Source organism: Streptomyces sp. NPDC005402 (assembly GCF_040606575.1).
Classification (GTDB): Bacteria; Actinomycetota; Actinomycetes; order Streptomycetales; family Streptomycetaceae; genus Streptomyces.
Genome location: NZ_JBEXFB010000042.1, coordinates 1 through 45,934, shown reverse-complemented (window position 1 = coordinate 45,934; position 45,934 = coordinate 1). Strand labels below are relative to the sequence as shown.

General features: G+C 69.7%; 48 protein-coding genes and 1 rRNA gene. 29 read left to right on the top strand and 20 right to left on the bottom strand.

Features of this window, described 5'->3' with window-relative positions; translation table 11 throughout:
* From rrf to ABZT02_RS43165, 10 genes are all read left to right on the top strand, one after another.
* Window positions 1–85 (top strand): 5S ribosomal RNA (gene rrf, locus ABZT02_RS43210); the annotation flags it as partial.
* A gap of 60 nt (window positions 86–145) precedes the next feature.
* Complete coding sequence (locus ABZT02_RS43205; RefSeq protein ID WP_356028297.1) at window positions 146–790, top strand: HAD family hydrolase; 645 nt, start codon at window positions 146–148, stop codon at window positions 788–790.
* A 69-nt stretch (window positions 791–859) separates the two neighbouring features.
* A complete protein-coding gene (locus tag ABZT02_RS43200; protein ID WP_356028294.1) occupies window positions 860–1,543 on the top strand; it encodes a VC0807 family protein in 684 nt (227 codons plus the stop codon).
* 66 nt (window positions 1,544–1,609) lie between these two features.
* On the top strand, window positions 1,610–2,821 hold the full coding sequence (locus ABZT02_RS43195; protein WP_356028292.1) for an MFS transporter: 1,212 nt from the start codon (window positions 1,610–1,612) through the stop codon (window positions 2,819–2,821).
* Window positions 2,772–3,944 (top strand): acetoin utilization protein AcuC, encoded by a 1,173-nt coding sequence (locus ABZT02_RS43190; protein ID WP_356028290.1) that lies wholly within the window; start codon window positions 2,772–2,774, stop codon window positions 3,942–3,944. The genes ABZT02_RS43195 and ABZT02_RS43190 overlap by 50 nt, the downstream gene beginning before the upstream one ends.
* Window positions 3,945–4,093: 149 nt before the next feature.
* Window positions 4,094–4,909: a phosphatase gene (locus ABZT02_RS43185; RefSeq protein WP_356028287.1), complete on the top strand. Its 816-nt coding sequence runs from the start codon at window positions 4,094–4,096 to the stop codon at window positions 4,907–4,909.
* A 129-nt stretch (window positions 4,910–5,038) separates the two neighbouring features.
* Complete coding sequence (locus ABZT02_RS43180) at window positions 5,039–5,248, top strand: helix-turn-helix domain-containing protein (protein WP_016437488.1); 210 nt, start codon at window positions 5,039–5,041, stop codon at window positions 5,246–5,248.
* Window positions 5,249–5,426: 178 nt separating this feature from the next.
* Window positions 5,427–5,525: an AURKAIP1/COX24 domain-containing protein gene (locus tag ABZT02_RS43175; protein ID WP_003948845.1), complete on the top strand. Its 99-nt coding sequence runs from the start codon at window positions 5,427–5,429 to the stop codon at window positions 5,523–5,525.
* Window positions 5,526–5,765: 240 nt separating this feature from the next.
* Window positions 5,766–6,830: an NAD-dependent epimerase/dehydratase family protein gene (locus ABZT02_RS43170; RefSeq protein ID WP_356028285.1), complete on the top strand. Its 1,065-nt coding sequence runs from the start codon at window positions 5,766–5,768 to the stop codon at window positions 6,828–6,830.
* Window positions 6,831–6,844: 14 nt separating this feature from the next.
* Window positions 6,845–7,897 carry a lysophospholipid acyltransferase family protein gene (locus tag ABZT02_RS43165; RefSeq protein ID WP_356028283.1) on the top strand — a complete coding sequence of 351 codons (1,053 nt, stop codon included), beginning with the start codon at window positions 6,845–6,847 and terminating at the stop codon, window positions 7,895–7,897.
* A gap of 248 nt (window positions 7,898–8,145) precedes the next feature.
* Here ABZT02_RS43165 and ABZT02_RS43160 read toward each other — a convergent pair whose 3' ends face one another.
* The 3 genes from ABZT02_RS43160 to ABZT02_RS43150 all read right to left on the bottom strand — a co-directional run bounded on the left by ABZT02_RS43160 (window position 8,146) and on the right by ABZT02_RS43150 (window position 11,613).
* Window positions 8,146–9,366, bottom strand: coding sequence for a DUF5667 domain-containing protein (locus tag ABZT02_RS43160; protein WP_356028280.1), 1,221 nt, complete (start codon window positions 9,364–9,366; stop codon window positions 8,146–8,148).
* A gap of 233 nt (window positions 9,367–9,599) precedes the next feature.
* The gene (locus ABZT02_RS43155; RefSeq protein ID WP_020120729.1) at window positions 9,600–10,373 is read right to left on the bottom strand and encodes an ECF subfamily RNA polymerase sigma factor, BldN family; all 774 of its coding nucleotides are present in this window, start codon (window positions 10,371–10,373) and stop codon (window positions 9,600–9,602) included.
* A 313-nt stretch (window positions 10,374–10,686) separates the two neighbouring features.
* Entirely contained in the window at window positions 10,687–11,613 is a 927-nt protein-coding gene (locus ABZT02_RS43150) for an HAD-IB family hydrolase (RefSeq protein WP_356028277.1), read from the bottom strand.
* A 117-nt stretch (window positions 11,614–11,730) separates the two neighbouring features.
* Here ABZT02_RS43150 and ABZT02_RS43145 point away from each other — a divergent pair, with 117 nt between their 5' ends.
* The 5 genes from ABZT02_RS43145 (at window position 11,731) to ABZT02_RS43125 (ending at window position 17,410) form a co-directional block, all read left to right on the top strand.
* Window positions 11,731–12,018, top strand: a complete 288-nt coding sequence (locus tag ABZT02_RS43145) for a glutaredoxin family protein (RefSeq protein ID WP_356028274.1) — start codon at window positions 11,731–11,733, stop codon at window positions 12,016–12,018.
* 235 nt (window positions 12,019–12,253) lie between these two features.
* The gene (locus ABZT02_RS43140; protein WP_356028272.1) at window positions 12,254–13,027 is read left to right on the top strand and encodes a redox-sensing transcriptional repressor Rex; all 774 of its coding nucleotides are present in this window, start codon (window positions 12,254–12,256) and stop codon (window positions 13,025–13,027) included.
* Window positions 13,024–14,757, top strand: a complete 1,734-nt coding sequence (locus ABZT02_RS43135; protein WP_356028269.1) for a glutamyl-tRNA reductase — start codon at window positions 13,024–13,026, stop codon at window positions 14,755–14,757. Before ABZT02_RS43140 ends, ABZT02_RS43135 begins: the two co-directional genes overlap by 4 nt.
* A complete protein-coding gene (gene hemC / locus ABZT02_RS43130) occupies window positions 14,754–15,713 on the top strand; it encodes a hydroxymethylbilane synthase (RefSeq protein ID WP_356028267.1) in 960 nt (319 codons plus the stop codon). The genes ABZT02_RS43135 and hemC overlap by 4 nt, the downstream gene beginning before the upstream one ends.
* Window positions 15,710–17,410 carry a bifunctional uroporphyrinogen-III C-methyltransferase/uroporphyrinogen-III synthase gene (locus tag ABZT02_RS43125; protein ID WP_356028264.1) on the top strand — a complete coding sequence of 567 codons (1,701 nt, stop codon included), beginning with the start codon at window positions 15,710–15,712 and terminating at the stop codon, window positions 17,408–17,410. The genes hemC and ABZT02_RS43125 overlap by 4 nt, the downstream gene beginning before the upstream one ends.
* 27 nt (window positions 17,411–17,437) lie before the next feature.
* Here ABZT02_RS43125 and ABZT02_RS43120 read toward each other — a convergent pair whose 3' ends face one another.
* Window positions 17,438–18,844: an FAD-binding oxidoreductase gene (locus ABZT02_RS43120; protein WP_356028262.1), complete on the bottom strand. Its 1,407-nt coding sequence runs from the start codon at window positions 18,842–18,844 to the stop codon at window positions 17,438–17,440.
* Window positions 18,845–19,416: 572 nt separating this feature from the next.
* Here ABZT02_RS43120 and hemB point away from each other — a divergent pair.
* The gene (hemB, locus tag ABZT02_RS43115) at window positions 19,417–20,409 is read left to right on the top strand and encodes a porphobilinogen synthase (RefSeq protein ID WP_356028259.1); all 993 of its coding nucleotides are present in this window, start codon (window positions 19,417–19,419) and stop codon (window positions 20,407–20,409) included.
* 294 nt (window positions 20,410–20,703) lie between these two features.
* A complete protein-coding gene (locus tag ABZT02_RS43110) occupies window positions 20,704–21,060 on the top strand; it encodes a DUF805 domain-containing protein (protein WP_356028257.1) in 357 nt (118 codons plus the stop codon).
* A gap of 29 nt (window positions 21,061–21,089) precedes the next feature.
* Here ABZT02_RS43110 and ABZT02_RS43105 read toward each other — a convergent pair whose 3' ends face one another.
* Entirely contained in the window at window positions 21,090–21,263 is a 174-nt protein-coding gene (locus tag ABZT02_RS43105; RefSeq protein ID WP_356028255.1) for a hypothetical protein, read from the bottom strand.
* A 234-nt stretch (window positions 21,264–21,497) separates the two neighbouring features.
* Between ABZT02_RS43105 and ABZT02_RS43100 the strand changes: the two genes are divergently transcribed.
* The gene (locus ABZT02_RS43100) at window positions 21,498–22,400 is read left to right on the top strand and encodes an SAM-dependent methyltransferase (RefSeq protein ID WP_356028252.1); all 903 of its coding nucleotides are present in this window, start codon (window positions 21,498–21,500) and stop codon (window positions 22,398–22,400) included.
* A 107-nt stretch (window positions 22,401–22,507) separates the two neighbouring features.
* Window positions 22,508–23,719: a PLP-dependent aminotransferase family protein gene (locus ABZT02_RS43095; protein ID WP_356028249.1), complete on the top strand. Its 1,212-nt coding sequence runs from the start codon at window positions 22,508–22,510 to the stop codon at window positions 23,717–23,719.
* Between the two features lie 6 nt (window positions 23,720–23,725).
* On the opposite strand, the gene ABZT02_RS43090 is transcribed toward ABZT02_RS43095, so the two are convergent.
* From ABZT02_RS43090 to ABZT02_RS43065, 6 genes are all read right to left on the bottom strand, one after another.
* Window positions 23,726–24,229 carry a hypothetical protein gene (locus ABZT02_RS43090; protein ID WP_356028247.1) on the bottom strand — a complete coding sequence of 168 codons (504 nt, stop codon included), beginning with the start codon at window positions 24,227–24,229 and terminating at the stop codon, window positions 23,726–23,728.
* The gene (locus ABZT02_RS43085) at window positions 24,226–25,473 is read right to left on the bottom strand and encodes a putative T7SS-secreted protein (protein ID WP_356028244.1); all 1,248 of its coding nucleotides are present in this window, start codon (window positions 25,471–25,473) and stop codon (window positions 24,226–24,228) included. The genes ABZT02_RS43090 and ABZT02_RS43085 overlap by 4 nt, the downstream gene beginning before the upstream one ends.
* On the bottom strand, window positions 25,473–25,799 hold the full coding sequence (locus ABZT02_RS43080; RefSeq protein WP_356028242.1) for a hypothetical protein: 327 nt from the start codon (window positions 25,797–25,799) through the stop codon (window positions 25,473–25,475). Before ABZT02_RS43080 ends, ABZT02_RS43085 begins: the two co-directional genes overlap by 1 nt.
* A gap of 126 nt (window positions 25,800–25,925) precedes the next feature.
* Complete coding sequence (locus ABZT02_RS43075) at window positions 25,926–26,726, bottom strand: DUF4253 domain-containing protein (protein ID WP_356028239.1); 801 nt, start codon at window positions 26,724–26,726, stop codon at window positions 25,926–25,928.
* A 44-nt stretch (window positions 26,727–26,770) separates the two neighbouring features.
* Window positions 26,771–26,947 (bottom strand): DUF397 domain-containing protein, encoded by a 177-nt coding sequence (locus ABZT02_RS43070; protein WP_356028237.1) that lies wholly within the window; start codon window positions 26,945–26,947, stop codon window positions 26,771–26,773.
* Window positions 26,944–27,771 carry a helix-turn-helix transcriptional regulator gene (locus tag ABZT02_RS43065; RefSeq protein ID WP_356028235.1) on the bottom strand — a complete coding sequence of 276 codons (828 nt, stop codon included), beginning with the start codon at window positions 27,769–27,771 and terminating at the stop codon, window positions 26,944–26,946. Before ABZT02_RS43065 ends, ABZT02_RS43070 begins: the two co-directional genes overlap by 4 nt.
* 113 nt (window positions 27,772–27,884) lie before the next feature.
* On the opposite strand from ABZT02_RS43065, the gene ABZT02_RS43060 reads away from it, so the two are divergent.
* A complete protein-coding gene (locus ABZT02_RS43060; protein WP_356028231.1) occupies window positions 27,885–28,286 on the top strand; it encodes an ATP-binding protein in 402 nt (133 codons plus the stop codon).
* 20 nt (window positions 28,287–28,306) lie between these two features.
* Here the strand turns inward: ABZT02_RS43060 and argS are convergent, their stop codons facing one another.
* On the bottom strand, window positions 28,307–30,070 hold the full coding sequence (gene argS, locus ABZT02_RS43055) for an arginine--tRNA ligase (RefSeq protein WP_356028229.1): 1,764 nt from the start codon (window positions 30,068–30,070) through the stop codon (window positions 28,307–28,309).
* Window positions 30,071–30,291: 221 nt separating this feature from the next.
* Here argS and lysS point away from each other — a divergent pair, with 221 nt between their 5' ends.
* Window positions 30,292–32,037, top strand: coding sequence for a lysine--tRNA ligase (gene lysS / locus ABZT02_RS43050; protein WP_356028227.1), 1,746 nt, complete (start codon window positions 30,292–30,294; stop codon window positions 32,035–32,037).
* Between the two features lie 45 nt (window positions 32,038–32,082).
* On the opposite strand, the gene ABZT02_RS43045 is transcribed toward lysS, so the two are convergent.
* From ABZT02_RS43045 to ABZT02_RS43035, 3 genes are all read right to left on the bottom strand, one after another.
* Window positions 32,083–33,345: a DUF2637 domain-containing protein gene (locus ABZT02_RS43045; protein ID WP_356028225.1), complete on the bottom strand. Its 1,263-nt coding sequence runs from the start codon at window positions 33,343–33,345 to the stop codon at window positions 32,083–32,085.
* A gap of 104 nt (window positions 33,346–33,449) precedes the next feature.
* Window positions 33,450–34,358, bottom strand: coding sequence for a DUF3558 domain-containing protein (locus ABZT02_RS43040; protein WP_356028224.1), 909 nt, complete (start codon window positions 34,356–34,358; stop codon window positions 33,450–33,452).
* 118 nt (window positions 34,359–34,476) lie between these two features.
* A complete protein-coding gene (locus ABZT02_RS43035; RefSeq protein WP_356028221.1) occupies window positions 34,477–35,289 on the bottom strand; it encodes a DUF3558 domain-containing protein in 813 nt (270 codons plus the stop codon).
* A gap of 205 nt (window positions 35,290–35,494) precedes the next feature.
* Here ABZT02_RS43035 and ABZT02_RS43030 point away from each other — a divergent pair, with 205 nt between their 5' ends.
* Entirely contained in the window at window positions 35,495–36,688 is a 1,194-nt protein-coding gene (locus ABZT02_RS43030; RefSeq protein WP_356028219.1) for an RtcB family protein, read from the top strand.
* A gap of 35 nt (window positions 36,689–36,723) precedes the next feature.
* On the opposite strand, the gene ABZT02_RS43025 is transcribed toward ABZT02_RS43030, so the two are convergent.
* The 3 genes from ABZT02_RS43025 to ABZT02_RS43015 all read right to left on the bottom strand — a co-directional run bounded on the left by ABZT02_RS43025 (window position 36,724) and on the right by ABZT02_RS43015 (window position 38,608).
* Window positions 36,724–37,521: an LAGLIDADG family homing endonuclease gene (locus ABZT02_RS43025; protein WP_356028216.1), complete on the bottom strand. Its 798-nt coding sequence runs from the start codon at window positions 37,519–37,521 to the stop codon at window positions 36,724–36,726.
* A 188-nt stretch (window positions 37,522–37,709) separates the two neighbouring features.
* Window positions 37,710–37,835 (bottom strand): hypothetical protein, encoded by a 126-nt coding sequence (locus ABZT02_RS43020; RefSeq protein ID WP_356028212.1) that lies wholly within the window; start codon window positions 37,833–37,835, stop codon window positions 37,710–37,712.
* Window positions 37,832–38,608, bottom strand: a complete 777-nt coding sequence (locus ABZT02_RS43015; protein ID WP_356028210.1) for an SDR family NAD(P)-dependent oxidoreductase — start codon at window positions 38,606–38,608, stop codon at window positions 37,832–37,834. Before ABZT02_RS43015 ends, ABZT02_RS43020 begins: the two co-directional genes overlap by 4 nt.
* Before the next feature lie 135 nt (window positions 38,609–38,743).
* Here ABZT02_RS43015 and ABZT02_RS43010 point away from each other — a divergent pair, with 135 nt between their 5' ends.
* Window positions 38,744–39,178: a nuclear transport factor 2 family protein gene (locus ABZT02_RS43010; protein ID WP_356028208.1), complete on the top strand. Its 435-nt coding sequence runs from the start codon at window positions 38,744–38,746 to the stop codon at window positions 39,176–39,178.
* A gap of 10 nt (window positions 39,179–39,188) precedes the next feature.
* Here the strand turns inward: ABZT02_RS43010 and ABZT02_RS43005 are convergent, their stop codons facing one another.
* On the bottom strand, window positions 39,189–39,524 hold the full coding sequence (locus tag ABZT02_RS43005; protein ID WP_330265166.1) for a YnfA family protein: 336 nt from the start codon (window positions 39,522–39,524) through the stop codon (window positions 39,189–39,191).
* A 130-nt stretch (window positions 39,525–39,654) separates the two neighbouring features.
* Between ABZT02_RS43005 and ABZT02_RS43000 the strand changes: the two genes are divergently transcribed.
* Window positions 39,655–40,113 (top strand): hypothetical protein, encoded by a 459-nt coding sequence (locus ABZT02_RS43000; RefSeq protein ID WP_356028206.1) that lies wholly within the window; start codon window positions 39,655–39,657, stop codon window positions 40,111–40,113.
* 66 nt (window positions 40,114–40,179) lie between these two features.
* Here ABZT02_RS43000 and ABZT02_RS42995 read toward each other — a convergent pair whose 3' ends face one another.
* On the bottom strand, window positions 40,180–41,004 hold the full coding sequence (locus ABZT02_RS42995) for a helix-turn-helix domain-containing protein (protein ID WP_356028202.1): 825 nt from the start codon (window positions 41,002–41,004) through the stop codon (window positions 40,180–40,182).
* Window positions 41,005–41,080: 76 nt separating this feature from the next.
* Between ABZT02_RS42995 and ABZT02_RS42990 the strand changes: the two genes are divergently transcribed.
* The 5 genes from ABZT02_RS42990 to ABZT02_RS42970 all read left to right on the top strand — a co-directional run bounded on the left by ABZT02_RS42990 (window position 41,081) and on the right by ABZT02_RS42970 (window position 45,740).
* Window positions 41,081–41,692, top strand: a complete 612-nt coding sequence (locus ABZT02_RS42990; protein WP_356028199.1) for a TIGR03086 family metal-binding protein — start codon at window positions 41,081–41,083, stop codon at window positions 41,690–41,692.
* A gap of 130 nt (window positions 41,693–41,822) precedes the next feature.
* On the top strand, window positions 41,823–42,914 hold the full coding sequence (locus tag ABZT02_RS42985) for an LLM class flavin-dependent oxidoreductase (RefSeq protein ID WP_356028197.1): 1,092 nt from the start codon (window positions 41,823–41,825) through the stop codon (window positions 42,912–42,914).
* The gene (locus ABZT02_RS42980; protein WP_356028194.1) at window positions 42,911–43,516 is read left to right on the top strand and encodes a CE1759 family FMN reductase; all 606 of its coding nucleotides are present in this window, start codon (window positions 42,911–42,913) and stop codon (window positions 43,514–43,516) included. Before ABZT02_RS42985 ends, ABZT02_RS42980 begins: the two co-directional genes overlap by 4 nt.
* A gap of 73 nt (window positions 43,517–43,589) precedes the next feature.
* Window positions 43,590–44,315: a response regulator transcription factor gene (locus ABZT02_RS42975; protein WP_356028192.1), complete on the top strand. Its 726-nt coding sequence runs from the start codon at window positions 43,590–43,592 to the stop codon at window positions 44,313–44,315.
* Window positions 44,316–45,740 (top strand): HAMP domain-containing sensor histidine kinase, encoded by a 1,425-nt coding sequence (locus tag ABZT02_RS42970; RefSeq protein ID WP_356028190.1) that lies wholly within the window; start codon window positions 44,316–44,318, stop codon window positions 45,738–45,740. It begins immediately after the preceding gene.
* The last annotated feature ends 194 nt before the right edge of the window (window positions 45,741–45,934 follow it).

Sequence of the window (45,934 nt, the reverse complement as noted above, 5' to 3'; positions counted from 1 at the left end):
TTACATTCCGAACCCGGAAGCTAAGCCTTACAGCGCCGATGGTACTGCAGGGGGGACCCTGTGGGAGAGTAGGACACCGCCGAACAATTTTTGAGGAAACCCCGTGCCTTTCGGCACGGGGTTTTCTGCGTTTAGGGTCAATGTCATGCGCTATGACCTCGTCATCTTCGACAACGACGGTGTGCTCGTCGACAGTGAGCCGATCTCCAATCGGCACCTCGCCGCTTACCTGACGGAGCTAGGGCACCCGACCTCCTACGAGGACTCCATTCGGGACTACATGGGCTCCGCCATGCACCGCATCCATGACCTCGTCCTGGAGCGGACCGGGCAGCGGTTGCCGGCGGACTTCGACGACGTCTTCCACGCGAGGGTTTTCGCCGCGTTCGAGCGGGAGTTGAAGGCTGTCGCCGGTGTCACCGGTGTGCTGGAGAAGCTGACGGCGGACGGGGTGCCGTACTGTGTCGCGTCCTCCGGGAGTCATGAGCGGATCCGGGTGGGGCATCGGGCGGCCGGGCTTGACCGGTGGTTCGAGGACGAGCGGATCTTCAGTTCGGAGGATGTGGGGCGGGGGAAGCCGGCGCCGGATCTGTTCCTGCACGCCGCTGAGCGGATGGGGGTCGAGCCCGGGCGGTGTGTGGTGGTCGAGGACAGTCCCCTGGGGGTGCAGGCGGCCAACGCGGCGAGGATGGACGTGTACGGGTTCACCGCGATGACGCCCGCCGCGAAGCTCGCGGGGGCCACCCAACTGTTTACCGACATGGGTGAGTTGGTGGGTCTGCTCGTCTGACATTTGTCATGCCGAGGTCCGGACGATCGTTTCTACTGGCGCCCCCCTGCCGGACGAGAAGCTGTGGGCATGACGACGAAGACGAACTCGAAGCGCGCGAACCTGGCTCCCCTGATCGTGGACGTGGCTGTGCCGATCGGGGCGTACTACCTGCTCAAGGACGGGCTCGGGATGAGCACGTTGATGGCGTTGGGCCTCAGCAGTGTCGTCCCGGCCGTGCGGACCGGCTGGAGTGTGGCGAGGGAGCGGACGGTCAACGGTCTGGCCGCCCTGATCCTCGTCGTCAACGTCGTGGGGCTGCTGCTCAGCTTCGTGGCCGGCGACCCGCGGTTGATGCTCGCCAAGGACAGCGGGGTCAGCAGTGTGATCGGAATCGGCGTCCTCGTCTCCGTCGCGCTGGGGAGGCCGATGATGACCGCGGGTATGAAGCCCTGGCTGGTGAAGGGGATCGAGGAGCGGGAGGCCGCCTGGGCGCGGCTCCAGGCCGGGTCGGCGGACTTCCGGCGGGCCGAGCGGCGGTTCTCCGTGGTGTGGGGGGTCGTACTGCTGACGGAGTGCGTGCTGCGGGTCGTGGGGGCGTACACGCTGCCCGTGGACACGATGGTGTGGCTCGGGTCCGTGGTCATGGTCGTGTCGATGGTGGTGGCCTTCCTGGTCAGCGGGGCGATCGGGGCCGGCCCGATGGCCCGGATGCTGATCGCCGAGACGAAGACCTGCGCACCCGCGAGGCCCGAGGTCGCCCTCGCGCGATAAAGCTGAGGGAAATTCATCTTTGGCTGGATCTACCCACGAGTACGCCGGGGCCCTACGCTCGCCGCCATGACAGATGTGCTGCGGCGCGGTAGGGCCTCGCTGGCGTTCAGCTTCTTCGCGCAAGGCGTCGCCTTTGCTCTGCTGGTGACGCGGATTCCGGCTATCCAGGACCGGTACGGCGTCTCCGACGCGCTGCTGCCGGCCTTCCTGGCCGCCGTGCCGATCCTCGCCGGGGTCGGGAGCGTCTCCACCGAGCAACTGGTGAAGCGGATCCGGCCCAGTCGGCTGCTGCGGATCGCCCAGCCCGTCGTGCTCCTGGCGCTGCTCGGGGTGGGGGCCGGGGACACGACGGTCGAGCTGGGAATCTCGCTCGCGGCCTTCGGGCTGGCCGTCGGCATGCTCGACGCGTCCATGAACATGCTCGGGGTGAGCCTGCAGCGGTCGTACGGGCGCAGCATCATGCTGAGCTTCCACGCGGTGTTCAGTCTCGGCGGGATCGTGGGGGCCTCGCTCGCCTGGGTCGGGGCGCACTGGCATCTCGCGCTGTTCGTGTCCTATCTGCCGGTAGTGGTGGTCCTGGTGCCGCTGTGCCTGGTGGGGAGCCGGTGGTATGTCGACGGGGACGGCACCGTCGTGGAGGAGAAGGAGCAGCGTGGGGACGGGCTCGTCTTCAAGTTGCTGTTGCCGCTGTGTCTCGTGATGACCTTCGCCTATATCGGCGACTCCACCGTCTCCAACTGGAGCGCGAAGTACCTCCAGGACGTGCTCGGGAGCAGTGAGCAGCTGGCGACCGTGCCGTACAACGTCTACATGGTGACGACCCTGCTGGGGCGGGCCGTCGGGGACTTGGGAGTACGGCGGTTCGGGGCGGCGACGGTCGTACGGGCCGGGGCGCTGGTCGCGGCCGGGGGGTTCGCGGTGGTGGCCGTGGCGCCCGGGCCGTGGGTGGGGATGCTCGGGTTCACACTGTTGGGGATGGGGTTGTGCGTGCTGGTGCCGCAGACCTTCGCGGCGGCGGGGCGGCTGTTCCCGGGGGCGTCGGATGCGGCGGTCGCTCGGCTCAATGTCTTCAACTACGTGGGGTTCCTGGTCGGTTCGCCGTTGGTGGGGGCCTTGGGGGACGCGTGGAGCTATCGCGGGGCCATGCTCGTGCCGATGGTGTTGGTGCTGGTGACGCTGGTGTACGCCAAGTCGTTCGCGGCTCAACCGGACCGATACGGTGGCGGGCATGAGCGGCCGCGCACAGCTGATGTGGGACGAGGCAGTAACGGGCTATGACTTCGGTCCGGACCATCCGATGGATCCGGTCCGGCTCGATCTGACCCGGCGACTGGTGGACGCCTTCGGGTTGGACCGGGACGTGAAGGTCGTGGCCGCGAAGGCGGCGGGCGAGTCGACGCTGCGGCTCGTACACCGGGAGGACTACGTCGAGGCCGTGAAGGCGGCTTCCGTGGACCCCGGGGCGGCTGACCAGTCGTACGGGCTCGGGACCATGGACGATCCTGCCTTCCCGCGGATGCACGAGGTGTCCGCGCTGATCGCCGGGCAGTCGGTGGGGGCGGCGGAGGCGGTGTGGCGGGGGGAGGCGCTGCACGCGGTGAACTTCGCGGGTGGGCTGCACCATGCGATGCCGGGGGGCGCGTCGGGGTTCTGCATCTACAACGACGCGTCGCTCGCCATCGCGCGGCTGCTGGAGCTGGGGGCGTCGCGGGTCGCCTATGTGGATGTCGACGTGCATCACGGGGACGGGGTGCAGGCGGCCTTCTGGGAGGATCCGCGGGTGCTGACGATCTCGCTGCACGAGCATCCTCGGACGCTTTTCCCGCAGACCGGGTGGCCGGAGGAGACCGGGGCGGACTCGGCCGAGGGCGGCGCCGTGAATGTGGCGTTGCCGGCGGGGACGGGGGACGCGGGGTGGTTGCGGGCGTTCCACGCCGTGGTGCCGGAGCTCATCGCCGACTTCCGGCCTGATGTGCTGGTGACCCAGCACGGGGCGGACACGCATTTCGAGGATCCGCTGGCTCATCTCGCGGTGTCGTTGGACGCTCAGCGGGCCGTGCAGGTGGCCTGTCATGAGTTGGCGCACGAGTACGCCGGGGGGAAGTGGATCGCGCTCGGGGGCGGGGGGTACGCCGTGGTGGATGTCGTGCCCCGGTCCTGGACGCATCTGGTGGCGATCGCCGCGGGGCGCCCCATCGAGCCCGAGGAGATGATTCCTGAGGGGTGGCGGCAGGAAGTCTTCGCGCGGACCCGGCAGTTGGCGCCGGCGCGGATGACCGATGGACGGTGGCCGGTGTCCTACGCGGAGTGGGATGCGGGGTACGACCCTGCGGACCGGCTGGATCAGGCGGTGCTGGCCACTCGGCGGGCGGTGTTTCCGTTGCGGGGGTTGCTGGCGTAGCGCGTTGTGGGGTGGCTCGTTATGTTGTGTGGCGGCTGCGGGTGCGTTGTGGCTTGTCGCGCAGTTCCCCGCGCCCCTGACTACTCCGACTGTGCGGTGTTTGTCTGTTCTCTCCCCTCCTGACCCCCTCATCCGTCACCATCACTCCCGTGTTGAGCACCGGTGCCCTCCGCGCCCATCTGCTGGCCGCCCGTCTGGCCGGACCCGTGGCCACCTCCCGGGAGGAGAGTCTGCGGAGCTATCGGTTGTTCGCGGCTCGGGATCCGAGGGTGCTGATCGGTCTTGATCCTGAATGGTCGTGGACGGAGCGGGATCTGATCGGTCTCATGGCTGACAAGTGCGGGGTTTCGGGCAATCCTCGGCATACAACTGGCCATGATGTGATCGATCCTGAACGGACGCTCGTCGCGCTCGACGCCTTCGCGGAGCGGCTCGCGGCAGTTGCCCAGCGCAGCGGGCCCGTGCTCCTCGGCACCGGCCATCCGCACCGACTGCTCGGGTTCTACGCCGCTCTCGCGGACGCCCTCTCGGCGGCGGGATGTACCGTCCTCACCCCTGCGCATGGTCGCCGTGTCGACATAACGACCCGGTTCGGTCTACGCACGTACAACCTTGAGTACGTACGAGGAGTCGCGCTCGTGCGGGCACCGGACGGTGAGAGCTCCGGTTGTGAGCCGGGCGCACACACGCATTCACCGCTCCCGGTTCGTACTGCGCTGGCGGCCGCGGCGGAGAGTGGCGGGCCGCTTCCGGAGCTCGTGATCGGCGATCACGGATGGGTCTGCGGAGCAGGTCAGCTGGGGTTCGAGGCCATGGGGCCCGCGGATACGGACGACCCGGCGCTCTTCGTGGGGGAGGCGGAGGGGGCCGTGTCCGTCGCCGTTCCACTTGATGACGCTGTGCGGTCTGATTACTACCGGCCGCTGACCCGCTACGTACTCAATCGAGCGTGTCTGTCACAGTAGGCCGCCGATGGGTGCACCTCTTCCCCACTTGCATCACCCGCCCCTACATTGGGGAGTGAGCACGCAGCGACGAAGAGTCACCGGAAGGGGAAGCCGGTGGCCGTCGAGTGCGGAAGGTTCAGGTGTGTCATGGCTGCTGAACAGAGGCCTCTGAGTGAGGTTCAGTTCCTTACCGTGGCGGAAGTCGCCTCGGTGATGCGAGTGTCGAAGATGACCGTGTACCGGCTGGTGCACAGCGGTCATCTGCCCGCGATCAGGGTGGGACGGTCCTTCCGTGTCCCCGAGAACGCGGTTCACGAGTACCTCCGCGAGAGCTATGTGGGGGTGGAGACGGCCTGACGGCGACCGGACTCGGGGAGGTTCCAACGGGGCCTCAGGGCACTCGCGGACCCCTGCCGGATCTCCCCGGTTCACCTCGATTACGACCTCAGCGCTCGGGCGGGTAGGCTGACCCCTCGTAGGTCGTATGGGCCCATGGCGCCCAGCACCGAGTGATGAGAAGTGAGCGAGGGTAGTCGTGGGCTCTGTTATCAAGAAGCGGCGCAAGCGGATGGCCAAGAAGAAGCACCGCAAGCTGCTCAAGCGCACGCGCGTTCAGCGTCGCAACAAGAAGTAGTCGACGCCGCGTAAGCGTGTTTGTGGCCCCCCACCTGATATCGGTGGGGGGCCACACGCGTGTCAGGACGTGGCAGTGGGCTGGATGTCGTCACCTCGTGCAGTGGGCGGTCATCACAGCGCAACATCGAACCGCTAAGTTGGCGGAACACGGGGAACGCGGCACAGGACCGGGGCTGTACAAGGTCTGTACACGGGCTGGAACCAGGGCTGGACTACGGCTGGAAGGAAGGCGCTGATCTTGGGACAGGTCGTGCTCGTTACCGGAGTGGCCCGACAGCTGGGGGGCCGGTTCGTACGACGCATACAGCGTGACCCGCGGGTGGACCGGGTGATCGCCGTGGACGCGGTGTCGCCGGAGCACCATCTGGGCGGCGCCGACTTCATCCAGGCCGACATCAGGCAGCCCGGCATCGCGCGGGTACTGGCCGAGACGGCCGCCGACACGGTCGTACACCTGGATGTGACGGCGATGGCGCTCGGCAGCGGGAGCCGGACCACGGTCAAGGAGACCAACGTCATCGGCACCATGCAGCTGCTCGGGGCCTGCCAGAAGTCGCCGAACGTGAAGCGGCTCGTGGTGAAGTCCAGTACGAACGTGTACGGGTCCGCGCCCCGTGATCCCGCCGTGTTCACGGAGACCACCCCGCCCAAGTCCCTGCCCTCCGGCGGCTTCGCCAAGGACGCGGTGGAGGTCGAGGGGTATGTGCGGGGCTTCGCGCGGCGGCGGCCGGATGTGGCCGTGTGTGTGCTCAGGTTCGCCAACATACTGGGGCCGACGGCGGACACTCCGCTCGCCTCGTACTTCGCGCTGCCGGTGCTGCCGACGGTGTTCGGGTACGACCCCCGGCTGCAGTTCGTGCACGAGGACGACGTGATCGAGGTGCTCAGGATCGCCTCGCACGAACCGGAGCGGGGCACGCTGAACAGCGGCACCTTCAACATCGCGGGCGACGGCGTCCTGTTGCTGTCGCAGTGTTCCCGGCGGCTCGGCCGGCCGACCGTGCCCTTGCTGCTGCCCGCCGTCACCTGGGCCGGGTCGCTGGTGCGTACCCTGGGGATGACGGACTTCTCGCCCGAGCAGATCCGGCTGCTGACCCACGGCCGGGTCGTGTCGACGGTCCAGATGCGCGAGACGCTCGGATTCCGGCCGAAGTACACGACGGCCGAGACCTTCGCGGACTTCGCGCGCAGCCAGGGCCCCGGGCTGCTGCCGCCCGAGGCCCTCGCGGGGGCCGTCGACCGGATCGCCGCGCTGCCGCCCCTGGCGGACAGCGGCAACCCCCCGACGCAGAGCGCCAACTGAGGAGCGCATCAACGATGGCGGACGCCAAGGTCATTCCGTTCGACGACGACCGGTCCCGCGCAGGCGCCGTACCGCGGCCGCCGCGGCGCCGGAGCGCGGGGAGCCGGCGCAAGGGCACCGAGCCCGCGCTGGTCCGTGAGGTCCAGCCCCTGCCCAGCGGGGCTTCCGCGCAGGATGATGTTCCTGTGACGCGTGAGGAAGAGCCGCCGCAGCAGGCGAACGACGAAGGCGGCCTGGAGCGACGGATCGCCGGGGGCCTGGCCTTCCTGCGCCGCCGGCTCACCGGGGACTACGAGGTCGACGACTTCGGCTACGACGAGGAACTCACCGACCAGGTCCTGATGTCCTTGCTGCGACCGGTGTACGAGAAGTACTTCCGGGTCGAGGTGAAGGGCGTCGAGAACATCCCGGCGGAGGGCGGCGCGCTGATCGTCGCCAACCACTCCGGGACGCTGCCGCTGGACGGCCTGATGATGCAGGTCGCCGTCCACGACCACCACCCCGCGAACCGGCATCTACGGCTGCTGGCGGCGGACCTGGTGTTCATGCTGCCGGTGGTCAACGAACTCGCCCGCAAGGCCGGTCACACCCTCGCCTGCGCCGAGGACGCCGAACGGCTGCTGGGGCGCGGTGAACTGGTCGGGGTGATGCCGGAGGGCTTCAAGGGCATCGGCAAGCCCTTCAGCGAGCGCTACAAGCTCCAGCGCTTCGGCCGGGGCGGCTTCGTCTCCACGGCCCTGCGACAGCGCACGCCGATCATTCCGTGCTCGATCGTGGGCGCGGAGGAGATCTACCCGATGATCGGCAACGCCAAGACCCTCGCGCGTCTGCTGGGCTTCCCGTACTTCCCGCTGACGCCGACCTTCCCGTGGCTCGGCCCGCTGGGCGCGGTCCCGCTCCCGACGAAGTGGACGATCCAGTTCGGCGAGCCGATCCCCACGGACGGCTATCCGCCGGAGGCCGCCGAGGACCCCATGCTGATGTTCAACCTGACCGACCAGGTCAGGGAACAGATCCAGCACACGTTGTACAAGTTGCTGGTGCAGCGGCGGTCGGTGTTCTTCTGACGGGGTGGTTCCGGTGGGGTCACCGGGCCGGCGGACGCCTGTCCGACCAGGGGGCCGCGGGGCGACCGTAGGACGCTGGACGGAGTCCGGCGCGGCTGTCCGAAGCCTGCGCAGCAGTGCGAGGGCAGCAGACAAGAGGGGCCAAGTTGCTGGTGCAGCGGCGGTCGGTGTTCTTCTGAGATTGGTTCCGGTACGTCGACGGGGGCGGCCTTCGCAGGAAGGGCGCCCCCGTCGACGTACCGGAAGAGCTAGCTCGCGTCCTCGCCGTTGATGCCCAGGCCGGGTAGGAGGCCGGGGAGGAGGGGTGGGAGGGTGACGTCCGGGTCGGCCGAGGCGGCCGGGGACGTCGGGGTGGCGGTGCCGGTGTCCTTCGGTGGGTCGAGGAGGCCGCCGGTGTTGCCGCCGATCAGGCCGTCGTCCTCGCTGCCGGAGGTGGCCGACCTGCTGGGGCTGCTGCCGTCGTGGTGCTCGCCGGAGCCGCCGGGGCCGGGGGCCGTCGAGCGGCCGGAACCGGTGGTCGAGGTGTCCGAGGACGCCGAGCCGGAGCCGTCCTGCCGCTGGCCTCCCTTGCCGCCGCTCTGTGCCGGCGGCTGGGGGAGCATGGACTGGAGCGGCGCGACGTCTTCGTCTATGGCGTCGAAGACGTCGGACACCTGGTCGCTGACATCGCCGAGCTGGACGGGCAGCCGGTCGCGGAGCGCGCCCCAGGCCTCGCGGTGCGAGCGCGAGAAGCTGGAGAGGGCCTGGATGGGCCCCAGGGAGTTCGGGTCGCGCTCGTACGCCTCGTGCAGCAGGCGGTGGCCCTCGGAGGCGTCGTACTGCATGCCGGACAGGGCGCGGCGGATCTCTCCCAAGGACTCGTGGTCGAGGTGACCGCCCCGGCCGCGCTCCATCAGGCGGCGGGCCTCGTTCAGCCGGGTGGAGGCCTGGTCGAGGTAGGCGACACCGCGCTCGTCGTCCCCGTCGGACAGGTAGGTGAGCTTGAAGTCCTCGATGCCGCGCTTGAGGCCGTACAGCGAGTCCCCGGGCAGGGCGTCGGAACTGGCCGCGGCCACTCCGCCGAAGGCCCCGGCGGCGACTCCGACGCTCAGGCCGCCCGCGGCCAGGCTCTTGGTGAGCCGGGAACGCGGTCGCAGTTTCCCGAGCGGACTCGCCCGGTGGGCGGCCTTGGCCCGTTGGGTGCGCTGCTCGGGAACCGCGGATTCCGCCCTGTCGCCCTCCAGCAGCATGGCCTCCATCGCGGCCACCAGCTGGGCTCGCTGGACGACCTTGACCTCCGGGTCCAGCTCGGGCCTGGGCAACTCGCCGAGACACTCCGCGAGGGCCAAAAGACGGTCCGGATCGGGATGGTCCGCGGCGGCCGGCGCTGGTCCTTCGGACTGCTCGGCCGCCGGGTCCCGGTCGGACTGCTCCTCCAGGGCCTGGGCGAAGGCGTTCGCCCGCCGGTGCGCCGATACGTTCGCGATCACTGGCGGCACCTCCTCTCGTCATGACGGTCGACTCCCCAGGGGGTCCTGAGGGTTGCACACCCTGACCACAAGCACTCGATCGAGTGATCGAGATCGGCCAGGGAGTGACCACAGGGAGCCTGCATCCCGCACAACGAGTGGCGCGGCACTTGGGTTACGGACTGCGGATGATCGGATCGGGGAGGCAACGGACTTTCACCCAGAGCGAGTTGGCGGTTACCGGACGTGCGCCCTCAGCGGGCGTCGTCCGGGAGGAGCCTGGCCAGGGTGCGGACGGCCCGGTACTGGAGGGTCTTGATGGCCCCCTCGTTCTTGCCCATCACCCGGGCGGTCTCGGCGACGGAGAGCCCCTGGAGGAAGCGCAGGGTCACGCACTCCTGCTGTTGCGGGTTGAGCCGGCGGACGGCGTCCAGCAGCGCGGCGTTGGAGAGGGACTCCAGGACGGAGTCCTCGGGTGAGCGCTCGACCTCGTTGGCGTCGAGCATCTCGCCGGTGGTGACCTCGAGCCGGAACCGGCTCGACTTGAAGTGGTCGGCGACGAGGTTGCGGGCGATGGTGACGAGCCAGGCGCCGAAGTCCCGGCCCTGCCAGGTGAAGGTGCCGATCCTTCTGAGCGCGCGCAGGAACGTCTCGCTCGTCAGGTCCTCGGCGGTGGCCTTACCTCCTACCCGGTAATAGATGTACCGGTACACGGTGTCGCTGTACTGGTCGTACAGGCGGCCGAAGGCGTCGGCCTCGCCGGCCTGGGCGCGTTCGACCAGGTCCATCATGCGGGCGCTGTCGCTGTCCGCGGCGGGACGGCGGGCGGGGGCGGCGCCGGTAGAACGCCCTCGTCTGCCGACGGCCGCGGAACCGTCGGCCAGTGCGTAGCACGGGCCGATCGGTGCCGCGGCTACGGCGAGGGCGGGGACGGCGTACGCGGTGGGGACGAAGCCGCGCAACAGGTCTAGGACCGTTGCGCGCAGCGTAGCCAGGCCCGAGGCGTCAACCCCGACGTGTGGGTACACGGGACTCCCAGAGGCAGAGCTTCCATCACGTGCAGTGCGGGACCGTTCACCCGTCGTAGCGACGGAGGGGTACCGGATTGCGTCTGAGGAGAATAACGCTTAGTGCAGGCACTGCTACACCCAGTTGCTCTATTCATCGATTACGTCGCTTCTGTAACCGATTGAGAGCCGTTCAGGTGCCACAGAGTGACCGCTTGTTGATCGAATACGGTCGTGATCTGTCAGGGAACGGGGCGTGTTGTGGCCGTGTGCAGCCAATGTGCCTGCACACAGGGTTACGCGGGCAAAACCCGTGGATTGGTGTGTTGCCCGGCTACCGGCGGCGCTTGTGCAGGGCGATCGCCGCCGCCGTGCCGCCCGCCACCGCTCCCACTCCCGCCGCCGCCGGGATGCCGACCTTGGCCGCCTTGCGGCCCGTGCGGTAGTCGCGCAGGCGCCAGTCCAGTCGGCGGGCGTGCTTGCGGAGCTTGGTGTCCGGGTTGATCGCGTAGGGGTGACCCACCAGCGAGAGCATCGGGATGTCGTTGTGGCTGTCGCTGTACGCCGCGCAGCGTGACAGGTCGAGACCCTCCGCCGCCGCCAGGGCCCGGACCGCCTCCGCCTTCGCGGGGCCGTGGAGGGGCTCGCCGACCAGCTTGCCCGTGTAGACGCCGTCCACCGACTCCGCGACCGTGCCGAGGGCACCGGTGAGGCCGAGGCGGCGGGCGATCACCTGGGCGATCTCCACCGGGGCCGCCGTGACCAGCCACACCTTCTGGCCGGCGTCCAGGTGCGCCTGCGCCAACGCGCGCGTGCCCGGCCAGATGCGCTCGGCCATGTACTCGTCGTAGATCTCCTCGCCGATCGACTGGAGCTCGGCGACGCGGTGGCCCTTCACGATGGAGAGCGCCGAGTCCCGGGCCTCCTGCATGTGCTCGGGGTCCTCGGAGCCGGCCAGCCGGAACCAGGCCTGCTGCCAGGCGAAGCGGGCGAGATCGCGGGTCTCGAAGAACTTCCGTTTGTACAAACCGCGGCCGAAGTGGAAGAGGGACGCGCCCTGCATCACGGTGTTGTCCAGGTCGAAGAAGGCGGCGGCCTTGTCGTCGCCCAGGACCGGGAACTGCGACTCCGGTTCCGTACCAGGGGTCTCCTGGACCTCCTGGGAGGACTTGCGCGCAGCCTCCGCCGAGGCCTCGCCTGCCAACACGCTTCGCGCCGTGGCGGAGCGCCTACGGGGAGTGAGCCATCCGAGAGCGGCCATGGCGTGAGCATAGCCAGTTTGTTCGGTGGTTCCGGAGTGGAGAGGTTTGGAGGGTGTGAACACTCCAAGACTGTGCCGTTAAGCAGGCGGCCACGGCAGGCGCCGACGCGCGGGAGAATGGCCCGCATGAGTCCCATCTTCCGCCGAAAGCAGGCCAGGGCCCCCGAGGACCGGCTCGTCACCCTGATCCGCAAGCCCGGTTGCCATCTGTGTGATGACGCACAGCTGGTGATCGAGAAGGTGTGTGGAGATCTCGGGGTCCCCTGGGAGTACAAGGACATCGACCAGGATCCTCAACTCCACGAGCAGTACTGGGAGCAGATCCCCGTCGTGCTCGTCGACGGTGAGCAGCACACGTTCTGGCGGGTGGACGAAGAGCGCCTCCGCAAGGCCCTGACCGACTAGTCCAACTCGTGCGGCCGGTCGCTTAGGATCGATGGCGAAGTGGTCTTGGGGGCAGGATTGACGAGGGAAGTGTGCGGTTTTGCCTCCGAGAGAGACGCGCGTGACCCCGGTCACGTTGGCCGGGCAAATCGGACACCATCTTTGTGCACGCGTTCACAAAGACATAGCCTGCATTCGACGGGGCGGTCCGGGGACGTGTGACCGCCTACAGCCCCGCTCTACCCGCAGGAGCACCGTGGCAACTGGCCGAACTCACCGACCGGCGACCCGTAGCCGAGGGATTCCCGAGGCCACCGTCGCCCGGCTTCCGCTGTACCTACGAGCCCTGACGGGCCTGTCCGAGCGCTCGGTACCCACGGTCTCCTCCGAGGAACTCGCGGCCGCCGCAGGGGTCAACTCCGCGAAGCTGCGCAAGGACTTCTCCTACCTGGGTTCTTACGGAACGCGCGGTGTCGGCTACGACGTCGAGTATCTCGTCTACCAGATCTCGCGTGAACTGGGGCTCACCCAGGACTGGCCCGTCGTGATCGTCGGTATCGGTAACCTCGGCGCCGCTCTCGCCAACTACGGCGGCTTCGCGTCCCGTGGATTCCGCGTCGCGGCACTGATCGACGCCGATCCGGCGATGGCCGGCAAGCCCGTCGCAGGTATCCCGGTGCAGCACTCGGACAACCTGGAAAAAATCATCGAGGACAACGGCGTGTCCATCGGTGTCATCGCGACCCCCGCCGGTGCCGCCCAGCCGGTCTGCGACCGGCTCGTGGCCGCAGGGGTCACCTCCATCCTGAACTTCGCGCCGACCGTGCTGTCGGTGCCGGACGGTGTCGACGTGCGCAAGGTCGACCTCTCCATCGAGCTGCAGATCCTCGCCTTCCACGAGCAGCGCAAGGCCGGTGAGGAGGCCGCCGCCGCGTCCGACGGCGCCGGTCCGGTCGCCGCGGGCCGCGGTGACTCCGCCTCTGCCGACAAAGGGCCCGACGGGGACGTACCCGCCGTGATGCCGGCATGAGTCTCCTCGTCGTCGGGCTGAGCCACCGCAGCGCACCGGTCAGCGTGCTGGAGCGGGCGGCGCTGCATGCCGATGCGCAGGTGAAGCTGGTCCAGGACACGGTCGCGGCGGAGCCGGCCACGGAGGCCGCGGTGCTCGCGACCTGCAACCGGATCGAGCTGTACGCCGACGTGGACAAGTTCCACGCGGGCGTGGCCGAGCTGTCGACACTGCTCGCTCAGCACAGCGGGGTGGGGCTTGATGAGCTCACTCCCTATCTGTACGTGCATTACGAGGACCGGGCCGTTCACCACCTCTTCTCCGTGGCCTGCGGGCTCGACTCCATGGTCGTGGGCGAGGGGCAGATCCTCGGCCAGATCAAGGACTCGCTTGCCCGGGCGCAGGACCTGCACACCGCCGGGCGGCTGCTGAACGACCTGTTCCAGCAGGCGCTGCGGGTCGGGAAGCGGGCGCACACCGAGACGGGGATCGATCGGGCCGGGCAGTCGCTGGTGACGTTCGGGCTGGAGCAGTTGGCCTCCGGTACGGCTGTGCAGGACTGGGCTCTCGGTAAGAAGGCGCTGGTCATCGGGGCCGGGTCGATGTCCTCGCTGGCCGCGGCGACGCTGGCGCGGGTCGGGGTGGCGGAGATCGTCATCGCCAACCGGACCGCTGAGCGGGCCGAGCGGCTCGCGGAGATCCTCAATGACGGGGGCGACTCGGACGTGGTTGCCCGTGCGGTACCGATGGAATCGGTGCCGGACGAGCTGACACGTGCCGATGTCGTGGTGTCCTGTACCGGGGCCACTGGGCTGGTGCTTACTGCTGAGGCTGTCGCTTCGGCTGTGCCCGGTGCGGGCGCTGAGCGGGGGTGGGTCGCGCAACTCGGCGCCGGCGAGGTGCCGCCCCGCTTCGGGTCGGGAGCCGCCCCAGGCGGCACATCCGCCCGCGGCTTGGCGGAACCTGACGAAAACTGTCCGCTTGATCTGGCCCCTGTTCAGGCCACCGCCGGGTTCTCCGTGCTCGGCGAAGCCGCCGTCGCAGGGATGGCCGCCTCCGAGCTCGAGCAGCACGCCGCCTGGGTGGACAACGCGCCCCGGCCGCAAGGATCCGTCGCCGTCGTCGATCCGGTTCAGGAAGCCGACGCCATCGCCGCCCTCGCGGCCACCGCCGCTGTCATCGGGCGGGTGCCCGAGCGGCGCAGGCCCGAGCCCGTCGCCGAGATTCCGCGGCCGACGCCCTCGCTCTTCCTGCTCGACCTCGCCATGCCCCGGGACATCGACGCCGCCGTCCACCGGCTGGGCGGGGTACGGCTCGTCGACATCGAGTCGCTCGCCGAGGCCTCGGCGGACGCTCCCATGGCGGCCGACGTCGACCAGGTCCGCCGTATCGTCGCGGACGAGGTCGCCGCCTTCGGGGCGGCGCTGCGGGCCGCGCACATCACGCCCACCGTCGTCGCGCTGCGCACCATGGCCGCCGATGTCGTCGCGAACGAGATCGCGAGGCTCGACGGACGGCTGCCGGGCCTGGACGACAAGCAGCGTGGAGAGATCACGCAGACCGTGCGGCGCGTCGTCGACAAGCTGCTGCACGCGCCGACCGTACGGGTCAAGCAGCTCGCGGCCGAGCCCGGCGGTGCCGGGTACGCGGACGCGCTGCGGACCCTGTTCGACCTCGACCCCGAGACGGTGGCCGCCGTCTCCCGCGCCGAGGACAGCACCACCGATGAGAAAGACCGAGGCTCGTCATGAGTACCAAGGCGCTACGGCTCGGGACCAGGCGGAGCAAACTCGCCATGGCCCAGTCCGGGCGGGTGGCGGATGCCGTGAGCCGGGTGACAGGGCGGCCCGTCGAGCTCGTCGAGATCACCACGTACGGCGATGTGTCCAGGGAGGCGCTCGCGCAGATCGGCGGCACGGGTGTGTTCGTGACCGCGCTGCGGGAGGCCCTGCTCAAGGGCGAGGTCGACTTCGCGGTGCACTCGCTGAAGGACCTGCCGACCGGCCAGCCGGACGAGTTGACGCTGGCCGCGCTCCCCGAGCGCGAGGACCCGCGTGATGTCCTGGTCGCCCGGGACGCCCTCAAGTTCACCGACCTGCCCCGCGGTGCCCGCATCGGTACCGGTTCGCCCCGGCGTACCGCGCAGCTGAACGCGTACGCCCGCACGCACGGACTTGATATCGAGACGGTTGCGATCCGGGGGAACATAGACACCCGGATGCGGTTCGTGCGCGATGGTGAACTGGATGCGGTCGTGCTGGCCGCGGCAGGGCTGCAGCGCATCGGCCGTATCGACGAAGTGACCGACTTCCTGTCGGTCGACACAGTTTTGCCCGCTCCCGGCCAGGGAGCACTTGCGATCGAGTGCACCGCGGACAACGCGGACCTGATCGCAGCGCTCGGCGAGCTCGACGACCCGTTCACGCGGGTCGCCGTGACCGCCGAACGGTCACTGCTCGCCGCCCTGGAGGCCGGTTGCAGTGCCCCTGTGGGGGCGCTGGCCGACCTCCTGGCCGACGGGCAGATTGTCAAGGAAATGCGCCTGCGGGGCGTCGTCGGTACCACCGACGGCTCACGCATGGTGCAGTTGTCCACCACCGGTCCCGTGCCCGAGTCGTACGACCAGGCAATGGCGCTCGGTCGCGAACTCGCGTCCGAGATGCTCGCCCAGGGCGCGGCCGGTCTGATGGGGGAGCGAGCACAGTGAGCCCCACCACCCTTCCCGCCGGTCCTGAACACGGGCACGTCACCTTCCTCGGTGCCGGACCCGGAGATCCGGGACTGCTGACTCTGCGCGCCGTCGAGGCGCTCACGAACGCGGACGTTCTCGTCGCCGGGCACGAGGTGCTCGACGTCGTGCGCGTCCACGCTCGGTCGGGCGTCGCCGTCGTGGACACGGACACCGAGTTGCCCTCGGCTCCGGGTCCGGGCGCGCCCCAACTGACAGTCGTTGACGGCACGTCAACAACCCCTGCTGTCCCCGCTGTGCGGGATGCCGCACATCTTGTCATGGAGGCCGCGCGGGGCGGCAGGCGGGTCGTACGTGCGGTGTCCGGGGACCCCGGGCTCGACGCGTACGCCGCCGAGGAGATGCTGGCCTGCGCCCGCGCGGGCGTTCCCTTCGAGGTCGTGCCCGGTGTGGCCGCGGCCGTCGGCGTACCCGCGTACGCCGGTGTCCCGCTGCGGGACGCGCAGGGCGCGGACGTGCGGTTCGTGGACGCGCGGACGGCCTCCGACCGGTGCTGGACGGAGGTGGGGGTGTCGGACGGGACCGTGGTCGTGTCGACGACCCTGGACTCCGTGGGCGCCGCCGCCGGGGAGCTGGTCGCGGCCGGGCGCAAGCCCGATACGCCGATGACCGTCACCGTCGCCGGTACGACCACACGCCAGCGGACCTGGACGGCGACCCTGGGCACCATCGCCCAGACGCTCAAGCACGCCAAGGTGCTGCCCTCGCCCGAGGGCGGCCGGCCGGTGATAGCCGTGGTCGGTGAGCGCTCGGCCGCCGCACAGCGCGACCAGCTGTCGTGGTTCGAGAACAAGCCGCTGTTCGGCTGGAAGGTTCTCGTGCCGCGCACCAAGGAGCAGTCGGCCTCGCTCTCCGACCAGCTGCGGTCCTACGGGGCCGTGCCGCACGAGGTGCCGACGATCGCCGTCGAGCCGCCGAGAACGCCCCAGCAGATGGAGCGGGCGGTCAAGGGGCTCGTGACCGGTCGCTACGAGTGGATCGCCTTCACCTCGGTCAACGCCGTCAAGGCCGTGCGCGAGAAGTTCGAGGAGTACGGGCTCGATGCCCGTGCCTTCGCCGGGATCAAGGTCGCCGCGGTGGGCGAGCAGACCGCCAAGGCGCTCGTCGCCTTCGGCGTGAAGCCCGATCTGGTGCCCTCCGGGGAGCAGTCGGCCGCGGGCCTCCTCGAGGACTGGCCGCCGTACGACCCCGTCTTCGACCCGATCGACCGGGTCTTCCTGCCGAGGGCCGACATCGCCACGGAAACCCTGGTCGCCGGGCTCATCGAGCTCGGGTGGGAGGTCGACGACGTCACCGCCTACCGGACCGTGCGGGCCTCGCCGCCGCCCGCGGACACGCGGGAGGCGATCAAGGGGGGCGGGTTCGACGCCGTGCTCTTCACGTCGTCCTCCACCGTGCGCAACCTGGTCGGTATCGCCGGGAAGCCGCACAACGTGACCGTGATCGCGTGCATCGGTCCCGCCACGGCGAAGACCGCCGAGGAGCACGGCCTTCGGGTGGACGTGATGGCTCCCGAGCCGTCCGTGCACAAGCTGGCCGAGGCCCTCGCCGACTTCGGGCTGAAGCGGCGGGCCGCGGCGGTCGAGGCCGGCGATCCGGTGACGCGGCCGAGCGAGCGGCGGCCGGGAGCCCGGCGGCGGCGGTCGACGACCTGAGTTCTGCGGTTCTCCCTGTGCGGTGCCTCAGGCGGCCGGGGCCACGGTGTGGCCGTAGCGCAGGAGGTTCTCCGGGTCGTACCTGGACTTCGTGCGGCGCAGGCGGTCGTAGACCTCCGGGGTCCAGGCCCGGGCGCGGTCCGTCTCGTCGCCCGGGGTGCCGTGCAGGTTGACCAAGGTGCGGCCGGTGCCGTACGCGGCCATCGCGGTGTTGAGGGATCTCGTGGCGCGTTCGACCGCCTCGGCCATGGGGGGTGCCGCGAGGACGCCCACCGCCTCCAGGAGGTACTCGGCGTCCCGGGCGCAGACCGCGTCCGCCACGGTGGCGGGGCGGGAGAGCGCCGCGCCCATGTGGCGGATCTCCACCATCAGGAGCGGGAAGTCACCGGCGCCCGCCGCCGGGCCCACCTGGTCCAGGAACGTGTCGATCGCCTGCGGGGTCAGCTCGCGCAGCAGGGCGCAGGACTCGCGGGCCGGGAGCGGGTCCTGGGGGTCCAGGTAGATGCGGTCCACCGCCGCGTAATCCATCTCCTCCACCGTGTCGATCACGACCGGTGCGGCCTCGCGGAGCGGGGCGAGGAGTTCCTGGCCCGCTGTCGGGTCGCCGGTCCAGGCGAGGCAGACCCTTGCCCAGAAGCCGCCCCGGAAGGGTTCGGGGATCTCCGGGAAGGGCGGCAGGCGCAGGATGCTGAAGGTGCTGTTCATCTCCGGCGGGACGTCGCGGGTCCAGGTCGCCCAGGTGGTCAGCAGGGCCTCGGCGTCCTCACCCGCGCAGTAGATGCCGCCGCCGAGGACGCGCGAGAGGGGGAGGAGTTCGGTGACCAGGGAGGTCACCACTCCTACGTTGCCCTTGCCGCCGCGCAGGGCCCAGAAGAGGTCGGGTTCCGTGTCGCGGTCGGTGTGGTGGAGCGTTCCGTCGGTGGTGGCGACCTCGAACGAGCGGACCGTGTCGGCCGCGTAGCCGTAGGTCCGGCCGAGGACCGGGAGGCCGCCGCCGAGGGTGTAGCCGACGACGCCCGCGTCGGTGGAGGAGCCGTTCAGGGTGGCGAGGCCGTGAGGGGTGGCGGCGGCCAGGACGTGCCGCCACTTGGCGCCTGCGGCGATCGTCGCGGTGCGGGTGTCCTCGTCGACGTGTACGCCGGTCATGCGGGCGGTGTTGATCAGCAGGCCGTTCTCGATGGGGAAGTTGGCGCCGTGGCCGGTGGCCTGGACGGTGACGGGGGTGTGGGTGGCCGAGGCCCAGCGCAGGGCGGTGACGATGTCCTCCGCGCTGGTGGCGCCGACGACCACGTCGGGGGTGTGCAGGGCGGCCAGGTTGAAGCCGGTGACTTCGTCGGCGTAGCCGGGCTCGCCGGGGCGGATGACGGGGCCGCGGATCTCGTCGAGGGTGGGGTGGGTGTCGTGGGTGTCGGGGGTGTAGGGGGTGGCAGCCATGGTGTCCTCCTGCCTTGTGCTTTCAGCTTGGACCTGGGGGTGGGGCGGCGCATGTGGTGGGTGCGGGTGCCTGCGGCGCCCGTGCGGGCCGTCTCCGGTGGGTGGTCTGGTTCGGTCGCCGTCTGCGGGCCGGTGGGGGCTGGCCGCGCAGTTCCCCGCGCCCCTGATGCCTGCGGCGCAGCTGCGGGCCGGTGGGGGCTGGTCGCGCAGTTCCTCGCGTCCCTGGTGCCTGCGGCGCGGCTGCGGCCCGGTGGGGGGTGGTCGCGCAGTTCCTCGCGTCCCTGGTGCCTGCGGCGCGGCTGTGGCCCCGGTGGGGGCTGGTCGCGCAGTTCCTCGCGTCCCTGGTGCCTGCGGTGCGGCTGTGGCCCCGGTGGGGGGTAGCGCGTGCGGTTCGGTGTTCGCCGGCCGCTGCGGGCGGACACTCCCCACCCCGTCCCCTTGCCGCCGTACGCGGCTGGCGGGGGGACTGCGCGATGAGCCCCCACCGGCCCGCAGGCGCCCTCCGACGCCGCGTGGCATCCCCCGACGCCCCGTCGGCAAAGGGGCCCACGGGGCGGGCGTAGCTTAGGTGTATGACGACGTACGGTTCTTTTCCCGGCGCGCGGCCCCGGCGGTTGCGGGTCAATCCCGTCATGCGGCGGATGGTTGCCGAGACGCGGCTGCACCCCGCTGACTTCATCCTTCCGGCGTTCGTGCGGGAGGGCGTCAGTGAGCCTGTGCCGATCGCGGCCATGCCCGGAGTCGTGCAGCACACCCGGGACAGTCTGAAGAAGGCCGCTGCGGAGGCCGTCGAGGCCGGGATCTCCGGGATCATGCTCTTCGGGGTGCCGGAGGAGTCGAAGAAGGACGCTCTCGGGACGCCGGGCACCGACCCGGACGGGATTCTTCAGGTCGCCATCCGGGACGTGCGGGCCGAGGTCGGGGACGAGTTGCTCGTGATGTCCGACGTGTGTCTCGACGAGACGATCGACCACGGGCACTGCGGGGTGCTGGACGCGCAGGGGCGCGTCGACAACGACACCACTCTTGAACGGTATGCGGAGATGGCCCAGGTGCAGGCCGACGCGGGCGCCCATGTCGTAGGGCCCAGCGGGATGATGGACGGGCAGGTCGGCGTCATCCGGGACGCGCTCGACCAGATCGGGCGGGAGGACGTGGCCATCCTGGCTTACACGGCCAAGTACGCCTCCGCGTTCTACGGGCCGTTCCGGGAGGCCGTCGGGTCCTCGCTGAAGGGCGACCGCAAGACCTATCAGCAGGATCCCGCGAACGCGCGGGAGTCGCTGCGTGAGCTCGCCCTCGATCTGGAGGAGGGTGCCGACATGGTGATGGTCAAGCCGGCGGGGCCCTATCTCGACATCCTCGCGCGGGTCGCCGACGCCGTGGACGTGCCGGTCGTCGCCTATCAGATCTCCGGTGAGTACTCGATGGTCGAGGCCGCCGCCGAGAAGGGCTGGATCGACCGCGACCGGGCGATCCTGGAGACGCTGACCGGAATCAAGCGGGCCGGGGCGCAGAACATCCTCACCTACTGGGCGACCGAAGTGGCTCAGAAGCTCGCCTGACGAAGCCGCCGGACGGCGTGTCACGGCAACGGTTCGAGCTCGGTCCGGATACGGGCGGAGCTCGTTCCGGCCAACGTCCGGATAACAAGCCGTACTTCGTCCGGTGATCTTCTGGTGATCTGTCCGTAATTCCCACTCCGCTGCGGTGGATTTGTCGGGCTGTGCCGGGCGTTCGACTTGATGAACCGCTTACATCCGTCGAATTGACGAGTTCCCGACATCCTCCATATCTTCTGCGCCTGGCCTGATCCATTCGGAACGGTTCCGAGCGGCGATCTCTGGGGGGACACCACCATGAGCTGGTTCATCGAAGTTCTCAAGAAGTACGCGGTCTTCAGCGGGCGTGCGCGCCGCAAGGAATACTGGATGTTCGCCCTGTTCGCCGGGATCATCTACGTCGTGTTCCTCGGCATCGGCCTCGCCACCAAGCAGTCGTGGATCCCGGTCATCCCCTACCTCGGCTTCCTGCTGCCCGGTCTGGCCGTCACCGCGCGCCGCCTGCACGACACGGGCCGCAGCGGCTGGTGGATCCTGTTCGCCTTCGTTCCGCTCGTCGGCGGCATCACCCTGTTCGTCTTCTCGGTGCTGGACAGCGAGCCGGGCGACAACAAGTACGGCCCCAACCCGAAGCTGGCCCCGGCGCACGTGTGATGCCGTGACTCCGCTTCGAGGCCGCCCGGTCAGTGCCGGGCGGCTTTCTGGCTTTCCACGGCGGTGAGGGCCGCCGCCCTGTCCTTGGCCGGGCCCTCGTCGCGTACGCCCTGGCCGTCCTTGCAGCCCGTCAGTGTGGCCAGGGCGAGGAGGGCGAGGGCCGTCGCGGTGAGCATGCGGGGGGTGGGGGGGCGGATGCGCATGGGATCAGGCTGCGGGGGACAGGGCGCGATCGCCAGGCCTGGCCGGGGATTCGGGACGGGATCGTCACGGGGGATGCGTTGACCGGCGCGGATGTGGTTTCCCGCGTCCCTCGCGCGGGATGCGGGACGGGGTAACTCGGGCACCGGGCACCATCAAGTCGCCCCGGGAGTTAGGTTCTTGACGATCGCGGCGGTGGTCCGTCGAAGGACCGACACATCACAGGGGAGACGCCCATGTCCGGTGACGCGCTGAGCCAGGACCCGGCCGAGCTGGCCAAGAGGATCGACACCACCAGGGCACATCCGGCGCGCGTCTACGACGTCTTCCTCGGCGGTAAGGACAACTACCCCGCCGACCGCGAGGCCGCCGCCGCCGCGCTCGCCGCCAACCCCCGCGGCTACCTCGACGTACGCCACAACCGCGACTTCATGCGCCGGGCCGTCGACCGGCTGACCGCGCGGGACGGAATCCGGCAGTTCCTCGACATCGGCACCGGACTGCCCACCGCGGAGAACGTCCACCAGATCGCCCAGCGGGCCCGGCCCGACGCGCGGGTCGTCTACGTCGACAACGACCCGGTGGTGCTGGCGCACGCCCGCGCGCTGCTCACGAGCGGGCCCGAGGGGCGCACGGACTACATCGACGCCGACTTCAAGAGCCCCGCGCAGATCCTCGAACAGGCCGCCAAGACCCTGGACTTCGACCAGCCGATCGCGCTGTGCCTGGTCGCGATCCTGCACTTCGTCGAGGACGACGAGGCCTATCCGATCGTGCGGGAGCTCGTGGAGGCCCTGCCCTCCGGCAGCCGGATCGTGCTCAGCCATCTGACCGACGAGATGCATCCCGTGCCCGCCCGTGCGGTCCAGCGGACCTACACCGAGCGCGGCTTCACCTTCGTGTTCCGGTCCAGGAGCGAGGTGGAGCGGTTCTTCACCGAGGTGCCGGGGATCACGCTGGACGAGCCCGGTGTGGTGCCCGCGCACCGGTGGCACCCCGGGCTCGCGCCCGCGCCGCCCTCCATCGACGCGGAGGACTTCGAGTCCCTCGACGACATCGAGAAGATCCGCTACCGCGACATCAACGACGTCACCGACGACGACATCAACGTCTACGGGGCGACCGGCAGCAAGGCCTGAGCGGGTGCCCGGCGTCCGTATCGCGGAAAGGTGCTTGTAGGCGGCACTCAGTTCTTTAGGCTGCGCTGCACCCAGTCGTCGCAGTCCGCAGTCGAAGGAGCCGTGCCATGACGGTGCCCACGTTCGCTTCCGTGCCGCCGCTCGCCGCCCGGGCCCGGTCGGTCGGTGGGTCGCCGGTACGGGACATCCTCGCCGTCACCGCCCGTCCCGAGGTGATCAACTTCGCGGGCGGCCTTCCGGCGCCCGAACTGTTCGACGCCGAGGGGATCGCGGAGGCGTACCGGGCGGTGCTCGGCGAGATGCCCGAGCGGGCGCTGCAGTACTCGACCACCGAGGGCGAGCCCGTGCTGCGGGCGGCCCTGGCCGAGCGGATGTCGGTGCGCGGGCTCGCCACCGACGCCGACGACGTCCTCGTCACCACCGGGTCGCAGCAGGCGCTGTCGCTGCTCGCCACCGCGCTGATCGAGCCCGGGGACACGGTCCTCGTCGAGAGCCCCTGCTATCTGGCCGCTCTTCAGGCCTTCGGGTTCGCGGGCGCCCGGGTGGTGGCCGTGCCGGGGGACGACGAGGGGCCCGACCCCGTGGCCCTGGAGGAACTCGTCGTGCGGGAGCGGCCCAAGCTGCTCTACACCGTGCCCACCTTCCAGAACCCGACCGGGCGGACCATGTCCGCGGGGCGCCGGGCCGCCGTCGCGTCCGTGGCCGCGCGGTGCGGGCTGTGGATCGTCGAGGACGACCCGTACGGCGAACTCCGCTTCGAGGGCGAGCGGGTGCCGTGGATCGCCTCCCACGAGGAGGTCCGCGACCGGGTCGTGCTCCTCGGGTCCTTCTCCAAGGTCATGGCCCCCGGGCTGCGGCTGGGCTGGCTGCGGGCGCCCGGCGAGCTGCGGCGGGCCTGCGCGGTCGCGAAGCAGGCCGCCGACCTGCACACCCCGACCGTCAACCAGCTCGCCGCGGCACGCTACCTGGCCGACCGGGACCTCGACGCACATGTGCGCCGAGTCGCGCGGGTCTACGGGGAGCGGCGGGACGCCATGCTCGCGGGACTGGCCGAGGCCCTGCCCGAGGGGTCGGTCTGGACGCGTCCCGAGGGCGGCATGTTCCTCTGGGCGCGGCTTCCGTCCTCGTACGACACCACCGCGCTGCTGCCGCAGGTCGTGACGCGCGATGTGGCCTACGTGCCGGGCGCGCCCTTCTACGCCGGTGAGCCCGACCGCTCGACCCTGCGGCTCTGCTTCGTGACGCAGACGCCGGAGGAGATCGCGGAGGGGCTGCGGAGGCTGGGGGAGGGGCTGCGGGGCGACCGGGCCGGAAGGTGAGTCCTGCTAGCCGAAGGGGGAGACGGCCGGGGAGGTCCAGAAGGTGACGGTCGGACCGTAGGAGCCGTCCTCCTCGTCGCTCACCTCGACGGTGATCTCCAGGTCGGGGTACCGGGCGGACAGGATGCCCTGCCAGCATTCCCCCAGGGCCAGCGCGAGTTGAGGCAGTTCCTCGCCGAGTTGATCGTCGTCCGTCAGGGGTGTGTTGTTGAAGGTGTCCCACAACTTGACCTGGTTGGTGACCGCTTCGACACGTTCCCTGTCGTCGCCCAGGTTCGCGAACCAGTTGTCGACGTTGTCCTGACCGAACCGTGCCTTGAGGAACACACCGCCGCGGTACTCGACCGTCTCGGGGCAGAACAGCCAGGCCGCCGCCAGGACGAAGCGCAGGCCGCCCTCGAAGTCGAGGTAGTTGGCCGGGGTGAGCTCCTCGTCCTTCCAGTCGGTGCGCCACCTGGTGAAGAACGCCGGCAGCCTCCGGTCGGTCCACGACGGCTTGCTGCTGGTCACGGGATCTCCCAGGGGAACGCGGCGCGTACTTCGTTCGACGGGCGCACGAAGACCTGACCGGTTTTCGGGTTGGTGTTGCGCTCGTACTCTACGACGTGCGGGGTGTCCACCCCGCCGTGCGGACGGCCCTCCAGGTCGACCCGCTTCACCGCACGGCCTTCGGAGTCGTACGTCGTGTAGTTGGTGACTTTTCCGGTCTGCGGGTCCGTCTTGTAGAGGGTGCCGTCCTTCGGGCCGTTCTCCGCCGGGAGGTTGTTTCCCGCGCGGCCGCCGGTGCCCTTGTACTGCTGGCCGTTCTTGATCAGATCGGAGGCCGGCTGCTGTGAGGAGCCGCCGGTGCCGGAGCCCTCGCTGTTCATGCGGAGGGGTTCGACCCGGGAGTCGCTCGTGGCGTGCTGGGCGAGGTCCACGGCACCGGCGCCCGCCAGGCCGACGCCCGCGGTGATCCCGGCGGCGGAGACCACGTTGAGGGGCACACCGGCGACGGCGCCGACCCCGGTGGCGTCCAGGGCGACGCCGAGACCTTCACCGCCGGCGCTGACGCCCGCCAGGAGCATGCCGCCGAGCATCGCCGCGCTGTCGCCGGGGTGCTGGATCATGGCGTTCCCGAAGGAGGCGAGGTCGTTGACCACGGTCTTGCCGCCGTCCAGCAGGCCCTCGCCCACGTCTCCGAGGACGTCACCGACCTTGGACCAGAATCCCGGGCGCTCCGGGGCGGACTCGGTGGCCTTCCGCACCAGCGCGGCCGCGGAGTGTCCGGCGGTGTTCACATTGCCGCGGGCGGTGTCGAGATCCGCGCGGGCGCCGGCACGGTCCGCTTCACCGGGATCGTTGAACGGGATCTCGGTGTTGTCCCCTCTTCCACGCGCCTCGGTGACCTGCTGATCATGGGCGTTCTTGGCGTTGGTGGTGGCCGCCTCGCCGCGCGCGTAGCGGGATATGGCCTCGGCGGCGCGCTGCTGGGCCGCGCGCAGGGTGTGGAGATAGTCGTACAGGGCGTTCGCGGCGGTGTGGAACTCGTTGCCCGCCTCGGTCCATCGGACGGGCTGGCCGTGGAAACGGTCCCGGAAGGCGTCGCCGGCAGGGCCCCGCCAGCCGTCCTCGGTGTCGATCTTCGCCAGTCCTTCGCCGGCCTCGATGAGGACGTCACCGTAGGCGAGCAGGGACTGTGCGGTCGTGGTCAGGGAGTCCGGTGAGCCGGGGACGAGCGCGCGGGGGTCCGACGTCTCGCCGAGCTCGGCCATCAGGACGCCCCCGGGTCTGTTCCGGAGGGCGACTGGAGAATGCCCTCGGTGGAGAGCTGGATGTGCTCCTCGGCCGCCTCGTAATTCTGGACGCAGCGGTTCAGCCGGTCGGCGACCTCGGAGCCGTCGGAGGCCAGGTGCGTGACGCCGATGTTCCACCGGTCGGTGAAGTCGACGATCGCCGAGGCCAGTTCGTCGTGCCCGAAGTCGCCCTTGGGAACGTCGATGTCGCTCACCTTCTTGGTGGCCATCGCGTCCAGCGTGGTGCTGATCCCGGAGGCGGCCTTGCGCAGCGCGCCGAGGTCCACGGAAAAGCCGTCCGCCATGCTGAGCGCCCTCCCCCTGTTAAGGACCGCAAACGACAAGGGAGTCTAGCGACGGATGCGGTGAGCCGAGGCGGGAGGGGGCGACTTGAAAGGGAATTTGCTCATGGGAGACCTCTGGTTTGCCCTTTAGTCCCACCAGAAGGACCAGACGCGCTGGCCCAGCAGCGCGTGTTCGGCGTACGCGCGGAGGGCATCGTGGCCCCCCTGGGTGATGTTGTCCGGGCAGAACGCGAAGTGCTCGGCGGCGACGACCTCCGCCTCGTCCAACGTCGCGGGTGGGGCGGCCACGGACAGGACCAACTGGTCGAAGGTGAGCGCGATGACGCGTATGCCGAAGCGGTCCTCCCAGGAGCGGAGGACCGCGCAGAGGCGGGCCACGTCGTTCTCGTAGTTCAGCGGGCCCGTCCAGCCGATCGCCGCCGGGATGTCCGCGCTGCGGCGGGCCGGGACCAGGGCGAGACGCGGCTCCTTGAACCACGATCCCTCGTCGAGGAGCGCGTCGGCGGTCTCTGCGGCCCGGGTGTCGGGGTTGGCGGGGAGGGAGGCGGGGGCCTTGGCCAGACCGGGCCAGGTGCCGCTGAAGAGCTCGTCGTCGGCGTACTCCTCCCAGAAGTCCGCCAGCACCTCCTCCGGGTCGTGGTCCCCGGGGTACGACATTTCCCCGGGCATCAACTCCCACTCTTCCGGCCCGCCTTGGGTCCCGCCGACGTCTATCAGCACAGGCAGCAGCCCGGTACGGGCCGCCGGTGCGCCCAGTGCGGTCCATGCGCCGGAGGACGCGGCGTACTCGGCATGCCACAGCAGCGGTTCGTGCCACGGTCCGTCGTCGGTCGCGTCGATCAGTCTCCCCAGGGGGAGTCCAAGACCGAGCGAACGACCGCTCGGGTCTGCCGCGAGGGTGGGCAGCGGGTTGGGAAGAGTCGCCATGCCAGTGACTGTAGGGGCCGCCACTGACAATGACCGACGGCGCGCTACTTGAGACCGGTGGTGAAGGCGGTCCAGGTAGTGGGGGTGACCTTGAGGGTGGGGTCGGGGTTCTTGGAGTCGCGGATGTGGATGGTGTGGGGGCAGGTGGCTACCTCGACGCACTGGCCGCCCTCATCGCCGCTATAGGTCGACTTGAACCACTGAAGTGCTTCGGCGCTCATTGCTCTCCTAGCAGGCGGTCGAGCAGATCCCTGGAGTCCTGTGTGGTCAGGGCCTGTGTCCGCAGCATCGCATATTTGCGCGCCAGCCTGGATACCTCATCCGCGTCGGAAACCCACTGGCTGCCGCGTTGTGACTCGGTGTACGCGAGGTGCTGGTGGTCCGGTGTTTCGAGGAGGGTGAAGGGGCCGTTCAGGCCCGCGTTGTACGGACTGTTCAGCGGCAGGAACTGGAGGGAGACGCAAGGCAGTTCAGTCAGCACTCGCAGATGCCGCAGTTGCTCCTTCCAGACGTCCTGTCCGCTGATCCTCATGTGCAGCACCGGCTCCCACACGATGAAGCTCAGCGTCGGCGGATTCCTGCGGTGCAGGATCTCCTGACGTTCCAGGCGGGCCGCCGTACGCGTCTCGATCTCGTCCTCGTCGTACGCGGGAACCCGGTTGCGGAGTACGGCCCGGACGTACTGGTCGGTCTGGAGAAGGCCGGGCAGGACCGCGTTGTCGTACCAGGACAGGGAGATGGCCTCCCGCTCATGCTCCATGTACAGCTCGGCCCACATCGGGAACTGGTCGATGTCCGGCAGGTTGGCCACGCCCGCCGCCAACATCCCCTTCGTCTCCAGGACTTCGTCCAGCAGGGCGGCCAGGTCCGGTTTGAGTGTCCGTCGGCCCTGCTCGATCGACGCGATGGTCTCCTCGTCGACGCGGACGAGGTCGGCGAGGGCGGTCTGGGTGTGGCCCGCGGCGCGGCGCGCGGTGCCGAGTTGTTTGCCCAGCATCTTCATGGACGTGAGGTTCTTCGGCCGCGGTGGCTTCCTGGCGCTCATGCAGGTCTCCATCCCCCTCCGGACACGTACGTCACCGGGTGGGAGCCCGTACAAAAAATCTGTACGGGTTCACCGAGTGATCAACGTTAGTCACTCTCCGCGACTCTCGTCCCGTGAACGAGACGACCCAACTACCGCTCCTGCGCGAGAGGTTCTTCCGCCGCGAACGCCGAACCGCGCAGGCCGCCCGCCGCTTCACGGCCGAGGCCCTGGCCGGCTGGGGCCTGGCGCAGACCTCGCGTGCGGATGACGTACTGCTCTGCGTGAGCGAACTGGTGACGAACGCACTGCTGCACGGCGTACCGCCAGGACGCCAGTTGCGGCTGTTCCTGCGGTACGACGTGAGCGCCCTGGTCGTCGAGGTGCACGACAGCGGGGGCGGTGTGCCGCACATCGTCCGTGACGGGGACGAGGGCGGGCGGGGGCTGTTGCTGGTGGCCGCGCTGAGTGACCGGTGGGGGGTGCGGGAGCGGGAGCTGGGGAAGGCGGTGTGGTGCGAGTTCGTGGTGCCGTAGCGCCTTCCCCGGCCGACAGGTCAGAGCTTCTCGGGTGTCCTGATGCCCAGCAGGGCCATGCCCTGGTGCAGGGTGCGGGCGGTCAGGTCGCACAGGAACAGGCGGTTCTCCACGATGTCCTGCGCCGGGCGGGGCCTGATCACGGGGCACTGGTCGTAGAACGTCGTGAACAGGGACGCCAGTTGGTACACGTACGCGGCGACCTTGTGCGGGGCGTACTCCGCCGTCGCCTCGAAGACCGTGGCGCCGAAGGAATCCAGGTGAAGGGCCAACGCGCGCTCCGCCGGGGCCAGTTCGAGCTCGGGGTGCGGTGCAGGGGAGGCGTCCTCCGCCTTGCGCAGGATGGACCTGATGCGGGCGTACGCGTACTGGAGGTACACGGACGTGTCGCCGTTCAGGGAGACCATCTGGTCCAGGTCGAACTTGTAGTCACGGCTCGGCGACGTGGACAGGTCCGCGTACTTCACGGCGCCGATCCCGACGTACCGGCCGTTCTCGACGATCTCCTCCTCGGTCAGGCCCACCTTCTCGGCCTTCTCGCGCACGACCGCGGTCGCCCGCTCGACCGCCTCGTCCAGCAGGTCCTCCAGCTTGACGGTCTCGCCCTCACGCGTCTTGAAGGGCTTGCCGTCCGCGCCGAGTACCGTGCCGTAGCCCATGTTGTGCGCGGTGACGTCGTCGCTCAGCCAGCCCGCCCGGCGGGCCGCCTCGAAGACCATCTTGAAGTGCAGCGACTGGCGTACGTCCACGACGTAGAGGAGCGTGGTCGCCTGGAGGTCGACGACGCGGTTCCTGATCGCCGTCAGGTCGCTCGCCGCGTACCCGAAGCCGCCGTCGGCCTTCTGGACGATCAGCGGGACCGGCTGGTCGTCCTTGCCGCGGATCTCGTCGAAGAAGACGACCAGCGCGCCCTCGGAGCGGACCGCGACACCCATCTCCTCCAGGAGGCGGGCGGTCTCGGGCATGCCCTCGTTGTACGCGGACTCGCCGACGATCTCGTCGTCCCGGATCTCCATGTCGAGCTTCTCGAAGACCGAGTAGAAGTAGACCTTCGACTCGTCCACGAACTGCTGCCAGAGTTCGAGGGTCTCCTTGTCACCGGACTGCAGGGCCACGACCCGCTTCCGCGCCCGCTCCTTGAACTCCTCGTCGGAGTCGAAGACCACACGGGACGCCTTGTACACCCGGTTCAGGTTCGACATGGCCTGCTCGCCGTCGACCTCGTCCGGGGGGGCCAGCTCGCCCGGGTTCTCGATCAGGTACTGGATGAGCATGCCGAACTGGGTGCCCCAGTCGCCGATGTGGTGCCGGCCGATCGTCCGCTCGCCGGTGAAGTCGAGCATGCTCCGCAGGGCGTCACCGATCACCGCGGAGCGCAGGTGCCCGACGTGCATCTCCTTCGCCACGTTCGGCTGGGCGTAGTCGATCACCGTGACGCCGGGCTGCTCCTTGAGCGGAACGCCGAGACGGTCGCCGTCCTCGTACCGCGCGGCCAGGTTCTGCGTGATCGCCCGGTCGGTGAGCGTCACGTTCAGGAAGCCGGGGCCGGAGACCTCGACGTCCTTGATCACGTCACCCGTGACGATCTGTGCCACGACCTGCGTCGCCAGGTCCCTCGGGTTCGCCTTCGCCTTCTTGGCGAGCGCCAGGATGCCGTTCGCCTGGAAGTCGGCCCGGTCGCTGCGTCGGAGCAGGGGGTCCGCGGAGGCCTCCGGCAGGGAGGCGGAGATCGCGGAGGTGAGCTGCTGGTTGACGGCGTCGCTGAGGGACGTGACCGGGGCCATGGGAGTGGGTGCCGTTCTCCTCGGGGGATCAGATAGACACGGTCAGTATCCCATGGGGTGGGAAGCGGTTTTCTGGGTGCAGGGCGGTGCGGGCTTGTCGCGCCCCGCGGCGGAGCCGCAATGCGATACAGCCCCGCGCCCCTGGAGAGAGGCGGCTTCGCCGCCATCCCTCCAGGGGTGGGAGAATGGACCCTCCATCAACGCCATCAGTAAAAGAGGACGTGCCGATCGTGGGTCAGAGCGCTGAGACCACCGACTGGGTCTCCCGTTTCGCGGATGAGGTCATCGAGGAGTCGGAGCGTCGGGCCCCGGGCAAACCGGTCGTCGTCGCGTCCGGACTTTCACCCTCAGGACCCATCCATCTCGGGAACCTCCGCGAGGTCATGACCCCGCACCTCGTCGCCGACGAGATCCGGCGCCGGGGCCACCAGGTGCGGCACCTGATCTCCTGGGACGACTACGACCGGTACCGGAAGGTGCCGGCCGGTGTCCCCGGGGTCGACGACTCGTGGGGCGAGCACATCGGCAAGCCACTGACCTCCGTGCCCGCGCCGAAGGGGTCCGCCCACCCGAACTGGGCCGAGCACTTCAAGGCCGCCATGATCGACGCGCTCGCCGAGCTCGGCGTCGAGTTCGACGGGATCAGCCAGACCGCGCAGTACACCTCGGGCGTCTACCGCGAGCAGATCCTGCACGCCATGGCGCACCGCGGGGACATCGACGCGATCCTCGACCAGTACCGGACCAAGAAGGCCCCGGCCGCCGCGAAGAAGCAGCAGAAGCCGCTCGACGAGGCCGAGGTCGAGGCCGCCGAGGGGTCCGGCGCGGCCGCCGAGGACGACGGGTCCTCCGGGTCCGCCGGGTACTTCCCGTACAAGCCCTACTGCGGCAACTGCGAGAAGGACCTCACCACCGTCACCTCCTACGACGACGCCACCACCGAGCTGTCGTACACCTGCAACGCCTGCGGGTTCTCCGAGACCGTCCGGCTCAACGAGTTCAACCGCGGCAAGCTCGTCTGGAAGGTCGACTGGCCGATGCGGTGGGCCTACGAGGGCGTCGTCTTCGAGCCCTCCGGCGTCGACCACTCCTCGCCCGGGTCCTCCTTCCAGGTCGGCGGGCAGATCGTCGGGATCTTCGGCGGGAAGCAGCCGATCGGGCCGATGTACGCCTTCGTCGGCATCTCCGGCATGGCGAAGATGTCCTCGTCGAAGGGCGGGGTACCGACGCCCGGCGACGCGCTGAAGATCATGGAGCCGCAGCTCCTGCGGTGGCTCTACGCCCGCCGCAGGCCCAACCAGTCCTTCAAGATCGCCTTCGACCAGGAGATCCAGCGGCTCTACGACGAGTGGGACAAGCTGGACGCCAAGGTCGCCGACGGCACCGCACTGCCGGCCGACGTGGCCGCGCACTCCCGTGCGGTCGGCACCGCCGGCGGGGAGCTGCCCCGGACGGCGCGCGTGCTGCCGTACCGGACGCTCGCCTCCGTCGCCGACATCACCGCCGGGCACGAGGACCAGGCGCTGCGGATCCTCAGCGAGCTGGACCCCGACCACCCGCTGTCGACGCTGGACGAGGTCCGGCCCCGGTACGACAAGGCCGAATCCTGGATCAACACCCAGGTGCCCGCCGAGCAGCGGACCATCGTGCGCGGTGAACCCGACGCCGAACTGCTGAAGTCCCTCGACGAGGCCTCCCAGCAGTCGCTGCGGCTGCTCCTTGACGGGCTCGCCTCGAACTGGTCGCTCGACGGGCTCACCCACCTCGTGTACGGCGTGCCCAAGGTGCAGGCCGGGTTCTCCGCGGACGCCACGCCCAAGGAGCTGCCGGCCGAGATCAAGACGGCCCAGCGGGCCTTCTTCGCCCTGCTCTACCAGCTGCTGGTCTCCCGGGACACCGGGCCCCGGCTGCCCACCCTGCTGCTGGCCGTGGGGCAGGAGCGGGTCCGGGCGCTGCTCGGGGAGTAACAGGCGGTACGAAAGAGGGGCCCTCCGGTGTGGAGGGCCCCTCTCTCATGCGATGTGGTCTTCCTGGAGTTCCGCCGTGTGGCGGTTCGTGAAGCGGTTGACCATGCGCTCGGCGTCGCGCTGTGCGAGCACGACGCCGTACGTCGCCTCCACGTCGCCCCTGAGCTGACCGGGAGAGGGGTAGCTGCCGTCTATCGACTTCTTGAAGACCTGGTAGAAGTCGTCCTCGGTCGGCTCCGGCGGGCCGCCGCCCTCGCCGAGCTCGCGGGTGCGGCCGTCGGTCACCGGGATGGGAAAGCTGCCGGTCTCCTCCATGGAGGGGCCCGGTTCCCGGGCGGAGGGCTCCTCGTACTGGATCTGCTGGAGCTCGTACTGCTCGGCTTCCAACTGCTCCTCGTACCAGCGGTTGTACTGCTCCGCGGGGTCGTAGTCGGGGTTGTAGCCGCCCTGGTACTCGACCTGCTTGGGGGTTTCGAACCACGGGCTCTGGTCGGGTTCGGGTTCCGGCTCAGGTTGCGGGGCAGCCTGCGGCGGGACGGGAGCCGCCACAGCGGGACGGCTGTCCGCAGCTACGGCACGGGCGGCCGCGGGGAGTTCAGCGGGCCCCGGAGCCGGCGGCAGCAGGACCGGCTCGATACCCGCCGCGGCCAGGCCCGCCGGGGCCGTCTCCGCCAGCGGGACGCCGTACCGGGCGAGGCGCAGCGGCATCAGCGACTCCACCGGCGCCTTCCTGCGCCAGGCCCGGCCGAACCGGGAATGGAGACGGGCCTGGTAGACCAGCCGGTCCTGTTCGAGCTTGATGACCTGCTCGTAGGAGCGCAGCTCCCACAGCTTCATGCGGCGCCACAGCAGGAACGTGGGGATGGGGGACAGCAGCCAGCGGGTGAGGCGGACCCCCTCCATGTGCTTGTCCGCCGTGATGTCCGCGATACGGCCGATCGCGTGCCGGGCCGCCTCCACCGACACCACGAACAGGATCGGGATCACCGCGTGCATACCGACGCCCAGCGGGTCCGGCCAGGCCGCCGCGCCGTTGAAGGCGATCGTGGCGACCGTCAGGAGCCACGCCGTCTGGCGCAGCAGCGGGAACGGGATGCGGATCCACGTCAGAAGCAGGTCAAGGGCGAGCAGGACGCAGATGCCCGCGTCGATGCCGATCGGGAGGACATAACTGAAGTTCCCGAAACCCTTCTGGAAGGCGAGTTCACGGACGGCCGCGTAGGACCCCGCGAAGCCGATGCCGGCGATGATCACGGCGCCGAACACGACCACGCCTATGAGCACGCGGTGCGTTCGAGTCAGCTGCATGGGCGCGGACACCCGTACTCCCCTCCCGGTACGTGTTGTTGCGCGCAACAGAGTGGCACATATGTGCTGCGCACGGATGGCCGGTACTGGCCCTCAGTACTTCTTCAGCGCGTCTTCGCGGCCGACTTGGACGGAGATGCCGACTTCGACGCCGACGGGGACGCCGACTTCGACGGGACCTTCGACGGCGCCTTCGAACCCGACGCGGACTCCGACGGGGCCGCGCTCGCCGCACCCTCGCCGTTCGCCGCCGACACCGCGGCCACCGCCTCCTTGGCGGCCCGCTCCGCGAGCTTCGCGAGCGAGTCCGCACTCGGCGCCTTGTCACCGGCCAGACCCGCGCCGTTGTAGTCGACGGTCACGACGACGTTCTCCACGCGCGTGACGACCGTCTGCTGCTTGAAGGCGCCTTCCTTCTTCTTCAGGTCGTACCGCACCAGCGTCGCCGCGTCACCCGTCCCGGAAACCGCCTGCGACTTGGCGTTCTTCGCACCGGCCACCGACTGGGCGTCCTGGATCTGCTGCTCGTAGTACTTCTGCGCCTGCGCCTCACCCGTACCGCGCGAGGCGTCCGACGCGAAACGCAGCAACGAGACGTTCAGCCAGCGGAACTGGGAGCCCTTCACACCGTTGTTGTCGAGGCTGCTCCACGAGCAACTACCGCGCGTACCCGCCTCCGACGTGCCCTTCTTACCGGACTTCGGAGCCTCCGGGACCAGCGACTTCAGGGTCTTGGACGACAGCACCTTGCACGACTCGGGAAGCGACTCGTACGCCGCCGCCTGCACCGTGGGCGCCGCGCTCGCCGAGGCCGACACCGTCGCACCGGCGCCCGCGGCCTTGTCCCCACCGCTGCCGGAGCCGGAATCACCGGAGCCGGAGTCGGAGGAGCAGCCGGCGGCGATCAGCATCACCGGGACTGCGGCCGCGCAGACAAGGACGCGGTGAAGACGCTTCGCTTGCTGAACACCCTGGTCACGCTCTGCTCGTCGCTGCATGGTTCCTTCACTCATGACGCTTGTGGTTCCTGCCGTCGGATCGGGTCCGAGGGGCCACGGTACGCGGTGAGGATGCTGTGCAGTCCAGCTTCGAATCCGTTGTGCGCACGGGTGAGGGGTGTGTGGAGAACGCTCAACCGGACAGCGACCCCGCCAGCTGAGAGGCCAGTTTCCGGGCGTTGTCCTGCATTTCCTTGCTGTCCGGCGTGACGCCGATCGTCGTCGGCTGCTCCTCGTACTCGATCGTCACGATCACGTTGGACGTGCGGAACGCCACAGTCACCTTGCGCTGCTGGACCGTCGAACCCGAGTCGCCCAACACGTCGTCCAGGAACGCCTCGTCGCCCAGATCGTCCAGGAGACGCGGCTGCAGATCGGAGGGAGTGGCGGACACCGAGCCACCCGGACTCGCGGAACCGCTCGGAGTGGCCGGCGGGGACGCCGTGGCACTGGCGGCCCCGCTCTCCGCCACGTCCGAGGTGGCGCTGGACGTCGCCGCCGGCAGATCCGCCTTCTCCTCGGTCTGCGCGAACAGCTGCTGCGCCTGGGCGTCGTCGCTGACCGAGTTGTCGTACGACACCACACGCTCGAAGTCGACCGAGAGGTACTCGGTGGCGTCCGTGGCCTCCACCTTCCAACGGCAGCCGACCTTGCGGTCGGTGTCGTAGGTGAGCGAGGCCTCGCCCTCGTAGGCCTTGGCGCGCTGGTTCTCGTCGGCGATCTGTTGGATGCCGGGCAGGAGCACGTCGAGGGTGCTCTGACCGACCACGCCGCACGCCTCGGGGAGCGTGCGGTACTTGCCCGGCTGGGCGACCACGGAGGCGGTGCCCGCGTCGTCGGGGTTCGCGTCGTCCGTCGTGCCGTCGCCGCCCGAGCTGCCGGTGCAGCCGGCCAACAGCGCCGCGAGGAGGGCGGCGACGCCGGGTACGTAGGCCTTCCGCTGCACGGTGGGGCTCCTCTCGGAATGTCTCCGACTCGTGGGGAACTCAGTGTCCCCGCAGGTTATTCGCTTGCCGCACGGGGGTGTGCCCTGGAGACAATGTGTATCGCACGCACTGCCGTGAACGCCGGTCCGTCATCCCATACGTCGACCTTGGCACTGGTTTTGCGATTCGAGACTTCTGTTTGTTTTCCGGGGGAATGAGGACGATATGTCGTACGTGGAGATGCCGGGCGCCAAGGTCCCGATCCGTATGTGGACCGACCCGGCGACGGTGGAGGACGTGGCACTCCAGCAATTGCGGAACGTGGCCACCCTGCCGTGGATCAAGGGGCTGGCGGTCATGCCGGACGTCCACTACGGCAAGGGGGCAACGGTCGGGTCCGTCATCGCGATGCAGGGTGCGGTGTGCCCGGCGGCGGTGGGTGTGGACATCGGCTGCGGGATGTCGGCGGTGAAGACGTCGCTGACCGCGAACGACCTGCCGGGGGACCTGTCCCGACTGCGCTCGAAGATCGAGCAGGCGATTCCGGTGGGGCGGGGGATGCATGACAGTCCCGTCGAGCCGGGCCGGTTCCATGGGCTGGCTACCGCCGGGTGGGACGACTTCTGGGGGCGGTTCGACGGGGTTGCGGATGCGGTGAAGTTCCGGGGGGAGCGGGCTGCGAGGCAGATGGGGACGCTGGGCGGGGGGAATCACTACGTCGAGCTCCTGTTTGATTCTGACGGTTCGGTATGGCTCACGCTGCACTCCGGTTCCCGGAACATCGGCAAGGAGCTGGCGGAGTATCACATTGGGGTCGCCCAGAAGCTGCCGCACAACCAGGGCCTGGTCGATCGCGATCTCGCCGTCTTCGTCTCGGACACTCCTCAGATGGCGGCGTACCGCAATGATCTGTACTGGGCTCAGGAGTACGCCAAGTACAACCGCGCGATCATGATGGCGCTCCTGAAGGACGTGATCCGCAAGGAGTTCAAGAAGGCGAAGCCGACATTCGAGACGGAGATCTCCTGCCACCACAACTATGTGATGGAGGAGCGCTACGAGGGCATGGACCTTCTGGTCACTCGTAAGGGAGCGATTCGCGCAGGCTCGGGTGAGTACGGGATTATTCCCGGTTCCATGGGCACCAGCTCGTACATCGTGAAAGGGCTCGGAAACGAGAAGGCCTTCAACTCGGCTTCTCACGGGGCGGGTCGGCGCATGAGTCGGAACGCGGCCAAAAAGCGTTTCTCGGTGCGGGACCTGGAGGAGCAGACGCGGGGCGTGGAGTGCCGTAAGGATTCCGGCGTCGTGGACGAGATTCCGGGGGCCTACAAGAACATCGACCAGGTGATGGAGCAGCAGCGCGATCTCGTCGAGGTCGTGGCGAAGCTGAAGCAGTTCATCTGTGTGAAGGGCTGAAGAGGCCCCCGGCAGGACCGGGGGCCTTGCTCATGTCATTGATCGTTTGGCATCAGCATCCGGCTGTTGCGGAGTCGCCATCGGCGCATACGGCAGCTCTGCTCGCTGCGGCCGAGTTTCTCCGCCACTGCAATGACGTCGTCGGACTGAAGGAGCATCTGGTCTTCAGGCGCCGTCCAGCGCCTTGAGTGCACGATCCGCATGTCGTACGGGCGGGTCCAGGAGGCGGCTGCTTCTGCCTTTACTTGCTTGCGTCCGAGAGACAGACAGCCTGGGTAATAAAGATCTGTGGCCAGAATCTGAGCGGCTTCCTTCTCGTAGGTGATGTTGTACACCTCGTCGCGTGCGTTGCGATTCGTCATGCGCTCCACGCCGGTGATCTCCCTTGCGTAGGCACGCAGATGGGCAGCGATGGCCGTGCTTGACGTGGTCAGGGAGACGAAGGGGACGCCCTGGCCCGCGCAGCCGATCGAGCCGTCGGCGTCGATAAGCCCTCGCACATAGTCACGACCGGAAAAACCGACGGTTGGTGGAGCGATGTGCCGTGACTTGCGACCGTATGGCAGGCCGAGGTCGTTGAGCTTCGTGCGGGCCTCAAGGGAGCACAGGGTCCACACCGCCGAGTTGTGGTGTTCGGCGAAGTTCGTGGTCCGGGTGCGCTCGGTAACGCTGCTGTTGTAGGGCGTCAGGTACTTGAACCGATACAGCAAGTCGATGTCTCGGAAGTTCAGTTCGACGCTCAGACGGCCTTTCTTCCCCACACCCTGGTAGAGGTGTCCGTCCGCTTGCAAGAAGCCGAACATGTACGCGTACTCGGGGACCGTCAGGTCCATGAACTGGGGAGCGTTAGGCTCGCGTTCAGCCACAGGGAAGCCTCTACTTCCTTGCTGGACAGGCCCTCGACTGGGCGGCATCCCGGTCGAGGGCCGTCGTGTCGGTGTTGTGGCGTGAGCCTAGGTCGCCAGTTCAGGGGGTGTTCAGGTGATCGAAGAGGTTCATTCCTGTGGGTGATCTGCCGCGCTCACTTCGGTGCGTGTGTCACCGCGTAGATCATGACGAAGGCCACGATGTGGATGCCGAAGAGGAAGTAGGCGAGCCACCACCACATGTGGCGTTCGTCGTGGGGGTCCTTGGGGTCCGGGGTCACAGGTCTCGGTGGACCTTCGTGTTGGAGGCCTGGGCGCGGGGGCGCAGGACCAGGAGGTCGACGTTGACGTGGCTGGGGCGGGTGACCGCCCAGGTGATGGTGTCGGCGACGTCGTCGGCGGTGAGGGGCTCGGCGACGCCCTGGTAGACCTTCTCGGCCTTCTCCTGGTCGCCGCCGAAGCGGGTCAGGGCGAACTCGTCGGTCTTGACCATGCCGGGCGCGATCTCGATCACGCGGACCGGGCGGCCGACGATCTCCAGGCGCAGGGTCTCGGCGAGGACGTGCGCGCCGTGCTTGGCGGCGACATAGCCGCCGCCGCCCTCGTAGGTGCCGTGCCCGGCGGTGGAGGAGACGACGACGATCGTGCCGTCGCCGCTCGCGTCGAGCTTGGGGAGCAGGGCCTGGGTGAGGTTCAGGGTGCCGATGACGTTGGTCTCGTACATCGAGCGCCAGTCGGCGGGGTCGCCGGTGGCGACCGGGTCGGCGCCGAGGGCTCCGCCTGCGTTGTTGACGAGGACGCCGATCGTCTTGAAGGCCGTCGCGAACTCGTCGACGGCCTCGCGGTCCGTCACGTCCAGTTGGTAGGCCGTCGCCTGGTGGCCCGCCGCGTTGATCTCTTCCGCGAGCGCCTCGATGCGGTCCTTGCGGCGGGCGGTCAGGACGACGCGGTAGCCGGCCGCGGCGAGCTGCCGTGCGGTGGCCGCGCCGATTCCGCTGCTCGCCCCGGTGACGATCGCGATCCGGGACGCGGGGGACGGGGCGGCGGATGCCATGGCTGCTCCTCGTGCGGGCGTGGGTACGGGCTCCCGCCAGGATAGGTCGGCCGTGGTCCGGGGCTCCGGGCGGTCCGGATCGCGGGCCGGTGCGAAGATTGAGGTGGGTGATCCCCTGGACTGTGGAGGTGGATCATGGGAGAAGCGCGTGAGGTCATGGACCGGCTCACCGATGCGGTCACGCACCCCGATCTGAAGGCCATCGGCGAGCTGTACGCGGAGGACGCGGTCGCCGTCACCCCCGACGAGGGGGAGATCCACGGGCGCGACGGCATCGTCGCGTACTGGCGGCAGATGACGGAGGCGGTGCCGGACGGCACGTTCGAGACGCTGCACAGCTACGAGGCCGGGGACACGGCGATCGACGAGGGCGTTTTCAGCGGACGCAACACCGGGCCGATCCAGCTGCCCACCGGGGAGACGCTCCCGGCGACGCAGAAGGAGGTCAGGATCCGTGGGGTGGACATCGCCACGGTGAAGGACGGGCGGATCGTGGACTACCGGCTCTACTTCGACGAGATGGAGTTCCTGGGGCAGCTCGGGCTGCTGCCGGACGACGCGGCGTCGTGAGTACGGCCGTTCAGTCGCCCCGCGGCGCGTACATGATCACCGCCATGCCCGCGAGGCAGATCAGTGCGCCCGCGATGTCCCAGCGGTCGGGGCGGTAGCCGTCCGCCGCCATGCCCCACAGGATCGAGCCGGCCACGAAGATGCCGCCGTAAGCGGCGAGGATGCGGCCGAAGTGGGCGTCCGGCTGGAACGTGGCGACGAAGCCGTAGGCGCCGAGGGCGAGGACGCCGCCCGCGGTCCACATCCAGCCGCGGTGCTCCCGTACGCCCTGCCAGACCAGCCAGGCGCCGCCGATCTCGAAGAGGGCGGCGACGACGAAGAGGGCGGCGGAGCGGGCTACGAGCATGTCGGCCAGCTTCGCATGCCGGTTCTCCGGTGCCGCTGTCACCTGATGGAGGGCGCCTGTCGGCCGCCGTACGTGGGATACATCCATGCGACCACGGCGGTTCGGGCGGCTGGAGCGAGGAGTGGGTGGCATGCGGGTGCTTGCGGTGTGGGGTGCGGTGGTGGTGGCGCTGGCGGGCGGGGGTACGGCGGTCGCCGTGGGCGGGCCCGAGGCGGATCTGGCGTATCACGGGGCCGCGTCCCTGTCCGGGGGGCTGGTGGACGTGCGGTTCACGCCGCGCAATCACGGGCCTGCCGCCGTGCCGGACGCGACCGTACGGCTGCGGTGGTCGGAGCCGCTCGTGAACGAGCAGACGTTGCCGCAGGGGTGTGCGCGGACGGAGGAGCGGGTGGTGCTGTGCGGGGTGGGGGCGCTGGCGACGGACGCGGTGGGGGAGCGGGTCGGGATGCGGGTGCGGTTGCGGGGGGTGCCGACGGAGGTGCTGCTGGAGATCGACACGGTGTGGGGTGGGGGGACGGTGGACCGGAACCGGGAGAACGACCGGCAGCGGGTGCTCGTGCTCGACAGCGGGGACGAGTACTACTTCTGACGGGTCGGGGATGCGTGGGATGCCGGGGGGACTGGTCCCACGCAGCACCGAGCCGCCGCTTCGGGGTCAGCCCGCGGCCGCCTGTGCGTACGCCGTCGGCGGCACCCCGACCGTGGTCGTGAAGTCCCGGACCAGATGGGCCTGGTCGGCGTAGCCGAGGTCGGCGGCGAGGGCGGCCCAGTCGACCTCGCTGCGGGTGCCGGCGCGTTCGAGGGCCTCGTGGATGCGGTAGCGGAGGATGACCCACTTCGGACTCACGCCGACGTAGGCGGAGAAGAGCCGTTGCAGCGCCCGTACCGAGAGGCCCGCGGTGCGGGCGAAGTCGTCGACGCGGCGGACGGCGCGGTCGTCGTGGGCGCGGCCGACGAGGGCGGTGGCGAGGTCGGTCTGCGGGTCGGGGGCGGCCGGGGCGAGGGGGAGGAGGAAGGCGTCGAGTGCGGCGACGCGGGCCTGGTCGGTGGCGGGGGTCACGACACAACCGGCGGTGTCCGCCGTGATCATCGGGAACACGTCCCTGGCCGGCAGTACTCTGCCCGTCCAGTGGGACACCGGGTGTCCGGGGGCGTACGGGCGGAAGCCGCCGGGACGGAACTTCACCCCGCAGACCCGGCCCCGGCCGGTGAGCTTCCTCGTGTAGAGGCCGCCGGGGATGCCGGTCAGCTCGGCGTAGGGCGCCCCCTCGTCCTGCTCGTCCTGCTGGAAGGTGAGGTGGACGGACGGGTGCGGGACGACGTGGGAGACGTAGGGCTCGGGCAGGTCCCAGTCGATGAACCAGTACCACTCGACATACCGGCGCAGCGGTTCGGCGGGCTCGTGGCGGCGGAACCTCACCCGGGTCAGCAGCCCGGCCGGGTCGACGATCCCGCGGGTGTCGCGGCGGGGGGCGGCCATGAGGGGATCGTACGTCCGGGGCCGGGCGTCGCGTTTCTTCAAGAAGGGCGGGCGGCGGGCTTCGTACGGTCGGGGTATGGACACGAACGCGGCGAAGAAGACGTACGGCATCGGTGAGCTGTTGGGGATGGCCCGGGAGCGGGCGGTTCCGGTGGTCCGGGGTATCGCGGACACGGCTCTAGGGGCTGCCACGCCCTGTGCGGAGTACGACGTGAAGGGGCTCGTCAATCACCTCTTCCAGGTGGTCGTGCAGTTCCAGCGGCTGGCGGTGAAGGAGTCGTCGGAATTCGGTGAGGTGGCCGCCGACCGGGTGGCGGAGGGGCCCGACTGGCGGGAGCGGTTCGCGGCGGAGACGGACCGGCTGGTGTCGGCGTGGTCCGCGGCCGGTGCGGAGGAGGGGGTGACCGGGGCGATGGAGATGCCTGCCCGGTTGGTCGGGGCGATGGCGTTGCTGGATCTGACCGTGCACGCGTGGGATCTGGCGCGGGCCACGGGTCAGGAGTACGGGGAGGCCGAGGGGGCGGTGGTGGAGGAGCTGGCGGGTGCGGTGGCTCAGCTTGCTCCCACGGCCCGGAAGATGGGGGTGTTCGGGGAGCCGGTGGGGGTGGCGGGGAGCGCGTCGGACTTTGAGCGGTTGCTGGGGCGGACCGGGCGGGATCCGGGGTGGGTCGCGCCCACGCGGCGGTAGCCGCGGATGCAATACGGCCCTGCGCCCCTGACCAGGTGATCTGAACCGGCGGGAATACGTCCAGGCAGGTCTTGGTTCTCCAGGCACGCGGTTATAGTTGAACCGTAAACTACCTGGAGGGTGAGCGACCATGCAGTTCGGGATCTTCAGCGTCGGCGATGTCACGCCGGACCCGACGACCGGCCGGACGCCGACCGAGCGTGAGCGGATCAAGGCCATGGTCGCGATCGCGCTGAAGGCGGAGGAGGTCGGGCTCGACGTCTTCGCGACCGGTGAGCACCACAACCCGCCGTTCGTGCCGTCGTCGCCGACCACCATGCTCGGGTACATCGCGGCGCAGACCGAGAAGCTCATCCTCTCGACCTCGACCACGCTGATCACCACGAACGACCCGGTGAAGATCGCCGAGGACTTCGCGATGCTCCAGCACCTGGCCGACGGCCGGGTCGACCTGATGATGGGCCGCGGCAACACCGGCCCGGTCTACCCCTGGTTCGGCAAGGACATCCGCGAGGGCATCAACCTCGCCATCGAGAACTACGCCCTGCTGCGCCGGCTGTGGCGCGAGGACGTCGTGAACTGGGAGGGCAAGTTCCGTACGCCGCTCCAGGGCTTCACCTCCACGCCGCGCCCGCTGGACGGGGTCGCGCCGTTCGTCTGGCACGGCTCCATCCGCTCCCCGGAGATCGCCGAGCAGGCCGCCTACTACGGTGACGGGTTCTTCCACAACAACATCTTCTGGCCGGCCGACCACACCAAGCGGATGGTCGAGCTGTACCGGGCCCGCTACGCCCACTACGGGCACGGCACGCCCGAGCAGGCCATCGTGGGCCTCGGCGGCCAGGTGTTCATGCGCCGCAACTCGCAGGACGCGGTGAAGGAGTTCCGGCCGTACTTCGACGTGGCGCCGGTGTACGGGCACGGGCCCTCCCTGGAGGAGTTCACCGAGCAGACGCCGCTGACCGTCGGCTCCCCCGAGCAGGTCATCGAGAAGACCCTGAAGTTCCGCGAGTACGCCGGGGACTACCAGCGCCAGCTGTTCCTGCTCGACCATGCCGGACTGCCCCTGAAGACCGTCCTGGAGCAGCTCGACCTGCTCGGCGAGGAGGTCGTCCCGGTGCTGCGCAAGGAGTTCGCGGCGGGGCGCCCGGCCGACGTCCCCGAGGCTCCCACCCACGTGTCGTTGCTGGCCGCCCAGCAGAACAAGGAGGTCGCCGCATGAAGCTCGTCGTCGTGTCCGCGGGGCTGAGCGTCCCCTCGTCCACCCGCCTGCTGGGAGACCGGCTGGCCGCCGCCGTGGGGCGCGCGGCCGAGGTGGACGTGCACGTCGTGGAGCTGCGGGAACTCGCCGTGGAGATCGCCCAGAACTTCACGAACGGCTTCCCGGGCCGGGCCCTGGCCGCCGCGCAGGACGCGGTGGCCGGAGCCGACGGGCTGATCGTCGTGACCCCGGTGTTCTCGGCGTCGTACAGCGGACTGTTCAAGTCGTTCTTCGACGTGCTGGAGCCGGAGGCGCTGGCCGGGAAGCCGGTGCTGATCGCCGCGACCGGAGGGACGGCCCGGCACTCCCTCGTCCTCGAGCACGCACTGCGGCCGCTCTTCGCCTATCTGAAGGCCGTCGTCGTGCCGACCGGGGTGTACGCCGCCTCCGAGGACTGGGGCGCGGAGGGGCTGGACGGACGGATCGAGCGGGCGGCGGCAGAACTCGCCGCCCTGATGACCGGACTGTCGGCCGTGCGCGCGCCGCGTGCCCCCGAGGCCGACGCGTTCTCGGCGGTGGTGCCGTTCGAGGAGCAGCTCGCCGCGTTGCGCCCCACCGGGTGAGAGGCCAGTAAGAAGGGCAGCCGGTGAGCAGCTCATCACACGTACGACTCGGTGGGCACGGCACACTGAGGGTGTGCCCCAAAATGTGCTGCTCGCCGAAGACGACCGTGCCATCCGTCACGCCCTGGAGCGCGCCCTGATCCTGGAGGGCTACCAGGTCACCGCGGTCGCCGACGGGGTGGAGGCGCTGGCGCAGGCCCACCGGACGCCGCCGGACGTGCTCGTCCTCGACGTGATGATGCCCGGCATCGACGGACTCCAGGTCTGCCGGGTACTGCGCGCCGAGGGCGACCGCACGCCGATCCTCATGCTGACGGCGCTCGTGGAGACCCAGGACCGGATCGCCGGTCTGGACGCGGGCGCCGACGACTACGTGGTCAAGCCCTTCGACGTCGAGGAGGTCTTCGCCCGGCTGCGGGCCCTGTTGCGGCGGACCAGCCCCGACGGAATGGCCCCGGTCGCCGCCGCTCCCAAGGCCGTCGTACCCGAGCTGCCCGAGGGGCGGATCGAGGCGGCCGGGCTGCGCATGGACATCCAGGCACGGCGGGCCTGGCGGGGGACGCGCGAGCTGGAGCTGACCCGTACCGAGTTCGAGCTGCTGGAGCTGCTCGTGCGCAACGCGGGCATCGTGCTCGACCACTCGACCATCTACGACCGTATCTGGGGCTACGACTTCGGGCCCGGCTCCAAGAACCTCGCCGTCTACGTCGGCTATCTGCGCCGCAAGCTCGACGAGCCCGGCGCCCCGCAGCTGATCCACACGGTGCGTGGCGTGGGTTACGTGCTCCGGGAGGACTGAGTGGGGCGGCTGGCTCGGGTGTGGGCCCGGCCGCGGCCCAGGCTGCTGTCCCTGCGGACCACGTTCGCGGTGTCCTTCGCCGCGGTGACGGCCGCGGTGACCGTGCTCGTCGGCGTGCTGTCCTACAGCGCCGCCGCCCGTCTGGTGCGGGTCGACCAGGAGTCCGTGTTCGACCAGGTCGTGCAGGATCTCCGGGACGAGGTGAGCCAGCACCGGATGGCGCCGGAGGACTTCTCGTCGTCGGCGCCGGGGCATGACCTGGTGCGGCCCGCCCGTACGGATGTGCAGGTGCTGGGGCCCACCGGGGCGGTCGCCGATCCCGGGCGTCCCGGGCTGCCGGTGGTCTCCGCAGACCGGCGGATCGCCGCGGCCGGCGTGGCCGGGCGGATGGTCCTGCACAAGGAGGTCTCGGTCGGGAGCGATGTGTACCGGGTCGCCACCGTCTCCCTGGGCGGCGGGCGGGGCGCGGTGCAGGTCGCCCAGGAGTTCAGTGACACCGAGGATCTGCTGCGGGCGCTTCAGCAGCGGACGTTCCTGCTCATGGCGGCGGTCGTGGTGGGCGCCGGGTTGTTCGGGTGGTGGCTGGCCCGGCGGATCACCCGGCGGCTGGTCATCCTCACGTCCGCCGCGGAGGACGTGGCGCGGACCCGGCGGCTCGGGATCGAGGTGCCGGTCACCGGTTACGACGAGGTGGGGCGGCTGGGGCGTGCCTTCGACCGGATGCTGGGCCGGCTCGCGCAGTCGGAGGAGGATCAGCGGCGGCTGGTGCAGGACGCGGGGCACGAACTGCGGACGCCGCTCACCTCGTTGCGTACGAACATCTCGCTGCTGCGGCGGATCGACGAGCTGCCGCCCGCCACACGCGAGGACCTCGTCGCCGATCTCACCCAGGAGGCACGGGAGTTGACCGACCTGGTCAACGAACTGGTCGACCTCGCGGCAGGGCAGTCGGACAACGAGCCGCCGCAGCGGGTGGATCTCGCCGATGTTGCGGACGAGGTGGCGGGGCTGGCCCGACGGCGCACCGGGCGGGAGATCATGGTGCACGCGAGCGGGTCGACGGTGACGGACGGGCGGCCGGGGAGTCTGCAGCGGGCCCTGTCGAACCTGGTCGAGAACGCGGTGAAGTTCGACCGGGACGGTACAGCTCCGATCGAGATCTCGGTGTCGGGGTTCACGGCGGCCGGGCCGGTGCGGGTGGAGGTGCTGGACCGGGGGCCCGGGATCGCGACCGCCGATCTCGTGCGGGTCTTCGACCGGTTCTACCGGGCGGCGGACGCGCGGTCCCTGCCGGGGTCGGGGCTGGGGTTGTCGATCGTGCGGGAGGTCGCGCTGTCGCACGGGGGCGCGCCGTTCGCGTTTCCCCGGGACGGGGGCGGGACGGTGATCGGGTTCACGGTGGGCGGGGATGCGTTCAGCGGTTGAGCGGGGTGCCTGCGGCGGCCTGTGCGGGTTCGGTGGGGGCGGGCGTTTCGCGCAGTTCCCCGCGCCCCTGAGGATGCCTGCGGCGGCCTGTGCGGGTTGGGTGGGGGCGGGCGTTTCGCGCAGTTCCCCGCGCCCCTGAGGATGCCTGCGGCGGCCTGTGCGGGTTGGGTGGGGGCGGGCGTTTCGCGCAGTTC

Excerpts from the sequence above, each read along its gene's own strand:
- ABZT02_RS43205 (WP_356028297.1), top strand. The coding sequence starts at position 146 with ATGCGCTATGACCTCGTCATCTTCGACAACGACGGTGTGCTCGTCGAC.
- ABZT02_RS43200 (WP_356028294.1), top strand. The coding sequence starts at position 860 with ATGACGACGAAGACGAACTCGAAGCGCGCGAACCTGGCTCCCCTGATC.
- ABZT02_RS43195 (WP_356028292.1), top strand. The coding sequence starts at position 1,610 with ATGACAGATGTGCTGCGGCGCGGTAGGGCCTCGCTGGCGTTCAGCTTC.
- ABZT02_RS43190 (WP_356028290.1), top strand. The coding sequence starts at position 2,772 with ATGAGCGGCCGCGCACAGCTGATGTGGGACGAGGCAGTAACGGGCTAT.
- ABZT02_RS43180 (WP_016437488.1), top strand. The coding sequence starts at position 5,039 with ATGGCTGCTGAACAGAGGCCTCTGAGTGAGGTTCAGTTCCTTACCGTG.
- ABZT02_RS43165 (WP_356028283.1), top strand. The coding sequence starts at position 6,845 with ATGGCGGACGCCAAGGTCATTCCGTTCGACGACGACCGGTCCCGCGCA.
- ABZT02_RS43150 (WP_356028277.1), bottom strand. The coding sequence starts at position 11,613 with ATGGCCGCTCTCGGATGGCTCACTCCCCGTAGGCGCTCCGCCACGGCG.
- ABZT02_RS43145 (WP_356028274.1), top strand. The coding sequence starts at position 11,731 with ATGGCCCGCATGAGTCCCATCTTCCGCCGAAAGCAGGCCAGGGCCCCC.
- ABZT02_RS43135 (WP_356028269.1), top strand. The coding sequence starts at position 13,024 with ATGAGTCTCCTCGTCGTCGGGCTGAGCCACCGCAGCGCACCGGTCAGC.
- hemC (WP_356028267.1), top strand. The coding sequence starts at position 14,754 with ATGAGTACCAAGGCGCTACGGCTCGGGACCAGGCGGAGCAAACTCGCC.
- ABZT02_RS43120 (WP_356028262.1), bottom strand. The coding sequence starts at position 18,844 with ATGGCTGCCACCCCCTACACCCCCGACACCCACGACACCCACCCCACC.
- hemB (WP_356028259.1), top strand. The coding sequence starts at position 19,417 with ATGACGACGTACGGTTCTTTTCCCGGCGCGCGGCCCCGGCGGTTGCGG.
- ABZT02_RS43110 (WP_356028257.1), top strand. The coding sequence starts at position 20,704 with ATGAGCTGGTTCATCGAAGTTCTCAAGAAGTACGCGGTCTTCAGCGGG.
- ABZT02_RS43105 (WP_356028255.1), bottom strand. The coding sequence starts at position 21,263 with ATGCGCATCCGCCCCCCCACCCCCCGCATGCTCACCGCGACGGCCCTC.
- ABZT02_RS43100 (WP_356028252.1), top strand. The coding sequence starts at position 21,498 with ATGTCCGGTGACGCGCTGAGCCAGGACCCGGCCGAGCTGGCCAAGAGG.
- ABZT02_RS43095 (WP_356028249.1), top strand. The coding sequence starts at position 22,508 with ATGACGGTGCCCACGTTCGCTTCCGTGCCGCCGCTCGCCGCCCGGGCC.
- ABZT02_RS43085 (WP_356028244.1), bottom strand. The coding sequence starts at position 25,473 with ATGGCCGAGCTCGGCGAGACGTCGGACCCCCGCGCGCTCGTCCCCGGC.
- ABZT02_RS43080 (WP_356028242.1), bottom strand. The coding sequence starts at position 25,799 with ATGGCGGACGGCTTTTCCGTGGACCTCGGCGCGCTGCGCAAGGCCGCC.
- ABZT02_RS43075 (WP_356028239.1), bottom strand. The coding sequence starts at position 26,726 with ATGGCGACTCTTCCCAACCCGCTGCCCACCCTCGCGGCAGACCCGAGC.
- ABZT02_RS43070 (WP_356028237.1), bottom strand. The coding sequence starts at position 26,947 with ATGAGCGCCGAAGCACTTCAGTGGTTCAAGTCGACCTATAGCGGCGAT.
- ABZT02_RS43065 (WP_356028235.1), bottom strand. The coding sequence starts at position 27,771 with ATGAGCGCCAGGAAGCCACCGCGGCCGAAGAACCTCACGTCCATGAAG.
- argS (WP_356028229.1), bottom strand. The coding sequence starts at position 30,070 with ATGGCCCCGGTCACGTCCCTCAGCGACGCCGTCAACCAGCAGCTCACC.
- ABZT02_RS43045 (WP_356028225.1), bottom strand. The coding sequence starts at position 33,345 with ATGCAGCTGACTCGAACGCACCGCGTGCTCATAGGCGTGGTCGTGTTC.
- ABZT02_RS43040 (WP_356028224.1), bottom strand. The coding sequence starts at position 34,358 with ATGAGTGAAGGAACCATGCAGCGACGAGCAGAGCGTGACCAGGGTGTT.
- ABZT02_RS43030 (WP_356028219.1), top strand. The coding sequence starts at position 35,495 with ATGTCGTACGTGGAGATGCCGGGCGCCAAGGTCCCGATCCGTATGTGG.
- ABZT02_RS43025 (WP_356028216.1), bottom strand. The coding sequence starts at position 37,521 with ATGGACCTGACGGTCCCCGAGTACGCGTACATGTTCGGCTTCTTGCAA.
- ABZT02_RS43015 (WP_356028210.1), bottom strand. The coding sequence starts at position 38,608 with ATGGCATCCGCCGCCCCGTCCCCCGCGTCCCGGATCGCGATCGTCACC.
- ABZT02_RS43010 (WP_356028208.1), top strand. The coding sequence starts at position 38,744 with ATGGGAGAAGCGCGTGAGGTCATGGACCGGCTCACCGATGCGGTCACG.
- ABZT02_RS43005 (WP_330265166.1), bottom strand. The coding sequence starts at position 39,524 with ATGCTCGTAGCCCGCTCCGCCGCCCTCTTCGTCGTCGCCGCCCTCTTC.
- ABZT02_RS43000 (WP_356028206.1), top strand. The coding sequence starts at position 39,655 with ATGCGGGTGCTTGCGGTGTGGGGTGCGGTGGTGGTGGCGCTGGCGGGC.
- ABZT02_RS42995 (WP_356028202.1), bottom strand. The coding sequence starts at position 41,004 with ATGGCCGCCCCCCGCCGCGACACCCGCGGGATCGTCGACCCGGCCGGG.
- ABZT02_RS42990 (WP_356028199.1), top strand. The coding sequence starts at position 41,081 with ATGGACACGAACGCGGCGAAGAAGACGTACGGCATCGGTGAGCTGTTG.
- ABZT02_RS42985 (WP_356028197.1), top strand. The coding sequence starts at position 41,823 with ATGCAGTTCGGGATCTTCAGCGTCGGCGATGTCACGCCGGACCCGACG.
- ABZT02_RS42980 (WP_356028194.1), top strand. The coding sequence starts at position 42,911 with ATGAAGCTCGTCGTCGTGTCCGCGGGGCTGAGCGTCCCCTCGTCCACC.